Genomic DNA, 57671 nt, shown 5'->3' on the forward strand with positions numbered 1-57671 from the left:
CAAGAAATACGGGAGTCCTTGACATGGGGCCGCATAAGAAATGCCCCGCCGAATGACTGGCGGGGCTTTGTCGTTACCAACGGGACAGGAAGGCTACTCAATCGCGCCGAGGGTGCGCACCGAGGCGATCTTCTCCCAGTCGTAGTAGGTATTGACGTTCAGGCCGTCCTTGACGCAGGTCATGCGGACGAACTCCTCGCCCAGAAACAGGGTCGCCCCCTCGTAGATCTCACCCTCGTTGACCTGGATCTTGACGTCCTTGCGCAGCTTGCGGGACATGGTCCCCTGCACCGGTTTGGATGCGTACTCGAAGACTTTTTCCAATGTCGCCTTGTTCATGCGTTCCTCCAGGGACTCTTTCTGGTTTCGGACCGGAAGAAACCGGCCCGGAAAAGACTGTCGGGCGGCGCGATCGGGCCGGTACGACCTGTATGCGATCGCGGTCAGCTCGGTTCGAGCGCGAGGCGCAAGGGATAGCCGGGGGCGAAGCGTATTTCCCCATACGCGAGGGTCCGGCTATCCCGCCGCAACGACGCGATCGGGCCGATATGGCCTGTATGCAATCGCGGTCAGATCGGTTCGAGCGCTAGGCGCAAGGGATAGCCGGGGGCGAAGCGTATTTCCCCATACGCGAGGGTCCGGCTATCCCGCCGCAACGACGCGATCGGGCCGATATGGCCTGTATGCAATCGCGGTCAGATCGGTTCGAGCGCTAGGCGCAAGGGATAGCCGGGGGCGAAGCGTATTTCCCCATACGCGAGGGTCCGGCTATCCCGCCGCAACGACGCGATCGGGCCGATATGGCCTGTATGCAATCGCGGTCAGATCGGTTCGAGCGCTAGGCGCAAGGGATAGCCGGGGGCGAAGCGTATTTCCCCATACGCGAGGGTCCGGCTATCCCGCTGCAACGACGCGATCGGGCCGATATGGCCGCGATTAACCGCACCCCGCGCCGCCGCCGGCACAGCCCGAGCCGATGCCCGAACGGCGGACCTTGAGTGCGTTGATGTCGCCGCCCTCGAAGACGAAGCGCAGGGCGTCCTCGATGAAGCCGTCCACGGTGTGAGCGCGGATGCCGTGCTCCTCAAGGACCAGACGCGGGGTCTCGCCCACGGCGGCGCAGAGCACGGCCCGGCAATCCTTGAGAGCGGCAGCCAGGTCGGCCCAACGCTGGGGACCACACCCCGCCTGCGGGGCCGGGCGCTCCTCGACGAACCGATAGCCGCCGGACTCGGACTCGCCCCATATCTGGAAGGCCTTGGCCTCGCCCAGATGCTGGTTGACGAGCAGCCCTTCGCGGGTAGCCACGGCCACGAACGGGCGGGCCATGGCCGCCTCCAGGGGCTTAAGCTTGGAGCAGGCCTGGAGCGTACCGCACAGGGCCGAGGACTGGTCATCGCCAAGCAACCCCACGGCGTCGGCGCGGCAACGCTTGCAGTGGGTCATCTGCTCGATAAAGGGTTCGGCCTCCCTGCGCAGGGGCAGGATGGTCTCGCGGCCCGGTTCCGGGATATGCTCGAACGGAGTGTCGGCCGTGGGCTTGAGCGGGATCATGTTCTGGATGTCCGCGCCCAGGGAAGCGCAGACCCTGGCCACCTCGACCACATGATGGTCATTGACGCCGGGGATGACGATGGAGTTGATCTTGACCGTGACGCCACGCTTTTTGAGCCCCCTGAGAGCCGCAAGCTGGCGGTCCAGGAGGATCTCCGCGCCCTTCTCGCCGTGGTAGACCACGTTGCCGTCCTTGACCCAGGCGTAGATCTTGGCCCCGATGGCCGGATCCACGGCCGAAATGGTGATGGTTACGTGGGACACGCCGAGCTCGGCGATGTCGTCCAGATACGGCAGGATGCCCATGCCGTTGGTGGACAGGCAGAAAAGCAGTTCGGGATGGCTCGCGTTCAGCAGCCGCATGGTCTCCAGGGTCTCGGCCGGGTTGGCGAAGGGATCGCCGGGACCGGCGATGCCCGCCACGGTGATGCGCGGCTCCTTCTCCAAAACCTTTTCCATGTATTCCGCGGCTTGAAACGGCTTGAGCACGCCGGAGGTCACGCCGGGGCGGGACTCGTTCACACAGTCGTACTTGCGGTTGCAATAGTTGCACTGGATGTTGCACTTGGGGGCCACGGGCAGGTGCACGCGGCCACAGCTTCCGGCGCTCTTCTTGTTGAAACAGGGGTGCTTGGTGGTATCCTTGGACATGTCGGTTCTCCTGTGGTTGCTTCGGCGGGGGCACGCATCCGTTTCCTCCCGCCGCGTCGGTGCCGCGTTCCGTGTTTAGATATAGCCGTAGCCGATGGGAGAATCGGCCTGTTTCTTCTCGATGACCGCGTTGACAACCCGGTCAAACAGGGCCTGGGTACCCTTGTAGCCGAGAGTCAGGGTGCGCTGACCGCCGAAGCGGTCATGAATGGGAAAGCCCACGCGGACCAGGGGCACGTTCCACGCCTTGGCGTAGCGGTATCCCTTGGAGTGTCCCACCAACAGATCCGGAGCGAGTTCCCCGGCCTCGGCCGCGATGTCGTGAAAATCCACGGCCTCGCGCACCTCGGGGGCGATGCGGGCCACGCCGTCGGTGACCTTGGCGATGGCCTTCTCCAATCCCTTGTTGCGCGCGCCGGTGCCGGCCAGGACCACGTCCACGCCGATCTCGGACAAGAACGCGCACAGCCCCACGACCAAGTCCTCCTCGCCGTAGACCACGGCCCGCTTGCCGAAGATGTACTTGTGGCCGTCCACGTAGGCGTCCACCAACCGGCCGCGCTCCAGTTCGTAACGACGCGGCATGGCCTTGCCGGAGATGTCTTCCAGGGTCTCGAAGAAACGATCGGACTCGCGCAGCCCCATGGGCAGGCCGAGGCGGTGATTGGGTATGCCGAACCGCTCCTCCAGGCTCGCGCCGCCGCTCTTGGCGGGCAGACAGCGGCCGAATTCGATGGTCGCCCGCGAGCCGCTCATGGTCTTGATGTCCCCGATGGGCGTGCCGCCCTCGGGAATCTTGACGTAGTCTTCGAGGGCCGGGCCATCCAGGGTCTCGGAGATATCCGGGAGGATGGTCGCCTCGATGCCGAAATGGTCGCAGATGTCGCGCAGATGGCGGACGTCTTCGCAGGAAACCAGGCTGGGCAGGATGTTCACCCGGCCGGTGGCGGGCGCCTTTTCCAGGCAGAGCTGCTCGACCATGGAACGGACCGCGCCGTGCCAGCCATCCATATGCGTACCGTTATAGCTGGGGGTCGAAACCCGAACCAGTTCGGGAAGATCGAGATCGCCGAATTCCTTGTAGAACTCCCCGAAGTACATGGGTACGTCGTCGCCGATGGTCTCGGTCAGGCAGGTGGTCGCCACACCGATGAGCTTGGGCTCGTACTTCTTCATGACGTTGAGGATGCCCTTCTTGAGATTCGGGCCGCCGCCGTAGATGGCGTTCTTCTCGCCCAGCGCCGAGGACGCGATGTCCACGGGCTCGCGGAAATGGGAGATGATGTAGCGGCGCATGTAGGTGGCGCACCCTTGGGAGCCGTGCAGGAAGGGAATGGCCCCCTCCACGCCCCGGAAGGCCAGGGAGGCCCCGAGCGGCGTACACAGCTTGCAGGCGTTGGTGGTGGAGACGAAATTGGGCCTTGCGGTCTTGACCTTACTCATTGGCGGCCTCCTTGCGGGCTTCCTTGGCGAGGTTGGCGCGATTGGCGCGCCGCGGGGCGAATTGCCAGACGGGAGACATGGCCGAGGAATGGATCTCGCGGGCGAAGTTGAGCATACCCCGAAACCCTTCCAGGGCCTCTTTGCGCTCGTGGTTGTGGTCGCAAAAACCCACGCCCAGCTTGTAGGCGATGGGCCGCTCCTTGACCCCGCCCACAAAGACGTCCACATCCTTCTCCTTGATGAAGTGGGAGAGTTCGAGCGGATTGGCGTCGTCGATGATGACCGTGCCGGGGTCGGTGATCTCGGCCAGCTCGGCGTAGTCCTCCTTGGTGCCGGTCTGGGAGCCGACAACCACGACCTTCATGCCCAGATGGCGGAAGGCCTTGACCAGGGAGAAGGCCTTGAAGGAACCGCCCACGTACATGGCGACCTTCTTGCCCTCCAGGTCCCTGCGGTAGCGGGCCAGTTCGGGCATGAGCTTGCCAAGCTCCTCGCGGACCAAAGCCTGGGTCCGTTCCACGATGCCCGGATCCATGTCCTTGAAGAAGTCGGCCACCTGGTACAGGGAATCGGCCATGTCCTCGATGCCGAGATAGGAAACGCGCTTGAACGGCGTGCCGAACTCCTCCTGCATCATCTTGGCCAGGTCCAGAGTGGCCCCGGAGCACTGGACCAGATTCAAGGCCGCGCCGTGACACCGGGCGATGTCGGCCACGCGGCCGTCGCCGGTGATGTTGGCAACCACCTCAACGCCCATGCGTTCGAAGTATTCGCGAATGATCCAGATCTCCCCGGCCAGGTTGAAGTCGCCGAGGATATTGATGGACACGGGCGAGATGTCGGCGGTGTCGCCTTTGCCGATGAGCCGAAACATGGCCTTGCATGCGGCCAGGTACCCGGCGCGCTTGTTGCCCTTGAACCCCTCGGACATGACCGGCAGCACCGGGATGCCCTTCTTTTCGGTCATCTTGCGGCAGACCGCCTCCAGGTCGTCGCCGATAAGCCCCACGATGCAGGTGGAGTAGACGAAGGCGGCCTTGGGAGAGTGCCGGTCGATGAGTTCATCCAGGGCGGCGGCAAGCTTTTTCTCGCCGCCGAAAATAACGTCGGTCTCCTGAAGGTCCGTGGAAAAGGACAACCGGTGGAGTTCCGGCCCGCTGGACAGCGACCCCCGGATGTCCCAGGTGTAGACCGCACAGCCGATGGGCCCGTGCACCAGGTGCAGGGCATCGGCGATGGGATAGAGGACCACGCGGGAGCCGCAGAACACGCAGGCGCGCTGGCTGACCGCGCCCGCCAGGGATTCGCGGTTGCAGGCGATGTCGATGGCGCCTTCGCCGGTCCGGTGGATCTGGTCCCGTCTTTCCTCAAGTATGGTCGAACTGGTCGTGCGCATTATGCTTCCCCTATGTCGATACATTACAAGTCGTTGCCCGGACGCCGGCTATCTTCTGCCGGGACCGCGTCCGGATCCGCGAGGAGCATCAGCCGCCCCACGCTGTCGGCCCAGGCTCATTCGGTGAGCCTATGGATCAGCAGTTCGCCGAGGCCCTGGCCCCGCCAGTCCTCACGGACAACCACATCTTCGATGAGGACGGCGGGACCGCCTTCGGCCTCTTGGATCGTCAGCCGTCCCGAACACAGACCGACCACAGTCCCGTCGGCGATGTTCGCGATCAGGATGCGTCCCCGACCGTTTTTCAGCATCAGTTCCGGATCGCGCCGTTGCCCGTCCCTGTTTACGGTCTCCTCGCAGGGCGAAACGACCGAACGGTGCAGGGACACGAGACCGGGAAGGTCCGCGCGGGTTGCGGGGCGGATGACGACGGCTTCAGGCATGGGACTCTCGATGGCTTAGGACGCCAGGTACTCGGCGGCGGGTTCGCCGTCTTCCAGGCCGTCCAAAATGGTGTCGATCGCTTCTTCGGAATTCACGCCCTTGAACCACCAGTTCTCGGGCTGGATGACCATCATGGGCCCGGACTCGCACTGCTTCAGGCAGGTGGAGCCGACCACCAGGGCGTCCATGCCGCGATCCAGAATCTCCTCCTCGATATATTGCAGGAACCCGTCGGTCTGCTTGTGACAGATGCCCTTGGGCTCTCCGGCCGCGCGGAAGGACTGACAACAGATGATCATTCTCTGGGGGATAGCCATTTCCTCTACTCTCCTTCTGGTTACTTCTTGTTCTTCTTGCCTTTCTTACCGCCCCCGTAGAGCACATCCACGGTTCCCTCGATCTCGCCGTCCGTGATCAGGACGGACAGACCCTTGCGGCTCAAAATTCTTCTCGGGTTCTCCCCGGCCGAGGCGGCCAGCAGAACGAAACAGTCATGCAGGATCTCGGACAGCTCCTCCCAGCGCCGAGCTCCGGCCCCGGGCTCCGGCAGATCGCGCATGCCCAGCAGACAGGCCAGGCCGTCCCCACGCGGGCCGTAGATCATGGCCTTGACGGCATGCCCCAGGTGCAGGTCCACCTCCATGCCGTTGGAGCTGACCACGGCCACGTTGGGCCGCTCGCGGGTGGGTTTGGGCAGGACCGCGACCTTGGCCTCGGGCTTGCCCGCGACCTCCAGGCCGACCAGCTCCACGCCGCATTCGTCGAACCCGGGCATGATGTCGATGTGCCGCCCCGCACGCTCGCGGATCTCGGACAGCAGCTCCAGGTCTGTGGCCGCCGGTCCGTCCTCCACGCCCTCCCCGGGATGGTAGGGAACCACGGCCATGATATCCGCGCCGAGCCCGGCCATGGTCGAGGCGATCCTCTCCACATGTCCGGCGTTGTAGCCGGGATACACGGTGGTGTTGACCTTGACGGTCAGCCCGGCGCGCTTGAAGGCGGCCACGGACCGGGCCTGATCCGTGACCAGCAGCTCGGCGGCCTCCTTGAGCGGCAGGGTGTGCCGGGCGGGCCGGATCCAGGCGTAGAGCTTTTCCGCCACCTCGGGGTCCACGGCGTCCACGAGCACGGTCACGTGGGATACGCCGAGATCGGCCAGTTCCTCGGCGTATTCAGCGCCGTTCATGCCCAAGGTGGTCAGGCAAAGGGAAAGATCGGGGTACTTGTCCCGGACCAGACGCAGGGTGCGCAGGGTCAGATCCGGGGCGGTCAGGGGGTCGCCGGGGCCGGTAATGCCGACGATGCCGATGGGCTTGTCCTGCTCCAGGACGTGATCCAGCCAGTTGAGGGCCTCCTCGGGCATCATGGCGGGCCTGGGGCCGTCGTTCCCAGCAAAGCGGATGCGGGCATTGGCGCGCGGGGCCACGGGCAGGTGCAGACGGCCCACGGTTTTGCGTACGGTCATGCCGAAGCAGGGATGGGATGCGTACTCTTCAGCGGTGGTCTTGGACATGACGAATTTCCTGGGTTGGGAGTTTGGTCCGGGGCGGAGGGGGAAGGACTCCGCCCCGGACCGGGTTTGAACGCTACAGGACGAGCTCGAACTTCGTCTCCGGATCGTCGCGGTCCTTACGATCCAGGAGCAGATCCAGAATCTTTTCGAGAAGCCGGAGTCCGCCCTTGTAGCCGACTGTCGGGAAGTACTGGTGGCCCTGGCGGTCCAGGATGGGGAACCCCCAGCGCAGCAGCGGAATGTCCTCATCGCGGGCGATATACTTGCCGTAGGTGTTGCCGATGAGCAGGTCGACCGGCTCGTTCTTGATCCACTGGTGCATCAGGAACATGTCGCCCTTGGCCTTGACCTTGACCTCGAAGGGCTGGTCCGCGCAGATCTCCCGGATGCGGCGCTCGAAGGCCTTGCCCGGGGTGCCGGTGACCACGTAGACGGGCTGCATGTCCAAGGAAACCAGGAACTCGCACATGGAGATGAGCTGATCCGGGTCGCCCCAGATGGCCACGCGCTTGCCGTAGAAGTACTGGTGCATGTCGGAGATCATATCGACCAGCTGGCCGCGCTCGTTGGACACGGAATCGGGCACGGATACGCCCGCCACGGTGCGCAGCACGTCGATGAAGCGGTCGGTGGCGGCCAGGCCGAAGGGCATGTCCAGCACGGTGCACGGGACCTTGCATTTGGCGTCGAGCCAGCGGGCGGCGTCGGCCGAACACCACTCGCCCAGCGCCAGGGTGCCCAGGGCGTCGCCGGTCCTCTTGAGCGCTTCGATGGTCACGCCGCCGTCGGGGAACATCTTGTATTCGCCGGTCAGCGGCGCGTTGAGCACGCCGTCGGTATCCGGGAACAGGGTGACGTCCACGCCGACCATTGCGCACAGCCGCTTGATCTCGGCCATGTCGGCGGGCTCGACCCAGCCGGGGATGACGTTGACTTTGTGGGTCTTGCGGCCCGAGGGCTCGGCCAGTTGGGCCATTGCCTTGACCATGTTGGAGAAGCCGGTCACGTGGGATCCCACGTAGCTCGGGGTGGCGGCGCCCACCAGGGTCTTGCCCGCCGGGACCTTGCCTTCCTTGGTGGCCTTGTCGAAGATCTGTTTCAGATCGTCGCCGATGGTCTCGGACAGACAGGTGGTGTGCACGGCGATCACTTCGGGGTCGTAGACCGTGAAGATGTTGTTGATCGCCTGGATCAGGTTGGCGTGGCCGCCGAACACGGACGCGCCTTCCGTGAACGAGCTGGTGGACGCGGACACGGGCTCCTTGTAGTGCCGGGTCAGGGCCGAGCGATGATAGGCGCAGCAGCCCTGGGAGCCGTGGGAATGCGGCAGGCAGCCGTGGATGCCCAGCGCGGCGTACATGGCGCCGATGGGCTGGCACGTCTTGGCCGGGTTGATGGTCAGCGACTTGCGCTCCATCACTTCAACGGGGGTGTGTCTGAGTAATGCCATGGTTCTTATCCTTCCTTATTCCCACACAAAGGTGCCGGTGAGTTCGGGAGACTTCTGCCAAGGGGCCTCCGTGTAGGACCAGACCTTGCTGCTCACGAGGCGATCGACCGTCTTGTAGAAGTTGATCGCGCCCTTGAAGCCCGCGAAGGGTCCGCCGTAGTCGTAACTGTGCAGTTGGAGCATGGGCACGCCGTTTTTCTGGATGGAGTACTTCTCCTTGATGCCCGCGCAGAAGATGTCCGGCTTGTAGAGCTCCACCAGCTTCTCGGCCTCGTACTGGTTGAGGTCGTCGATGATGATGGTGCCGTCGGCCATCTGCTTGTTCATGCCCTCGTATTCCTTGAACTCGAAGCCGGAGTCCTCCAGGGCCTTGAGTTCCTCGGCGGACTTGCGCGGGTTGTAGAGCTCGGGATCGGCCGAAACCTCGATTTCCTCGATATTGCGGGAGTCGGCGTCCGGGACCAGGTCGGGGATGACCTGACGGCCCTCGTAGTCGTCGCGGTGGGCGAACTCGTATCCGGCGGACAGGGTCTTCATGCCCAGTTCGGTAAACAGATCCTGATAGTGGTGGGCGCGGGAGCCGCCGACGAAGAGCATCGCGGTCTTGCCCTCGGTGTGCGGCTTGTGCTCGGCCAGGGCGGCCTGAACGCCCTTCATCTCCTCGGCGATGACTTCCTCGATGCGCTCCATGAGCGCCTCGTCGCCAAAGTACTCGCCGATCTTGCGCAGGGACTTGGCCGTGGAGTCGGCGCTGATGAAGTTCACCTTGATCCACGGGATGCCGTACTTGGTCTCCATCATGTCGGCCACGTAGTTGATGGACCGGTGGCACATGACCAGGTTCAGGTCGGCGTGGTGGGAACGGGCGAACTGGTCGTAGGATGAATTGCCGGAGAAGGTGGACAGACAGGTGATGCCGCATTTCTTGAAGATGCGGTCGATCTCGAAACCGTCGCCGCCGATGTTGTATTCGCCGAGCAGGTTGATCTTGAACTCGCCTTCCTGGGCCTTGGTCTGCTCGCCCACCAGATGGGTGAAGACCTGGTTGTTGGCGATGTGGTGACCGGCGGACTGGGACACGCCCTTGTACCCCTCGCAGGAGAAGGCGAACACGTTGCAGTCCCCGAACTTCTCTTTCATCTTCCGGGCCACGGCATGGATATCGTCGCCGATCAGACCCACCGGGCACGTGGCGAAAACGCAGATGCCCTTGGGATGCAGCAGGTCGTAGGCCTCCTGGATGGCGGCCGCGAGCTTCTTCTCGCCGCCGAAGATGATGTCCTGGTCCTGCATATCCGTGGAGAAACAGTAGGTCATGAAGTTGTCGCCGTCCGGGCCGGCATCGGTCTGGTTGCGACGGGTGAGCCAGGAATAGAATCCGCAGCCGATGGGACCGTGGGTGATGTTCACGATGTCGCGGGTCGGCCCCATGATGACGCCCTTGCATCCCGCGTAGGTACAGCCGCGCATGGTGATGATGCCCGGGATGGTGCGGACGTTGGCCAGGATCTCCGGCGGCGAATCGCTGCCGGTGGCCTCGTTGATCATGATCTGCTTGGCGCGCTTGCGGGCCACCTTCGGAGGATACTTCGCAAGGATATCTTCCTTGATGTCGGTGGGCGTGAGCTGCACGAGCTTTTTCGTCTTAGCCATGTATACTTTCTCCTTAAATCGGCGCTAAGCTATCGCCTTTTCACCTGTTTCATGGGTTCTGACGCGCACGGCGCCGCCGACGGGCAGGACGAAGATCTTGCCGTCGCCGGGCTTGCCGGTCCGGTTCACGGCCATGATGGCCTGGACCACGTCCTCCACCATGTCGTCGGGCACGACCACGGTCATCATGCGCTTGGCGTAGAGCTTGCCCTTCTCGCCCAGCACTTCGGCCGCTTCCTCGTATCCCTGCTCCACTCCGGAGACGATGGCCGCATTGACGAACCCCTTGCCGCGCCCCTGCGCCTCGTGGGCGAAGAAGGCATCCACACCGGCGTCGGTGAGGGCGGCCTTGGTCTTGTTCATCATGTTCATGCGCACCACTGCGATGACTTCCTTCATTACGCGGCCCCCTCGCTGGCTACGGTGGTCTCGTTGACGCCGGAACTGATGGTGTAGACGTCATCCACGTCGGAGACGAAGATCTTGCCGTCGCCAAAAGCGCCCTTGGTGCCGGAGCGGGCGGCGTCCATGATGGTATTGATGACGAAATCCTTGTCCTCGGCCTTGACGACGCTCATGAGCATGGTTTTGGGGATCTCGTCGTAGGTGACCTCGCCGATCTTGATGCCGCGCTGCTTGCCGCGACCGGCCACGGAATATTTGGTGACGGCGGGAAAACCGTTGTCCATCAGGGCGGCCAACACGTCGTCCGCTTTCTCGGGCCGTACAATCGCTCGAATCATGATCATCATTTCTGGAATCTCCTATTTGCTTGCTATTTTTAGCTTTTGATTAATTTCAGAGTATTGCGCGATGGATTAGGCTTCCATGATTCCGTAGTCCATGAGCAACTTTTCCAGATCTTCGATCTCAAGCGGGTTCGGGATGACGAACATCTCGTTCTCGTCGATGGCCTTGGCCAGACCGCGGTATTCAGAGGCCTGGGGCACGGAGCCGTCCCATTCGATGACCGTCTTGCGGTTGATCTCGGCGCGCTGCACGTCGTTGTCGCGCGGCACGAAATAGATCATCTGGGTGCCCAGCTTGGCGGCCAGCTCGGTGATGAGATCGGCCTCGCGGTCGGTGTTGCGGGAGTTGCAGATCAGACCGCCCAGACGGACGCCACCGGATTCCGCGTACTTCATGATGCCCTTGCAGATGTTGTTGGCCGCATACATGGCCATCATCTCGCCGGAGCAGACGATGTAGATTTCCTGAGCCTTGCCGTCGCGGATGGGCATGGCGAAGCCGCCGCAGACAACGTCGCCGAGGACGTCATAGAAGGCGTAGTCCAGCCCCTCGGACTCCTCGTAGGCGCCCAGGGATTCGAGCATGTTGATGGATGTGATGATACCGCGGCCAGCACAGCCCACGCCGGGTTCCGGACCGCCGGACTCGACACACCAGGTGCCGCCGTAACCGGGCTTGCGGATGTCTTCGAGTTCCACGTCCTCGCCTTCTTCACGAAGGGTGTCGAGCACGGACTTCTGAGCCAACCCGCCCAACAGCAGGCGGGTGGAGTCGGCCTTGGGATCGCAACCGACGACCATGACCTTGCGGCCCATTTCAGCCAGGCCGGCAACAGTGTTCTGCGTGGTGGTGGACTTTCCGATGCCGCCCTTTCCGTAAATCGCTACTTTCCGCATGATTTCTCCTCCATGGGTTTGTTTGCGTCGATGAGACCCCTTACGGCAAATGGCGTGCCAAACCGCAAAAGACATGTCATCATCCTGTTTTTAAAGGAGAAATAAAAAATCCTACAACGGTGTCGCTTCCTACGAAAAGTGTAGGCGCAGACCATATGAGCCGACACAAATGTGGAAACCTACAAAAACGTAGGCAATTCCATCTCTTTTTCGTCAATAAAATATACCAATTATTTCAATGAATTATAAGAATATCATCAATTGGCATCCTTCATGCTCAAGGAGAGTCAGCATCATCCGCAACCATCTATGAGGACAAACCACATGTTGATCGACACCACACTCAGAGAAGGAGCGCAGCTATTCGGGGCCTACTTCTCCATGGAAGCGAGGGAACGGATCGTGTCCGGTCTTTTGTCCATCGGCGTGGACGAGATCGAGTTGGGCTGGGTCGGCCAGGAGGGATTGGACGAACTCGTCCGCGCCATAGGCAAACGGCGCGGGCGGACCGCCCTGTCCGTCTGGTCGCCCTGCCGCGAGGCGGACATCCGCAAGGCCGCCGGGCTGGAGGTGGACCGCATCAACATCGGCGTACCCGTTTCCGACCTGCACATCAGGAATCGACTCCGGATCGACCGCGAGGGGCTTCTGGAACGCCTGGCCCGCACCGTGCTCGCGGCTCGGCTCCTGGGTATGGATTACGTGTCCGTCGGCCTGGAGGACCTCTCCAGAGCCGACCCGGACTTCGCCCTGAGGGTGGCCGGATTGGCCCAGGACGTGGGCGCTGCCCGCGTGCGCCTGTCCGACTCCCTGGGGCTGCTCACCCCGGTCAAGACCGCCCAAACGGTCGCCACCTTCAAGAAGGCGTTGACCATCGACCTGGCCGTGCACTGCCACGACGACTTCGGTATGGCCACGGGCAATGCCGTCACCGCCCTTGCGGGCGGCGCGGACTTCGCCGACGCCAGCCTGCTCGGCATCGGCGAACGGTCCGGCATCGCGGCCACCGAGGAGTTGGCCGCCTACCTGACACTCAAGGAGGAAAGCCATGCGTACAAAGTTGAGAATCTTCGCGACCTCTGCCATTTCGTTTCTCAGGCTGCCGGGGTGCCGATTCCCCGCACCAAGGCGATCGCGGGCAAGGACATTTTCGCTTGCGAGTCCGGCCTTCACGCGCACGCCCTCAGCAAGTCGCCGGAGCTCTTCGAGCCCTTCGACCCCAGCCGCATCGGCGCGGACCGGATGGTCGCGGTTGGCGGAAAAAGTGGGCGAGCGGCGGTTGCCCACGCCCTTGCGCGCCGGGGGCTCGAACTGCCCGAGCAGCGGCTCACGGTCCTTGTCGATGAAGTGAGAAAGTTGGCCTGGGAGCTGGAACGCCCCTTGACCGAGGTGGAACTGACCAAGTTGGTCGAGAATTAGGAGACGGCGTGTTCAAAAAATTCATCTACATCTGTCTGTGGCTCTGTATCCTGTCCGGCACCGCGTCCACGACGTCTTCCCCGGCGTTTTCTCCGGCTTCGGGGCCCGCCGCCGTTCGGGCCGTTTTTACCCCGTAGGCGCGGCATGGGCTTTACGGCGTCGCCAATCACCGACGGACCGGCCGTGCGACGTCGCGTCGCACGTCCCCGCTTTTCATCGGACGCCACGGCCCGGCCGGACGCCCCGCACCCGCATGGCCGACGACGACGGGCCCGTCCCGCCGCCGCGCCTGCCCAAATCCCCAAAGAGGTTTCCATGCAGACTCTATCCACACCATATGGTGAATTGATTCCCCAGCACACGGCCGACGATTTGCGCAAACGGGAACTCCTGCCCATGGAATACCACGGCTCGGGCGGAATCAAGTCCGTGCCCCTGGAAACGCAGACGGTCATTTCCACCCCGGCCGGGGATATCCCGGCAGAACTGGTCTCATTCCATGAAAACGGGACCATCAACCGCATCTTTCCCCTGAACGGCAAGTTGTCGGGCTACTGGAGCCAGGAAGACGAAGCCGGACTGGCCAGGCCCGTCACCCTGACCACGCCCATAGGCCCCATTCGCGCCCGGATCATGAGCGTGGGCTTCTACGACAACCTGGCCCTGCGCAGCCTGACCCTGTGGCCGGGCGAGACCCTGTCCGTGCCCACTCCGGTCGGGCCCTTGGAAGTGCGCATCGGAGTGAGCTTCACTCCGGAGGGGCGGGTGCGTTCCGTGGAACCGGCCAAGCCCACCGCCGTGCCCACCCGGGCGGGCGAGATGACCGCATACGACCCCGACGCCGTGGGCGTGAACGGAGACGCCAATTCTCTGATTTTCGATGATGCGGGAAAGGTCTGCCAGGTGATCACCACCCTGACCAAGCTGACCGTGGTCCATCCGGACGGGCACACCCACTGCCACATCCCGGAACACCGGGAGAGTCTTTGCAGCGAGGCCGAACAGGAGGTGGTACCCATGTGCGTGGAATTCGACGAGGACACGGTAAGCATCAGGATCAACCCGGACCGGCCGCCCCTGATATTGCCCAGAGAGGGCCACGTGTTCTTTGCCGAGCCGTACCTGCCGCAGTTGGCCAACCCCTTCGCGGGGCTGCACTGCGCCATCTAGGCGGCTAGTCCAACCCCTGCCGCATCATGAACCGGAAAACGGTCTCCACAAACTTGCCGGAGACCACGTCCGGCAAGGCGAACTGCGGCATGCCACCGGACGCCATGGCCCCGGTGTAGGCGAACCACATCTCCGAGGATATCTTGTTCAGGGCCGGAGTGATCAGCGTGCCCCACAGCCCCCCGGCGTCGCTCTGGTCCAGGCCGAAGGCGCGGCACTGGATAGGCCGGTGCTCGAAGAGCAGGCAGCGGCCACTTTCGAGCAGGGGGCAGACCGCCCCGGCCTCGGACAGGCAGTACTCTCCGTCCCCGTCGGACGCCAGGTCGCTGGCCGCCCGGCGCTCGGCCTGGGCCGTGGCCACGGCCCGTTCGATGACCTTGAGACGTTCCTCGCCGGACAGCTTCCGGTTGATGCGATGGGAGATGTACACGGCTTCCGCCAGGGTCAGGGAAACCGGGGTGGTGCAGCATTGACTGTGGTCCAGGCCGCAGGCCAATCCGTCAACCGCCTGGACGCTCTCGTCCACTCGCTGGACCAACTCCATGTAATCGTTGAAAAAAGGCGAAAGATCCACCAGCCGTTTGAATTCCAGGGACGGCTCGCGCACGGTCAACTGGCCGGACTGCTTGCCATACTTGCGGATGGTCCGCCACTGGACGAAATTGGCGGGCTTGCTCTTGAGCTTCTTGAGGGCCTTGCCCGCGAGCTTGTGACCCAGCCCTCGCCTGAGCAGATAGGCGTTGAGCACCGTGCCCGTGCGGCCGATGCCGTGGCGGCAATGAATGAGCACCTTCTTGCCCAGGTAGATGGCCTCGTCCAGCCACTCCAGGGTCTTTTCCAATTCAATGAGCCCGGGGGCTTCTTCATCCTCCAGCGGCAGGTAGCGGACCTCGAAACCCGCATCCTTCTCGATGTCGTGCAGGTCGCAAAATTCGCCGCACAGATTGAGGATTGCGTCCACCCCCTGGGCGCGGATAGCCTCCAGTTGCGGATAGCTCATGGGCGCACTGCCCACGCCGAGCTGATCCGTGACCCAGGTGACCTTGTAGGCGAGTGCGGGATCAGCCATCGCGCGACCCCGCTTCCCGGATGAACCGCTCGACCTCGGCGTCCACCTGCTCCTCGCTGTCCATGCGCATGTCCATGAGCCTGGTCACGGCCATGAGGTAGCCCAGGCGCATGAGCAGCCGCCGGATGTCGTTCTCGGGCAGCCGGGCGCACTTGGCGTCGATCATGTCGCCACGCGTGCTGGTCTCAAACCCGTAGCTGTCCAGGACCCGGCGGATGAACTCCAGGCGCAGGAGGCGTTGATCAAAGCCCGCGCCGCCGCCCTTGAAACGGAAATTGATGTAGTTGGCCCCCGCCTCCGGACCGCAAATGGTATCCACCACCGAAAAATGGTAGCCGAAACGAACCATGAGGTGCAGATAATCCTCGGAAATGAGCCCGTAGCTGGCCAACAGCTTGGAATCGAAACTGAAGATGCCGCCCGAAACCTTGTCGAACTCCTCCCAGTCCATGGCCGTCAGCCGCGAGGGCCACTTGACCCGCTCGTCGGACAGGCCGTACCACAGGGCCCACATGGGACGACATTTGATATCCTGGGGCGAGACGGTCTTGCCCTCGCCCGCGTTGGCGAAAAAGCCGTCGCCCAGGTCCAGGACGTACATGACCAGGGGCAGACTCGTCTCCAGCCGCTTGGCCGAGTGCATGCCCCGGCCCTTCTTGTCCATGACCGCGAACATCTCGTTGACCGACTTCTCGTGGCAGAAGCGGACCACGTCGTGCAGAGACTTGCAACCCATGGGGGTGAAGTCCTCGGACTGGGGATCGGTCAGATTGAGCTTGACGGTCAGGGGAGCGACTTTGGCGTACTGGGCGACGACCCGCTCGGAGACCTGCTGTCCTTCCCTGGCCCGGGTCATGATCGCTTCCACGCAACCGTCGTAAATGGCTCCGCCCGTACCGTCCACGGTGACCAATTGGCCGGGTTCAAGCATGACCGTGACGTCTCCGACCACTACGGGCACGCCCGATTCGCGGGCCACGGAAGCGAAGTGGCTGGCCCGGCTGCCCGTGGTCGCAACAACTCCGTTCATACGCCCGATGAAGGTCAACAGCGACGGCTTCAGGGTCGGGGTGACGACCACGGCCCCCTCCGGGATCTGGGCGATGCGTTCTCCGGTGGAGGCGAAATACACAAGCCCGCAGCCCGCACCGGTGGAGGCGCGCTCCAGCCCGTCGGCGATGGGACGCACCGAAAAAGGCAGGGGGGCCTGTTCGGTCTGGGCCTCTTCGCGCTCCTCCTGCAAGGGGCGGGTCTGGAGAACGTACAGCTTGCCGGTGACGTCCTCGGCCCATTCAATGTCCTGGGGCCGCCCGAAGGCCTCTTCCAACCGCAGGGCCAACTGTCCGAGCCGGACCAGCGCCCCTTCCGAGGGCAGGCCGCCCACGTCCGGGGTACAATCCGCGTCCAGCCTCGGAACGGCATGGCGGGTCAGCACGGCCTTGTCCGGCGAGGTGGACCCGTCCACCAGGCCATGACCCAGGCCACGCACGCCATACACGCCCATGGCGTCGCGCCCCCGGCAGTCCGGGTCGCGGGTGTAGAGCACGCCCGCCGTATCCGCGTCCACCATGGGGATGACCAGCACGGCCATGGCCGTCTCGCTGTCGGTCAGCCCGTTGGAGATGCGGTAGGCCACGGCGCGCGGACAGTACTTGCCCGCCAGGACACGCTTGTAGGCCTCCAGCACGTCGTTGGGCTGGACGTTCAGCTCCGAGGCATATTGCCCGGCGAAGGATATCTCGCCGTCCTCGGCCAGGGCGCTGGAACGCACGGCGATGAGGTCGTCGCCGTCGATGATCTCGGACACCCCGAAACGGATGCCCCGGGCGATTTCATCCGGGACCTCGGCGGCCAGGATGAGCTCCTGCATCTCGGCGGTCAACCGGGCCAGCAGGTCGCGGTCGCCCACGACCATCTGCCGCAGCCGCTTCTCGATCTCGTCGCCCAGGCCGTTGAAATCGATGAAGTAGTTGAAAGCGTTGGCCGTGACCACGAAGCCGGGCGGCACCGGGATGCCGTCCAGATTCTTGGCCTTGCCCAAATTGGAGGCCTTGCCGCCCGCCAGCCGGGGCATGGCTCCGGCCTCCTCCAGGGAGAGGATGTACGGCGGCCCCACCTCGGGTTGTTCGAGCTCCAGGGCCATGCGCACGTAAAAGTCGATCTTGCGAAAATACTCGGGCAGGTCCATGTACCGAGTCGGATTCATCTCCACCAACTGCCCGGCCATGGTGGCCACGGCCGAGGACAGCCGATTGGTCATCCAGACCGCACGCTGGCGGTCGGCCAACCGCTTGCCGTAAAACATCTCCTCCAGGTCGGCGATCAGTTCGAGAGCCACTGCGTCATGGGCCAGCAGGGACTTGAACGCCTCGTATTTGCGCCGAAGCAGAGTGCCCGGGGCGAACACCTGGTAGGTCCAGTGCCTGAAGAGTTGCTTGAGATACATGGATCGTCCTTGGCTATACGGTGTGATTTCCGGCTCGGCGCCCGACGCGCCCCGCTACTCCCCGTCCCCGAGGACCTCGGCCACCTTGACCTCCAGCTCCTCCTTGTTGATGGGCTTGACGCAATACTCCTGCGCCCCGAGCCGGAGGGACTCTCGGGCGGTCTCCAAGGTGGGATACCCGGTCAGCATGATCGCCTTCATGTCCGGGTTGACTTTCTTGAGTTCCTCCAGGGCCTCCACTCCGGTCATCTTCTTGAGCTTGATGTCCAGGATGGCGAGGTCGATCTTCGTGCACGCCGCATGATTCAGGGCGTCCTCCTCCTCGGTAAAATTCCACACATGATGTCCCTTGCGTTCCAAGATGCGCTTGACCAGCATCCCGGCGTCGCTGATATCGTCGAGTACCAATATATTCGCCATGATCTACTCCTTTTCAGGCTCCCCGCTGTCCGGACCTTGATGGTCCAGCGGGAGGTTCACTTCAAAGACCGTTCCACCGCCCATGTCCTCGCCCCTCGCGTCGGGGGGAAAGCCGAAGTCCTCGGGGACCGGGCTGACGGCGCGGATGTCGCCGCCATGGTCCTCGATGATCCCGAAGGAGACGGACAACCCCAGGCCGGTGCCTTTGTCGACGGCCTTGGTGCTGTAGAACGGATCGAAAATTTTCTTGAGTCCTTCCTTGGCGATGCCCGAACCGTTGTCGGCCACCCACAGGGAGACGATGCCGCTCGGGGTGTCCAGCCGGGTGCGGATGACGATGGTCCCTCCCAGGCCGCCCATGGCGTCCCGCGCGTTGGTCAACAGGTTAATCCAGACCTGCTTGAGTTTCTCCGGATCGCCGTAGATGATCGGATAGCGGTCGTCGAGCTGGGTGACGATCTTCACCTTGTCCAGTTCCAGGGTGTGCCGCACCAGGGAAACCGCTTCCATGACCGAATTGTTGAAGCACATCTCGCGCTTGGCGGACTGGGTCTGGCGGGAAAAACCGAGCAGATCGGCCACGATCTTCTTGCAGACCTGGGTCTGCTTTTCGATGATGGCCAGGTCCTGGTGGATCTGGCTGCCCGCCTCCACATCCTCCTGCAACAATTGGGAGTATCCCAGAATGATGCCCAGCGGGGTGTTGATTTCATGGGCCACGCCGCCCGCCAGCAACCCCAGGGACTCCATCTTCTGGGCCTGGATGAGCTGGTTCTCGTAGCGCTTGATGTCCGAAATGTCGCGATCGGTCCGGAGCAGCCCGTCGATGCGCCCCTCGTCGTTGAAGACCGGCACGCAGACCACGTGAAACCAATGTTCGCCGCCGCCCGCTTCGACCATGAGCTGAGTGTCCAGGCGGCGCCCGGACTGGAGGATATCGCGAGCCGCCATGTGGCGTTTCTCGGCCTCGGCCTCGGGGAAGAGGTCGAAGTCGGTCTTGCCTTCGATCTTGGCCAGGGACATGCCCACCGACTCGGCGAAGCTCTTGTTGCATCCCCGGTAGCGCATGGTTGCATCCACCAGGGAGACGCGGTCCGGGCTGACGTCCAGGATGGTCCGGGTCAGCCGCTGCTGGTCGCGCAAGTTGCGCTCGGCGTCGCGCAGCTCATCGATATGGGACTTGAGGGACAAGGCCATGACGTCGAAGGTTTCGGCCAGATCCTGGATCTCGTCGCCCGCGTTCTCGCGGTAGACCGCGCAATGGCGGCAGGACTGCAAGCGGCATTGGAAATTGCCCTCGTTGTTGCAGTCCGGGCACATGGTCCCGGCAATGTACCAGCACCGCCGCCGGGTCTCGCCGTAGGCTGGGCACTGGGGGGTCTTGCAATCCTGCTTCTCCCAGCAATGGATGCCCCAGGAAGGGCCGGACATGGTGTCCAGGTTGCCGGTCAGCATCTCTTCGGCGTGGGAGCGCAACAGGGCCAACCGGGCGGTCACGCGGCGGGCGAAGACCGTGCCCAGCGAAGTGGCCAGGAACAGGGCCCCGGCGAACAGCCCGGCCATGAGCGTGAGCTGGCGTTGCACGGCCAGTTGGATGCGCGCCTGGGACAGGCCGATGCGCACCGTCCCCAGCCGCCCGTCCGAAACCAGAACAGGCGCCGCGAAATCATAGATGCGCCGCGAACCGTCCACCAGGAGCTGAATGTGCAGGGCTTCGCCCGTGGCCACCTTGTTGGCGTCCACGAGGTCCACGGGAAATCCCCGCTGGAAGGTGTGGACCAGGACATACCCGTTCTTGTCCTGGACAAAAGCGTAGATGACGTCCTCCACCGTGGACTGCTCGTCTACCATGTTCTTCAGACGCAGAAAATCCCGGGCCAGCAGGGAATCCACGGCGCGCACGGACAGCCCTTCGGCCAGGGCGGAGCCGCGCTTCTTGCTCTCATCCACCAGGGAATTGGCGCTCATGGTCCCGATGAGCGGCAGCAACAACACGGCCATGCCCACAAGGATGGCGGACATGCCCAGATTGAGCTTGGTGCGGAACTTAAGCCGAGGAAGGATTCGCTTCATTCCCGCCTACCGGTCAAGTTGCAGTTTCTCGGCCAGTTTTCTGACCGGGTCATAATCGAGATCGCGGGCAGGGCTGATCCCCTGCATCCCCGCGGCACTCAGGATGGCTCGATGTTCCGGGGTGTCCTGATCCAGGGCGAACATGGCCTTGGCGATGGCGTCCACCACGGCCGGATCGAGCCCCTTGCGGGCCGAATAGACCCAGCCGGGATAGGTCCTGGTCTCGGCCAGAACGCGGATGGAGTCGAGATCGATCTTGTTTTTGACCACGTCCAGGGTACCCTTGCGGATGGTCCCGATGTCGTAGACGCCCGCGTGCACCGCCAGGACGACCTTCTCCTGTTTGCCGCCCGGGCCGGGCGCGAAATCCACGGTCTCGAAGTCGGAAAGCCGGATGCCGTGGTTGTAGAAGAGCCCCAGGGGGAAGAGAAAGCCGCCTGCGGAGTTCGGGTCCACGGCGATCCAGCGCTTGCCCCGGCAGTCGTCCACGCTGGTCACTGCCGCATTGTCCGCGCGGGCGATGATCTGGCCCCGGAAGGAGGGCTCGCCCGAGGGTTCGATGACCCGGGCGAAGGCCTGCGCCCCAGCCTTGGCCAGGCGCACGTAGACGAACGGATTGGAATAGGAAATGTCGATCTCGCCGCGCTCGACCATCTTGACGTGCTCATCGAAGGTATCCGGGAATATCTGCCGAAGAGGCAGCCCGGTGGTCTTGCGCAGGTACTCCAGAAGCCGCCGGTGGCGCTGGTAGGAAATGGTGTGGGAATACTGGGGCAGATAGGCGTAGGTGATGGCCTCCACCATGCGGGGAGCCACCAGATCCTCGCGCTTGGACAGGTCCACCTTGACCGGTTTCTCGTCCGAACAGGAGACGAGAACCGGGAGAACGAGCAGCACGAGCAGGAGTATCCTGAAAATCATTCGTCGTATTGTCATGGTCATGGTCGTGGGGTCGGTGGTCATGGGCGCTCCCGGCGCCGCGTTACGGACGTTCCTTGAAACAGTACAGAAATTCAGGCCGTATTCCAACAGTTCTTATCCCTTGGCAACTTGTCCTCAAGTCAGTATGAAAGGGACCACAGCACATGGGCGCGCCCAAGCAAGGAGATCCTCCGATGACGACCATTTTCAAAATCCCCATGAGCAAGACCGTGCTCACCTTTTTTCTCCTGGTCGTGGCCGTCGTGGCCGCGGCCGTGGCCTGGAGCTTCAACTCCGGCCTGATGTGGACCGGCATCTGCCTGATAGCCGTGGCCGGTCCCCTGGCCCTGTTCTATTGGTACATGCTCTACATCACGCCCAAACGGGCTACGGTCACCGTGGCCGACGAGGGCATCCTTCTGGCCGCTCCGCCGTTCGCCTCGGCGGTCATCCCCTGGGCCTCGGTGGTCAAGACTTTTCCGGTGGACCTGCGCCGGGACGAGGCGTTCAAGATAGCCAAGACCAAGAAATTCATGAGCTTCGGCGGCTACCGTTCCGGCGTGGTCGAGATCGGGGACAGCAAGGAGGCGGTTATCGTGTCCAACCGACACGACGTGCTTTGCGTCCAGACCGGGGAGCGCTTCTATCTGCTCGGCCCGTCCGACCTGCCCGGTTTCATGGAGGCCGTGGAAAAGGCCGCTCCCTAGACCGGCCCGGCCGATCCTTTCAAAGAACAAAGCCGCCCCGAGGGGCGGCTTTTCCTTTTTCGAAATCGCTAGGACCCTTCGGGGACCGGCTTGCTCTTGAAGAGCCCCGGCTTGCCCTTGGCGCGTCCCTTCCGGGCCTGAAAATAGGCTTTCCTGTCCTCTTCGCTGAGCAGGTCCGTAAAGTTCAGCATCTCCTCCCCGGCCTCGTTCTCCTTGACCTTCCGGCGGATGGACTTGAAAACCGGAATCCACGGCTTGGCCTTGCAAAAAAGGTATCGAACCAGGATGTAGACCGGGATGAAGATAAAGGCCGGTCCCACCGCGCCCATGAACGGCACGTCGAAATCAACCTGAGCGAAGCGGTAGAAAAGCCAGCCGATGGTGAAGGGCACGATCCACAGGGACGAGGCGAACAAGGCCATGTGGGCGAAGAAGTTCTTGCCGAAGGCGTCGTTGGCGATGGAGTTGCAGGCTTTCCACGCGGTCTTGTCCTTGGCACCGAGCGCCCGGACGGAAAAATTGTGATTGTCGATCATTTCACGGTTGAGAATGGCGAAATGCCGCTTGTTGAGGAAATAGACCCCGGCCATGCACAACTCGCCGATAACCGTGGCCACCAGGCAAACCCAAATCAGCCCGACGGCGAATCCAACATAGGCGTTGCCGCTGGTGCGGAATGCCCATATCAGCCAGGGATCAAGAAATTCATATACCATTGAGCCTGTCATAGCGATGCCTGTAATGTCCTGTGGAGGCCGCCCGCGAGAGGCGGCCTCCGTTGTTTCGTTCCGAGACTAGATGGGAAGCAGGATGCCGAAGAAGCCCTTCAGCGTGTACTTCAGACCGACATACACGGCCAGCAGGATGAAGAGGCGCTTCAGCCAGATGTCCGGGATGTACTTGGAGGTCTTGGGACCGATAACGGAGCCGATGACGATGCCGACGAGTTCGGCGCCGATCAGGCTCCACTCGACCGGAGTGGACCGCAGGATCATGTAGGAGGCAATGGAGTTGACCATGCCGACAAAGACGGCCATGGCGGAGGTTCCGGCCACCAAGTACATGGGCAGACCGGCCACGGAGGTCAGGAACGGCACCAGCAGGAAGCCGCCGCCGACGCCCAGGAAGGAGGCCAGGGCGGAGATGAAGAAGCCGCCAACCACGGGGATCAGGGGGTTGAACTTGAACTCGACGCCGAAGAAGGTGAACTCGCACTGGGTCGGGGTGAACTTCTGAACCTTCACACCCATCTCGGCCATGTCCACGGTGCCGCCTTTCTGCTGTTCCTTGACGGAGTTCTGGAAGGCCTCGGCGGCCTTCTTGGCAGCCTTCTTGCTTTGCTGGCCCTTCGGGGTGGTCTCATAGAAGAGGTAGCAGCCCAGGAACAGGACGAACAGGCCGAAGTAACCCAGGTAGGCCTTCAGGCTGATCTTGCCGGCGGTCAGCCAGGGCACCAGCCAGGAACCGGACACGGAACCGATGGCCAAGGCGATGCCCAGGGGCAGCACCAGACGACCGGCCTTCCAGTAGTTGATGGAGGACAGGGCGGCGGAACAACCGACCAGCCACTGGTTGGACACGCGGATGGAGTCGGTGACGACCTTGTTCAGCTTGGAGCCCTTGCCGAAAGAGCTGGCGTAGTCGCCCAGGCCGTAGATGGTGATGTGACCGACGCCGGCCATGATGCCGCCGAAGGCGCCGACGGTGGAGAAAATCCAGCCTACCCAGATCGCCCACAGGAAGCCGATGACGATGTTCAATTGCGGACCGCCGGGGATGCCCATATAGCCGGGCTCACCGGTGGGTTTGGCTTCGGCGATGGCGTCGGCCAGGCGGTCGGCCAAGGCGGGCTGGGCCATGAGGCAGACAGCCGCAACCAGGGCCAGCATCAGGAGAGTTTTCTTGGAACGTAACACAGTTACCTCCTCCTCGAATGAATGTTAAAAGGACCCCAAAATGTCACTCCGCGTCCCCCAAGGCCACGGAGTTGATACCTGAGACTATTCCGGCCGCACGAATGTCAGGGCATTCGCCGTACAGCCGACAACGCAGGCAGGGGTGCCGCCGGCATCCACCCTGTCCACGCAGAAATCACACTTCATGATCTTGCCGGTGGCGTCGTTGAACACCGGCACGGTCCACGGACAGGCGTCGATACAGGCCTTGCAGCCGTCGCACTTGTCCATGTCCACCAAAACGAGTCCGTCCTCGCGCTTGTACATGGCCCCGGTGGGACACGCAGCCACACACTCGGGCTTCTTGCAGTGCCGACAGTTCGTATACTTCAGCTTGGCCGAAGGATTGCCGTCCTTGTCGGCGATGGGCCCCTCCGCCTCCAGGCGGTTGAGGGAAAGCCCGGCGGGCACCTTGTTTTTCACCTTGCAGTGAACCAGGCAGGCGTTGCACGCGATGCACCGCTTCTTGTCGAATTTGATTCTGTAACCAGCCATTTTCCACCTCTGCAGACTTGGATTTGGGCGCGCAGTCTTATTGTAATCCTGGAACTGAAGAAAAAACCCAAGTTGGTCAACAGTCGACCACCTTGTGATATATTTCGCAATTAAAAGCGATCATAACCTGATTTTTTTCTCTGTGAAAAGAAAAATTATGTTACAGATTTCACATGCGGGATATATATTGCTCGGGGTTGACCGGCGTGTCTATGGTCCACCCTAATTAAAAAAGCGCGCAGAATCATCACTGTCTGTACAGGAGGAGTGTATGGGTAAGGAATTTGTAAAGAGCATTTGCGGCATGTGCTCGGTACGATGTCCCATTGAGGTTGAAGTGGTCAACGGCAGAGCGGAGTATATCCAGGGAAACCCCGATGCCCCCGGCATCATGGGCTCCCTGTGTCCGCGCGGCGCTGCCGGAACGGCCCTGACCTTCGATGAGGACCGCCCGCAGTACCCCATGGTACGCACGGGCAAGCGCGGCGAGGGCAAATGGAAACGGGTGTCCTGGGATGAAGCCCTGGACTATGTGGCCGACGAGCTGACCCGCATCCAGGGGACCTACGGCAAGAACTCGGTCCTGTTTTCGGATCGCGGCGGGCCCTTCAGAGACTTTTACCGCGCCTTTCTGCGCGGCATCGGCACGGCCAACTACAACAACCACGACTCGGCCTGCGCCCGCAACGTGCAGAATGCGGCCCTGTCCGTGTTCGGCTTCGGGCGCAAAGGCGTATCCTACGACCTGAAGAACGCCAAGCATGTGGTGCTCCAGCAGCGCAACATCCTGGAAGCCATCAACGTGGCCGAGGTGAACAACCTGTTCACCGGCATGGAGAAAGGCGCCAAGCTGACGGTCATCGACATCCGCGCCAACGTCCCGGCCACCAAGGCGGACAATTTCTTCATGGTCCGCCCCGGCACGGACTACGCCTTCAACCTGGCGGTCATCCATGTCCTTATTAATAACGACTTATACGACAAACAGTTCGTGGCCGACTGGGTCGAGGACTTCGACAAGCTCGTGGAATTCGTCAAGCCCTACACCCCCGAGTGGGCAGAGGGCGAGACCGGCGTGCCCGCGGCAAAGCTGATCGACTTCTGCAACCAGCTGGCCGAGGCCGCCCCGAGCGTGCTGTGGCATCCCGGCTGGATGACCGCGCGCTACTTCGACTCCTTCTACATGACCCGGACCATCTACATCATCAACGCCCTCCTCGGCGCCATCGGGGCCAAGGGCGGCCTGCCGTTCATGAACAAGCCGGGCGATGTGGGTGCCAAGGGGCTGAAAAGCTTCATGGAGCTTTATCCCAAGCCCGAAGGCAAGCGCGCCGACGGCGTGGGCTGGATGGAGGGCCGCAAGCACTTCGACCAGGGCCCCGGCCTGGTCCATCTGGCCTACGAGGCCGCCGTGGAGAAGGAGCCCTACCCCATCAAGGCGTACATCGTACAGCGTCATGACCCGCTCATGGCCTTCCCGGACAGGGACGACGTCAAGGCCAAGTGGGACGACATCGAACTGCTGGTCGCCGCGACCTTTTCCTGGTCCGACACCGCGTGGAACGCGGACGTGGTCCTGCCCATCTCCCCGTACCTCGAACGGGACGAGATCCTGATGACCAAAAATGGTCCCAAGCCCGCCTTCCAGGTGCGCAAGCGCGCCATGCAGCCCATCTACGACACCAAGGCCGTGTGGGAAATCTACGCGGGACTGGCCAGGCGCATGGGCCTCAAGGAACTGGACTACACCGACATCGAGGACATCTGGAAATTCCAGCTCGAAGGCACCGGCGTGTCCATCGAGGACTTCGAGAAGACCGGCATCGTCTCCCTGGCGGCCGATCCCCTGTACAAGCCGGTCAAGGAAGGCTCCTTCAAGACCCCGTCCGGCAAGATCCAGATCATCGACGCCAAGCTCGAAGGCGACGGCCTGCCCTCGCTCAAGCCCTACGAAGCGCCCGAGCAGGTGCCTGAGGGCAAATTCCGCATCACCTTCGGCCGCTGCGCCCTGCACACCCAAGGGCACACGGTGAACAACTCCCTGCTCTTCGAGCAGATGCCCGAAAACGTCCTGTGGATCAACACCCGACGGGCCGCGGAACTCGGCATCGAACAAGATGAGTACGTGACCGTGTCCAGCAACGGGCACAAGGGCCGCATCAAGGTGTTCGTCACGGACTTCATCCATCCCGAAGCCGTGTTCATGATCCACGGATTCGGCCATGACCTGCCCCCCGAGACCCGGGCCAACGGCAGAGGCGTTGCCGATAATCTGCTCATGCCCAAGGGCATCCGCAAATGGGATCACGGCGGCGGCGCCGTGGCCATGCAGGAGCACTTCGTCTCCGTAACCAAAGCATAACTCTCACCCCCATAACCCCTGAAAAGACCGGCGCAACCCCCGCGCCGGTCTTTTCTCTTTGGAGCCGGAAGGCGTCCCCCGCTTCTCCTCTGAAGGGGAATGCTCCGCGCCATCCGGGAACAGGCAAGCCCCGTTACGGCACTTCCCCACAAAAAAAGGGCGCGCCCCTTGCGGACCGCGCCCCCTATTCCTTTTGCGTCGGCGACGGCGTGTTAGCCCTCGGCAATCCACTCCTCAAGCCGGGTTTCGAACATGGACTTGATCTCCTGGAGGCGTTCGGGGGTTTCGGCCTCGAAGCGCAGGACCAGGACCGGCTGGGTGTTGGAGGCGCGGATAAGCCCCCACCCATCGGGGAACACGGCGCGGACGCCATCGATGTCGATGGCCTCGTACTTGGCGCTGAAGTATTTGACGGCCTTGTTCACCACCCGCTCCTTCATCTCCTCGGGGCAGTCCACGCGGATCTCCGGGGTGGACCAGGTCTTGGGCCAATCGAGCTGTTCCGACATGGGCTTGTCGGACCGGGAAAGGATCTCGACCATGCGCAGGGCCGCATAGGTCGCGTCGTCGAAACCGTAGTAGCGGTCGGCGAAGAACATGTGACCGGACATCTCGCCCGCGAATTTGGCCCCGATCTCGCGCATGCGCGCCTTGATCAGGGAATGGCCGGTCTTCCACATGACCGCGTCGCCGCCATGGGCTTTGATGTCCTCGTACATCAGGTGCGAGCACTTGACCTCGCCGATGATCGACGCGCCGGGAAACGCCTTCAGAATATCGCGGGCATAGATAGCCACCAGTTGGTCGCCGAAGAGCAGACTCCCCTTCTCGGTGACCACGCCGAGGCGGTCGCAATCCCCGTCCAGGCCCACGCCGATATCCGCCTTTTCCTTGAGCACGGCCTGTTGCAGGGCGGCCATGTTCTTCTCCACCACCGGGTCGGGATGATGGTTGGGAAAATCGCCGTCGGGCTCGCAGAACAGGCAGACCACCTCGGCTCCGGCCTTGCGCAGGGCGTCTGCGGTGATCAGCCCGCCCGTCCCGTTGCCGCCGTCCACGACCACCTTCACGGGCCGTTCGAAGGTCACGTCCCCGGCCAGCTCGGCCACGTACTTGTCGAGTACGTCTTCATGCCGGACCGAGCCTGCGCCCTGAGGGAAGTCGCCCTTTTCCATGAGCGCATAGACATCCTGAATTTCATCGGAATGAATGGTGCTGATCCCCTGCCAGACCTTGAATCCGTTGTATTCCGAAGGATTATGGCTGGCGGTGATCATCACGCCCGCCTGGGTCCCAAGCTTGGTCACGGCCCAGTAGAAGGCCGGAGTCGAGACCTGGCCGACGGTGACGACGTTCACGCCCGTCCCGTTCAGGCCTCGGATCAGGGCCTCGGCGTAGCCGGGCGAGGAATGACGGCAGTCATGGCCCACCACGGCGGTCGAGGAACCGCGTTCCAGGAAATATTGTCCGCAGGCGCGGCCCAGCCGTTCGACCCACTCCTCGTCGAAATCCCTGTCCACTATACCGCGAATATCATAGGTCCTGAACACTTCCCGCGAAATAGGCTTCATCCGTATTCCTCCCTGCCCGTACGCCGGGCCATAGGTCTTTGTCTCGGTTGTCCCGGCACACGCGGCCGGGCGGCAATTCAAACATGATCCCCGGGACGCTGCCAGGGATTTCTCCCCGGCTCCGCCGCGTTTCGTCGACGGGCACCCCCGGTACTTCACATCATATACAGACATTTTTGCGGAAATTCCACCGGCGGTTTCATAACTCCGCCACCGAATCGTCACCTAATCGTCATTGATATATCCGCATAAGCGGATATCAAGTACTTCATGGAAAAACTCGCATTGCGCTTCAAGGGGCTCGGAGACCCCACCAGGTTGCGGATCATCCGGCTGCTCGACCACGGCGAACTGTGCGTCTGCGACCTGATGGCCGCGCTGACACTGCCGCAGTCCACGGTCTCCCGGCATATGTCCTTCCTGCGCAACGGACGTTGGGTGGACGGCCGACGCGAGGGCAAATGGGTCTATTACACCCTGGCCGCGCCCGAAGACGGAATCCAGGCCCAGGTGCTGCGCGTCCTGCGCCAGCATCTGCCCGAGCGGGGACAAGCGCGGAAGGACTACGCACGACTCTTGGCCCATCTGGCGAACAAAACCGAGGCCACCTGTTCGACCGAGGCATAGGCGCACCATGACCGAAGCCGTCATGAAAATATTATCTTTCCCAAATTGCTACCTGACCCTGTGGATCTTCCTGGCCATGTTCGCGGGGGTGGGCTGCGGCGACCTCTTTCCAGGGGTGAAGCGGATCACAAACGCCTTCCAGGTGAGTACCACCAACATTCCCATCGCCATCGACCTGATCCCCATCAGCCTGGTCAACGTGGCCGTGCGCCTCAAACGCCGCAACTTCCCCCTTGCCCAGGACCCCCTCGTCGGCGTGTGCCACGTACGCCGCAAAACGCCCGACGCAACCTAGGAGTGACGCCATGAACATCCTTTTCCTGTGCACCGGCAATTCCTGTCGCAGCCAGATGGCCGAAGGCTGGGCCAGGGCGCTCAAACCCGAGGCCTTCACGGCCTGGTCCGCCGGAGTGGAGACCCACGGCCTGAACCCCCTGGCCGTACGGGTCATGGCAGAGGCGGGTGTGGACATCTCCGGGCAACGATCCAAATTGACCACTGACCTGCCCGAAGGCGTGACCTTCGACTACGTGGTCACGGTCTGCGGCCACACCAATGAAAACTGCCCCTATTTCCCGGCCGGGACCAAGGTGGTCCACGTCGGCTTCGACGACCCGCCGACCCTGGCCAAGACACTAACCGACGAGGCTGAAATCCTAACGGCGTACCGCCGTGTCCGGGACGAGATCCGGGCCTTTGTCGAAGGGTTGCCCGGCTCTCTGGAGACGGACGGTTCATAAGGAGAAGCCATGAAAAGACAGTGCCTCAACCGCATGCGCTCCTGGTCGCCCCTGGCGGCCTGGACCAGTTGCATCCGGTCCGGGAAAAACGGTGAAATCCGCTTTTCCCTGTTCGCCTAGTCAATACGCAACCGACACGCAACAAGGCCCGACGGGACACCCCGCCGGGCCTTCGTTTGCCGGAGATGCGGCGACCGGCCGCCAATGCGCCCGTTCCGGCAGGATCACCCGGATGCCGGTCTCACCCGAAAGGAACGTTTCCAAAAGGATGGTCCCGCCGGGGGTGAAAACCGGCCAAGGTTCCCGTCGGAACAACCCGGCGTCCGGCAAGACCATCCCCCCCCCTCTTCGAGCCCTCCCGCGCATCGCCGCCGAACGCCGGCCGGAAGCGAGCAAAACATCATTCCAGACAACTGCTTTTTAGCCGATGTTATTTGAGATTATCCAGCTTAAAATCTGGTCATATAGCAAATAAAAAATCAATTTTTGACACGATGACTTTATTCAGATAGACTCGCCACTTGAAATTCGATGATGCACATCAATTAATGTTGTTTTCAGATTGTAACAAAAAGTTCAAGAGATAATACAGTAATAAATCCACTGTTGCAGTTGCTAAAACATAATACATGACATTATTGCAGCAACTCATCACTGTATCATCAGCAAAACAACATTAAATTTTTTGCATCAGTAATTTTACATGCCACTGACTTCGAAATGTCATAGCGGGCAGGAAGCCCTGCCCCTTTCTCGACCGCATACGGCCTCTCTCTGCGGCCTTCGCGACCGAGTCCCCCTCTTTTAACTCCATTTCGGAAGTCTTTCCCCGATACTCCCCGCCCCCGGCGAGGGAGATCATCATCACACTCAACGGAGTACCTATGGGACAAATCAGCGTAGAGAATTTGTACAAAATCTTCGGCAGCAAGCCCCGCAAGGGCCTTGAGATGCTCAAGCAGGGCCACGACAAAACGTCGGTCCTGGAAAAAACCGGCATGACCGTAGGCGTGAACAACGCCTCCTTCACCATCGAAAACGGCGAGATCTTCGTCATCATGGGGCTGTCCGGCTCGGGCAAATCCACCATGGTGCGGATGCTCAACCGGCTCATCGAGCCCACTTCCGGGCGGGTCCTGGTCAACGGCGAGGACGTCACCGCCATGAGCGACGACGAACTGGTCAAATTCAGGCTGCACAACATGAGCATGGTCTTCCAGTCCTTCGCCCTCATGCCGCACCAGACCGTGCTCGACAACGCCGCTTTCGGCTTGGAGCTGGCCGGGGTGGATAAGGCCAAACGGCACGAACGCGCCCGCGAGGCTCTGGAGCAGGTAGGCCTGGCCGGATGGGAGGACCAGTATCCCAAACAGTTGTCCGGCGGCATGCAGCAGCGCGTCGGGCTGGCCCGCGGCCTGGCCGTGGACCCGGAAATCCTGCTCATGGACGAGGCCTTCTCGGCGCTTGACCCGCTCATCCGCACCGAAATGCAGGATGAACTGCTCAAGCTTCAAGAGGAACATCAACGGACCATCGTATTCATCTCCCACGATCTGGACGAGGCCCTGCGCATCGGCGACCGCATCGCCATCATGGAAGGCGGCAACGTGGTCCAGGTGGGCACGCCGGATGAAATCCTGCAAAACCCCGCCAACGACTACGTCCGCGCCTTCTTCCGAGGTGTGGATCCCACCGGGGTCCTCAGCGCGGGCGACATCGTGCGCGATTCCCACCCGACCATCGTGGTCACCAAGGGCGGCAGCCTGCGCATCGCCCACGAAATCCTGAGCGGCAGCGAACTGGATCACGCCTACGTGATCGACTCGCGCCGCCATTTCCTCGGCGTGGTCTCGTCAGAGGGCATCCGCAACGCCTTGGAGGCGGGACTGCCGGAGCACCCGCTGAGCCAGGTCTACCTGCCCGAGGCCGTGGCCGTGCATCGTGACGATTCCATGCAGGACATCCTGCCGCTGGTGGCCGTTTCCACCTGGCCCATCCCGGTGGTGGATGATGAAAACCGCTACCTCGGCGTGGTCTCCAAAAACCGTTTTCTCACGATCCTGCATAAGACCGAAGTGGCCCTTTCCGAAGGAGGTGACCAATAATGTTCGACAATCTAATTATCCCCCTAGACCAATGGGTTTCCGTGGCCGTGGAATGGCTAGTGGACAACTACCGCGAATTTTTCCAGATGCTCAAATGGCCCGTGGACAAGTTGCTGACCGGCTTCGAGCACGGCCTGACCGCCCTGCACCCGCTCATCATCATCGCCGTGGTCTGCTTCCTGGCCTGGAAATTCTCGGGCAAGCGTCTGGCCGTCTTCTCTCTGTGCTCCATGCTCCTGGTGGGCTTCCTGGGCCTGTGGGAAGACACCATGATCACCCTGGCCATGGTCCTCTCGTCCGTGGTCATCTGCGCCGTGATCGGCATCCCGCTGGGCATCATGTCCGGCCGTAGTGATCGCTTCCAGGCCGGACTCCGGCCCGTGCTCGACGCCATGCAGACCACCCCCGCCTTCGTCTATCTCGTGCCCATCGTCATGCTTTTTTCCGTGGGCAATGTGGCGGGCGTGCTGGCGACCATCATCTTCGCCCTGCCCCCCATCATCCGGCTGACGAGCCTGGGCATCCGCCAGGTCCACCCGGAACTGGTGGAGGCGGCTCAGGCCTTCGGGGCCACCCGGCGGCAGGTGCTCTTCAAGGTTCAGATTCCCCTGGCCTTGCCGACCATCCTGGCGGGTCTGAATCAGACCATCATGATGGCCCTGTCCATGGTCGTCATCGCCGCGCTCATCGGCGCAGGCGGACTCGGCTCCCCGGTCATCCTCGGGCTGAACACCCTGGACATCGGACGCGCCGTGGTCGGCGGCCTGGGCATTGTGCTCATGGCCATCGTCCTGGACCGCATCACCCAGTCAATGGCTCAAAAGAAATAACCGAAATCGAATTCGAGGAGGTTTTATGAAACTGATGAAACTCACGCTGACCGCACTGTTTGCGGTCCTGATCGCATCCGCCGCCATGGCCATGGACACGCAGCCCGGCAAGGGCGTCACCGTCCAACCCGCACGCGCCACCTGGAATACCGGCTTCTTCCAGGAGGCCCTGGTCCGCAAGGGCTTGGAGGAACTCGGGTATACCGTAAAGAGGCCCCGTGACCTAGCGAACCCCATCTTCTACAAGTCCGTGACGCTGGGCGACGTGGACTACTGGGTCAACGGCTGGTTCCCCATGCACGACGCCCAACTGCCCAAGAACTTCGACGAGAAGGCGCAAAAGATCGGCTTTGTGGCCAAGGCCGGTGGCATGCAGGGCTACCTGGTGTCCAAACGTGATGCAGACAAGTACAACATCAAGTCCCTGGACGACTTCAAGCGTCCCGAGGTCATAAAGGCCTTCGATTCCAACGGCGACGGCAAGGCCGACCTGACCGCCTGCCCTCCGGGCTGGGGCTGCGAAAAGGTCATCACCCACCATATGAAGGTCTACGACCTGGGTGACTACATCAATCCGGTCAAGGCCTCCTACGAGGCGGGCATGGCCGCGGCATTGGGCGAATACAAGTCCGGCAAGCCGGCCTTCTTCTACACCTGGACGCCCAACTGGACCGTCTACAAGTTCAAGCCCGGCAAGGATGTGGTCTGGATCAATGTGCCTGAGATCAACCCCACCGAGTCCCAGGCCCCGAACGCCGATCGCATGACCGTGTCCGGCGTGGAAGGCGCGGTCTCCGACCCGCTCAAGGCCGGCTTCGTGGTCTCCGACATCCGCGCGGTGGCCAACAAGAAGTTCCTGGCGAAGAACCCGGCCGCGGCCAAGTTCCTCGAACTCTTCACCCTGCCCCTGGCCGACATCAGCGCCCAGAACACCCGCATGAACCAAGGCGAAAAGTCCGACAAGGCCATTGCCAAACATGCCGACGAATGGATCAAGAACAATCAGGACAAATGGAACGGGTGGCTCAAGGCGGCCCGCGAAGCCGCCAAATAGCGAAGCGGCGAGAAAATTGCGGCGGCCCCTTCTTGGGGCCGCTTTTTTTTGGGGACCGGCCCCTTCACAAAGAAAGGAAAAAGCAATTGCTGGAAGCCGCTCCGCGGCGAGATTTAGATGATTCCGCCTGCGGCGGGCACGGACTCGCAATCCTGCAGCCCCTTCTTCGCATCCAACCCGCTGCCGGGTTACCGGCCGTCAAAATGACGCTGTCGGGCAAGGATTCTCTCCGGCTCCCTGCGAAACGGCGAGGCAAGATTCAAGACGCGGCACGAAGGCCGATGAACGGGAAATCCCGTCCATCGGCCTTCGTGTTGTTCGCATGTATGCGGATCGAGACTCCAAAAGCGGCGGAGCCCAAAGGCATGGCTAGTCCCCGGTCAGTTCGTAGCGAGTGGAAGGCCCCTTGCCCTTTTTGACCAGAAGGCCGCGCTTGACAAGGTCCTGAAGGTCGTAAATGGCGGTCCGTGTGGGCAGATTACCGCCGACCAGGTCCTGGTATTGTTTGCGGGTAATAGTGCCCTGTCTGCGGATGACGTCCCAGGCTTCTTTCTGGCGGGAGTTGAAGCCCGCATCGGTTTCCACCGGGGCGGATTGCTGCGGAACGGGATAGGACGGGACAGGGTGCGACGGAGCGGTCGCCGAGGGAGTCCCGGAAGACGCAGAGTGCGGCTTGCCTGCATCCGGGGACGGCCCGGGCTGGGGCTGGGTGGGCCAGGTATAGAAGTCGCTTTCCAGACGAATTTCCTCGTGCTGAATGATGTCGGTTTCGGCCATGACCGCAGCGCGGGTAATGCAATTGACCAGTTCGCGGACGTTGCCGGGCCAATCGTGGGAGACGAGCTTGGCCAGGGCCCCCTTGCTCAGATCCAAATGTTCGCGTCCGGCCAGGGCCTCGGCCTGCTTGAGGTAGTAGACGGCCAAAAGCGGGATGTTCTCGCGATTTTCGCGCAGGGCCGGCGTGTTGATGGAGATGACCTTGAGCCGGTAGTAAAGATCCTCGCGGAAGGACTTGTCCTCGATGAGGGACGGAATGTCCACGTTGGTGGCGGCCAGGATGCGCACGTCCACGGCGACTTCGCGGTCGCTGCCCAGCGGCTTGATCTTGCGCGAGGCCAGGGCCCGGAGCAGGGATTGCTGGACCTTGGCGGAGGCGGACTGGATTTCATCCAGGAAAAGGATACCCCCGTCGGCCTCGACGAACGCGCCGTTGCGGTCTTCCTTGGCCTCGGAAAAGGCCCCCTTGACGTGGCCAAACAGGGCATCGAGAAGCAGGTTCTCGTCCAGGGCGCCGCAGTTGATGGAAATGAACGGCTTTTCCGCGCGGCTGGAATGGGCGTGGATGCCCTCGGCCACCAACTGTTTGCCGGTGCCGGTCTCGCCCGCGATGAGCACGTCCACATCCACCTGGGCGGCCTTGAGGATGTTGACTTTGAGATTGGCCGTGGCCGAGCCCACGCCGACGATCTCGGGAACGCGGCTCAGTTCGTTCTCCACCAGCAGTTCTCGCTCGCGGTCCAGGGAGGCGCGCTCACGCTTGTTCACGTTGAGAATGGCCTCGTCCTTGGCTTGTATCTCGACCACCTGCTGTTTGACCCGGCGGATGATGTTGTTGATGGATTCCTGAAGGACGGTGATGTCGTAGCCGTTGTACGGGAGATAAATCTCCTCCATTTCCTCCAACGAGTTCAAGGTATTCATGCACGCCGCCAACTCGCGGATAGGCTTGGTCAGGATACGCCCGAAGAGAAAGACGAGGACGGAGATGACCACGATGCCGCCGAGGGTCACAAAGAGCATGACGTCCATGTTCTTGTAGCCCGCGATGATCGGCAACTGGCTGCGATCCACGAAGATCACCCCGCCATAGACCGAAGGCGGTCCGGCCGGATCGGTCTTGAAATAGACCGGGGCATAGCTGAAGTAATGGAAATCCACGCCGGACTGTTTGGGATGCTCCTCCGCCACGCGAACCAACCCGTTTTCGCCCTTGTTCATGGCGGCCACGGCCTCCCAATAGCGGGAGTACCTTTCGTTGGGCCGGAAGGCGGCCTTGTTGCCAGGCTTGCCCAGCGAGCCGTCGAATCCCTCACGGGCCAGGAAGGTGGTCAGATCATTGTGCTGCTTGTCGTAGTCTTCGGACTGAAAGAGCATCCAGCCGTCATGATTCAAGAAATAGCTAAAGCGCACTTCGTCGCTCCGAGGGTAGGCCCACAGGGGGGACTTGCGCGAATTGTACCACGAGAGGATATTGCGCAATGTAGTCGCCTCCACGGACAGGAAGAGCAGACCCGGAGGCTCGGTGCCGTTGCCGGGACAGGCGGTATAGAAGCGGACCACGTTGGCGGTCATGAAGCGGTTGGTGCTGCCTTCGGTGGGCATGGGGTAGGAGACGTCGAGGATGTCGGAAGCGACCACTCGACCGGGGGCAAGCGCCCCCAGGCGATCGAGTTCGGCAAAGGGGTTGGGCCGCACTCGATCCAGGGAGTCCGGGGCCACGGCCCGCACGTTTTCCCCCTGGCGGACCAGAACCACGGGTTCCCCGCCCGAGGCTGGAAGATAGCAGAGTTCGAGGTATGATCTGCCGCCCGCCTTGAGCAATCGCATGAATTCGTCGCGTAACCCGGCGGCGTCGGTGCGTCCTCCGGCGAAGAAAAGCAGATCCGTGCGGCAGCCATCCAGATACTGCTCCATCTCGTGAGCCACGGCCATGGTGTTCTGGCGCACGGTGCGGCTGATCGCGATGTCGATGAATTCGTCCGAAACCCGGTAGGAGGCCCAGCCCGTGAACAGGAGGATACCCACAATGGACGGCATCAGGGCCAGGAGCAACTTGCCCCGCAGCCCAAGCCTGCGCACCAGGCCGGGCAGGTGGCGGCGCATCCAATCCGACATACGGGAGCCCGCGGTGGTTGTCGATGCCATGAAATCCCCCCTTCACTCGGTTGCGGCGGCCGAAAAAACACGTTCCGCCTTGTACGTTTTTTGCCGTTATGCCGCTCCCGACCACTTTGTCAAATCCTTTTCGGCACGATGGTTGCTAAATACACCTCGTCGTTATGACGCAACACAATAATTTTGCGCGATTTTTTAACCATTTGTAATAAATATAATTTTATCAAAACATCTTGCAAAAAAATCAGGCAGACAAAATCATGGCCAAGCAGAAACCTCTTTGCGGGATACACAGATTGCTTTTCATCTCCATGATCGTCATCCCGGCGATCCCCCTGCTCATCTCGGCAGCCATCGGGTTCTACTCCTTTGCCGGAGAGTCCAGGCGCTTTGCCGTCTCCTCCATCCGCCAGGCCGCCGTGGACCGGACCATGCTCATCGACGAATTTCTTCATGAGCGGCGCAGCGACCTGGAATCGTTCCTGGCCCTGCTCCCCGAGGATGCCCTGAGCGGGCCCCGGGCGCAGGAGGAAGTCGAGGCGTGGCTACGCACCGGCGGACAGGTTTTCCAAGACATGGGCCTGATCGACCCGCAAGGGCGGCACGCAGCCTATTCCGGCCCCTTCGGCCTGTCCGGCAAGAATTACAGCGGCGCAGACTGGTACAAGGAAACCCTGGAGAATGGCTATTACATCAGCGACGTTTTTCTCGGCTACCGCAAGGTGCCTCACTTCGTCGTGGCTGTGGCCAGGCGCATGCACGGCCAGGTCTGGATGCTCAGGGCCACCATCAACCCCACGGTCTTCGGCAACATGGTCAACGCGCCGGGCATCGGCAGCACCGGTGAGGCGTACATCCTCAACCGGGACGGAGTGTTTCAGACCAACCGCCGCTCGGGCGGCATCCTGCTCGAACACGACGACTATCCCTACCCGGCCCAGGCCGAAAATCTCATCTCCTTCACGGGCGCGGACGACGGCGAGGACTATCTGTTCGCCTCGGCCCGCCTCAACGACGGCAAGTGGCGGCTTGTTGTCCGCCAACAGAAGGAGGAGGCCTTCCATGCCGTCGTCATGGCGGGCTACACGGTCATCTTCGTGCTGCTCTGCGGTGGGGCGGTCATCGTCATTCTGGCCCTCGTGGTCAGCCGCAGGCTGTCCGAGACCCTGCACGGCCAGGCCGAGGCGGTCAGCAAACTGGAAGGTCAGTTGCTCCAGGCCGCCCGCCTGGCCGAACTGGGGGAAATGGCCGCAGGCTTCGCCCACGAGATCAACAACCCGCTACAGATCATGAAAACCGATCTGGCCCTGTTGGACCTGACCCTCAAGGATGTGACCGACGAATGTTCCAACCGGGAGGCCTGCGACGAACTCAAGGAGATCGCCGACCAGTTCCAGATCCAGATCGGCCGCTGTGCGGCCATCACCCGCGAGATTCTGCGCTTCGGGCGACAGGATGCACCGCAGGTCCAGGACGTGGACCTGACCGACTTCCTGCCCAAGGTTGGGGCCATGGTTGAGAACAAGGCCCAGGTCAACGGCATCGGCGTGACCTGCGAGGTGGCTCCGGACATTCCGCATGTTCTGGCGGACCCGGGCCAGTTGCAGCAAGTCATGATCAACCTGTTGAACAACGCCATCCACGCGGTGGTGGACCGTCACGGGGCCAAAGGCGGGCGCATCGACGTGAACGCGCACGCCGACGACCGGGGCAACGCGGTGATCACCGTGGCCGACAACGGCTGCGGCATCAATCAGGAAAGCCTGTCCAAGATATTCATGCCCTTCTTCACTACCAAAGCGCCCGGCCAGGGCACGGGGTTGGGCCTCTCCGTGTGCCATTCCATCATCGACTCCCTCGGGGGGGAGCTGACCGTGGCCAGCACCAAGGGCGAAGGCACAACCTTCACCGTTCGTATCCCCGGCAAGAGTGCGTAAGACCGTCCTCCTCCCGGGACGGGACCCCATCGGGGGACGGGGCTTCGGACCCGTCCCCCGCCATTTTTCCCAGGGCCTCGGCGGCCATCTTGCCGATCTCGTCCAGATAGGCGGAGTAGCGGGTCAGATAGAAGGACAATCCCTTGGCGAAGTTGCGGCCCACCAGCCCGTTTACAAAGAGCATGGACACGGACTGTTCCTCGCGCAAGACCTGTTGCGAGGCCAGGAACACGGCCACTTCGTCTTCGGACATGGCCTCCAGGGCCTGGCGCAAGGCTTCGTGGGCGCGCGGCTTGTAAGCCATGATGTAGAGCATGTCCAAGGCGTTGGCGATGACCTCGGGCACATGGTTAAAATTCGACTCCCGAGAGAAGTCGATGAACTCGGCGGGCCGGTTGAGCATGCCGAGCATGTCCCGGGTGGGGAAGGCGATCTCCAGGCGCGAGTAGATTTCGAAGACCTGGTGCAACTTTTCGGTGTAATCCCAGCGGCGCATGGCGATGTTTCGCCTACGGTCCGCGAACCCCTCGATGACCCCGGCCACGCAATCCGAGGCGAGCTTGGAGATGACCGCCGCCCACAATTGCAGCACGGCCATGGGATCGACGGAACCGCCCAGGACCAGAAGCCCCTGGGCACCCCAGTTGAAGAGCATGGCGATGGGAATGGACAGGACGCTGCGGAAGAAGTTGGCCGCTGCGGCTTCGCGGGGCAACCCCCGAATCACGTTGTGGCTGGAGATGTACACCCCGTTGGTCAGGGCCATGATGGAATAGAGCAACAGCGGATTGGTGGCCGTGGTCACCCCAAGTCCCTTGTCCAGAACGACGGACTTGCACAACCAGTCCAGCAGGGGCACGGAAAAACCGGTGTAGAGCAGGGAATCGGCAATACGCTCCCAGTCGATATAGTCGTTCCAGGCCAGGAAGGGCGAACGCCGCAACCCGCCTCCGCCGAGCACGGACTGGATGACGTTGCGCAGACCGGTGATGGAGAACCAGATGATCCCCCCAAAATAGGCCAGAATCCACCAGTCCTTGGTCAGATAGAAGGTCAGGAAGGCGGGGATGAACCCGGCCAGGACCTTGATCACGTTCTTGAGCACGGAATTCAACTGGTCGGGCGAGGGACGACGCTTGCAGGAATCAGCGGGCGCGAACAAAGACAGCCCATTGCCCTCCCGCCGTTTGCCGCCCAGGGCGACCACGTTGCCGCCCGCTTCGGTCACGGCGTAACCGTCCACGCGCCAGCGGCAGCACGTCCGGCAGACCAACCGTCGCAGGCCCGTGACCTGCGCGGCCATATGGATCATGCGGCCCCACAACCCCTTGCCCGGTTTGGGCATGACGTACTCGTTGGACCGTATCGTCGTGCCCTGCACCGGGATGCGGTCGGCGGCGCGCAGCCGGGCGGCCTCCCGTTGGCCCCGCAGGGGCAAGGTCTCAAGGACCGCGAAGCCCATGCCGTGGGTCCTGGTGGACCGTCCGGTGGACCCTGAGCCGATGCTCGTCCCCAGCGGCACACGCTTGTAGAATTCAAGAAGCCGGTCGAACCGCTCCAGAATGCCCTCCAGGGCGCGCAGCCGGTCCTCGGCCTCTTCGCCGTCCTTTGCGCGAACGGAGTCCATGCACCCCCGGATGAGTCGCTTGAGCTTGACCGCGTTTTGCTCGTTCAAGGCCTGCTGCAACTGGCTGAAGGGCATGCGCAGCCGGGTCTGGCCCGGCTCCAGGTGCTTGGTGTTGAAGACCTCAAGGTGGGAGATCCGCCCCTGGCACTGGAACAAGAGCTCCAGCGCGTCCTCCAATTCCAGGTCCGCCAGGATCAGGGTCAGGTGACTGGAATGGGCGGCCCTGCGCAGCCGGGAGGTCAATTCCGCCGGAGACAGGGAAAGCAGTGCGGGCAATCCTTCGGCGCGGGGCCTGTCCGGGTCCGGGATATCCCGGTTTTCCTCCGGAGAGAGGTAGCGGGCCACCATAGTGTCCACGTCCAAAGCGTCCAAAGACTCCACCTGCACGGCAATGGCCGCCTTGGCGTCGTAATCGGCCTGGTCGAACCCCTTGCGCAGAGAGGCCACCCGCTCTTCGAAGAACGGCATGGCCTGGGCATGGATGTAGTTGCCCAGGTGCAGGATCGACGGCTGCTCCACGCCCGCCGCAACGGCCATTTCATCATAATCAACCGGCGGGAGCAGAACCCCGAATTCCTTTTGTATGGACTGGCGGTGGCGGGTGTTGAAGGCCTCGGTTACGGCCCGCACGTATTCGGATCGCGAACCGCGCACTTCCCGGCCCTGCTCCATGAGTTCGCGCACGGCGTCCACCCGGAACAACCCCTCTATGTCGCAATCGTCGCGGAGTCCGCCGGGGCACCAAACGATCTTGACGAACCGGCCCCGGTGCAACGCCCGGTACTCTATGCCGATGCGCACCTTGATGCCCAGAATGGCCGCCGAGGCGAGCAGTTCCCGAGCCACGGGCAGGTCCACACAATCGTAATAAACCACGGTCAGGTAGCGGATACCCTTGATCCAGGCGTCCATGACCAGATGAGTGGCGGACTTGCGCCCCTTGCTGTTGGCGTCGTGAACGCGATCGTCAAAAGTGATCTGGTTCCACTCCTCGGGCATCTCCAGGAGGTGATAGCGGCGCATCTGCTGGCGCAGGAAGCCGATCTTCCCGGCCGCGGCCCGGCGAAAGTCGTGCGCCAGGGCCAACTGGCGGCAGCGGTCCCCCTTGGCGCGAACCAATTCCTTGCCGATCTGGACCAGGACCCGCGCCCGGTTATTGCGCATGGCGCCCTTGGCCGCGGTCAAGGTCTCGTCCCGCAGGGCGATGAGCGCCTTGGTCCGGTCCGAGGCCTGTTCCGACTTCAGGGATTCAAGCAGATGCATGATGGCGTAGGCGATGCGCAATCCCCGGTCCGCCGCCAGCTCCTTGATGCCGTGCGGCTTCAGGTATGGCTCAAGCAGAGTCTTGAATTGCGTCTTGTCCACGCCGCGACTCAGAACATCTTCAACTATTTCAAGGAGTCTATAGTCGTTCTTATCATAGTAAAGCGAAGGCATGAATCCCATTCCCCCCTGTTTGCAACGGCCCATTTTGTCACATAATCGTAACATAGCCTAGCAGTATCCATGCCTCTCGTCATGTGGGATGTACGGTGCTGATTCGATTTTTTCCAGCCATCCCTTGTGGCTGTAGGCTTCCTCTCCCCTCCTGAGAGGTTGCCGTTTCCTCCCCAGACACCTCCAATCTGGCCGTTTTTTGCGCGCAATACCATCGTGCAAGCCAATCGTGCAAGCCAATTTGCGAAAATATATACTTAAATATAAACATGTTACGCTTGGCATGCGAGTTGCTTAGTCCGGGCAGCAATTGCGGAATAACAACCGATCAACCCAACGGTGACATCATGGAAAAGATGAAAATCCTGCTCGTAGACGATGAAGAACGTCTGCTCAGCACCACGAAAAAGCTCTTCGAGAAGCTCGGCATCGAGGCATGCACGGCCACTTCGGGGGCCGAAGCCTTGGAGGTGCTGAAGACCTATGAAGCGCATGTCATCTTCCTCGACATCAAAATGCCCGGAATGGACGGCATGGAGACGCTGCAGCACATCAAGAAGGATTACCCCCTCAGCGAGGTCATTATCCTCACCGGTCACGCCACTATGGAAACCGCAGTGGAAGGGCTCAAGCTCGGCGCCTTGGACTATCTGATCAAGCCAGTCAGCATGAAGGATTTTCTCGGCAAGGCCGAGGAAGCCTTTGAAAAGGTCACGCTACAAAAACAGAAGATACATTCTGCCCGGATGGCCGAGTCCGCCGGTCAGGGTGAACTGCGCTAGCTAACTCAAGGAGGTTGTAATGGTTAAAATCAAGGTCCTCATGGTCGACGATGAGGAGCGCTTCCGCACCACCACTGCGAAAATATTGGCCCGCAAAGGATTCGACACGATCCTGGCAGCCAGTGGCGAAGAGGCGTTGCAGAAACTGGCCGAAAAGCCGGACGTTGTCGTGTTGGATGTCAAGATGGGCGGCCTCGACGGTCACGAGACCCTCAAATTGATGAAGGAAAAGATGCCGGAACTCCCGGTGATCATGCTCACCGGGCACGGCGACATGCCCGGCGCGAAGAAGGCGCTGGACACCGGGGCCTTCGACTATCTGGCCAAGCCCTGTGACGTGGATCTCCTGAGCACCAAGGTTCAGGACGCCTTCGAGTACGCCACCAAGGCGCCCTATGTCGAAAAGCTGGCCAAGGGAATCATGATCCCTCTGGACGAGTACACCCAGATTCCCCTGAACAGCACCGTGCGCGACGCCATCACGGCGCTCGAATCGTCCATGCGCCACCTGATGGCCACGGACCGCCTCATGGACACCGGACACCGTTCGGTGATCGTGACCAACCCCGACGGCAGCGTGGCGGGCCTGCTCAGCCCGCTCGATCTGATCGACGCCATCCGGCCCGGCTACCTGTCCGCGCCCAAACCGTCCATGGCGGACAGTCTGCAGTACTCGACCATGTTCTGGCAGGGCCTGTTTTCCTCGCGGGTCAAGGAAATCATGGGCAATCCCGTCCGCGACATCATGTCCGACACCCTTCCGGTGATCGACGCCGACGCCAATCTCATGGACGTAGCCAACAACATGATCACCCTCCCGGCCCGGCGCATGCTCGTCAGAGCGGGGAACGAAGACATCGGTATCGTCCGCGAACAGGAACTCTTCTACGAAATCGCCAAGATCATTTCGTCCAGCTAACCCGAAGCCCGATTGCGAGGTTACAACATGGCTCAAGCAAAGAAGAAAGCAACCGGTTACGACAAGTTCGTCAACTGGAAGCTGCTCATAATTCCGGTGGTAATTTTCGTCGCGATCCTCGTTCTTCCCACCCCTCAGGGCATGAAGAAGGTAGGCATGCAGTATTCGGTCGGCCCCAAGGTCGTGGCCAACTATCTGTGTGAACAACTCTTCCAGAAGCAGAGTTCCGATTGCGACCAATGGGAAATCCTGACCGCACGCCTGATGGAACAAAACATGCGCATGGGCGCCCTCTCCAAAGAGCGGCTCATGAAGCGCAACGAGAAGTGGGCCAAAAAGTACAAGATCCCCGTGGATTCGGCCAACTTCAAGCGGGCGCTGACCTATGTCGGCGACAATATCCCGTCGGACAAGTATCTGACCATCATGAAGGGCGCCTTCAACAAGCGCCTGAACGGCCTCAATTATGACGAACTGTCCAAGAAGGACCAGAAAAACGCCAACAAGGGCGCGTGGAGCATCAAGGTCGCCATCGCCATGGTCGTATTCGTGGTCTTCTGCTTCATGACCGAGTGCATGCCGCTGCCCGGCGTGGCGTTCTGCATCGGCCTCATTCTGGTCTTCACCGGCGTGGTCTCGCGCAGCGAGGTCGCCGGGCTATACTGGGATGACGCGGTATGGTTCATCATGGGTTCGCTCATGTTCGCCACGGCCTTCGTCAAGACCGGTGTGGACAAGCGCATGTGCTTGCTCATGTTCAAAAAGCTCGCCGTGCCCAACGTCCGTTGGATCACGCTGATCTTCTTCATCGTCATCTCCCCGCTGGCGGCGTTCATCTCCGACCACGCCCTGGCGGCCATGTTCCTGCCCATCGGCATGCTGCTCTACCAGAACAGCCTGACCGACGAGATTCCCGAAGACAAGGAATTGGCCAAGATGCTGATGATCACCATCGCCATGGCCTGTAACATCGGCGGCCCCGGCGCCCCGTCCGGCGGCGCCCGCAACGTCATCATGATGACCTACCTGACCGACATGTTCGGCATGGACATCGGGTACGCGCAGTGGATCATGTACTGCTTCCCGTTCGTCATCGTCATGATCCCGATCACCTGGATCGCCACCAACATGCTCTTCAAGCCCCGCATCACCTCCCTGGCCCCGGCCATGCGCCACCTGGAAGGCGAAATCAGCAAGATGGGCAAGTGGAACAGAAACCAGGTCTGGGCCATGGTCATCTTCGCCGTCATGGTCTTCGGGTGGTTCACCGAGAAGGAATTCTACAACATGGGCATCTACCCCATCCGTCTCGGCATCGGCGTCATAGCGGTCGCGGGCGCAGTGGCCTATCTGCTGGCTGGCGTGGTCAACTGGCGTGACTATCAGGAAAAGGTGGACTGGGGCGTTGTCTGGCTGTACGCGGGCGCGATCATCTTCGGCCGCACCCTGGATAAGACCGGCGCCGCCTACTGGCTGGCCCAGTCCGTCATCGACCTGCTGGCCCCGCTGGGCATGAGCCACGGCATCCCGCTGATGCTCACCTCCAACGGCCTGACCGCCGTGCTGACCAACCTGATGGCCGACGGCCCGGCAGCCGCCGCGGTCGGTCCCATCACCCTGAACATGGCCAGCATCGTGCACCCCGGCACCACCTTCCTGCCGTTCATGGCAATGGCCACCGCAGTAGCGTCTTCCTTCGCCTACTGCCTGATCATCGGTACCCCGCCCAACGCCATCGTCTACGCCTCCGGCTACCTGGAGCCCAAGGACTACCTGCGCGTGGGTATCCCAATGTGGTTCATCGCCAACATCATGATCGTCGTCCTTACGGCGATCTACTGGACGGGTCTCGGGTTCGGCAGCCTGCCATCGTTCTGACGACCCTGACCTGAAAAAAACAACCCGGCGGCCCGCCCAGGGCGGGCCGCCGGTTCAAAAAGAGGAATCCAAAATGTTTGGCAAACCCAGTGAAAAAAAAGGCTTTGTCCATGAAAAGGGCGTGACCTATTTCAGCAAGCGGACCGAACAGCGCATCCTGTTCGCGATGACCCTGGGCATGCTGCTCTGGGGCATCCTGGAATCGACGAACATATTCTAAGCCAAGGAGGGGGCCATGGAAGCGACACGCGAAATAAGCACCAGGATGGGGATCCGGGAATATTTCGAAACATTGATGGACGTCATGCGCTCGCCCGTGCGCTACTTTGAACGGGTCGCTGAGGAGACCGGCTCCCGCCGGGCGCTCATCTTCCTCATGATCTCGGCCCTGTTCTACTGCTCGGTGAGCATGACCTACTTTTTCGAGAACTCCTTGGCCATGGGCATGGTCATGATGCTCAACGCCCTGCTCATGCCCGCCTTCGGCGCGGTCATCACCTTCATCCTGATCGGCATGACCGGCCAGGAGCGGGTGCCCTTCGCCCGCATCTTCAACATCTACGCCTACGCCAGCGGCGCGGTCATGGTCATCTCCTGGATTCCGGGTCTGGCCATCGTCATGGAGCCCGTGCGGGCCGTGCTCATCGGCGTGGGGCTGCACAAGGCGGCTGGAGTGGGCAAGCTCAGGGCGGCCGCGCTCATCGTCCTGACCGCCGTGGTCCTGCTCCTCTTTTTCTGGTCCGCCGCGCCGATCATCGTCGAACTGAAGCAATTGTTCCACTAGGAATGACCTCGCGCAACGGGCAGCGCGCGAGCACGCATTCCTTACCCTCCCCATCCGGCCGGGGGCACGCCCCCCGCCCCCGGCTCCGGACGGGAGGATCCACACGGGAGGACCGTTATGAAAAAGATACGCCTGCTTCTGGTTGACGACGAAACCGATTTCCTGAACGCCTACGCCCGCCGTTTCGCGCGCAGGAACGTGGAGACCACCCTGGCCGCCAGCGGCCAGGAGGCCATCGACCAAGTCCGCGAAAACACCTTCGACGTGGTCGTCCTCGACGTCATGATGCCGGAGATGAACGGGCTCGAAACCCTGCGGCGGCTCAAAGCCATAGAACCGGACCTGCCGATCATCATCCTCACCGGCCACGCCGATTCCCGCGTGCTCATCGAGGGCATGGACATGGGAGCCTTTGACTTCCTGCTCAAGCCGGTGGGCACGGACGAGCTTTATTTCAAGGTGCTGGACGCCATCCGCGCCCGCCATCGCGGCCAACCGTAGCCCCGGAGGTTCGCCATGAAGACCGCGCTTAAGACCCTGTTCCACTTCATCCACGGCAATCCTGAGGGAAAGCGTGAAGCGGTTGACAAGTTCCTCAACAAATCTGAAGACTTCCGACTTCTGCTCTCGGCCAACGGCAAGGCCCTGGAGCTCATGGCGGAGATGACGGACGCGGCCCGGTCGGGCCAGCCTTCCGGGATCACCCGGGTACGGGCCTACAGCGTCATGGTCGCCTCCAGCGTCCGCCAGATGATCGAACGCCTCTGCCGCATGGCCCCGGGCAAATACGACGGCTTGCGCGAGGCCTTCAACGAGATCGTCCGAAACATGGACCAAGCCTTTTCCGGACCGGCCAAGGGCCCTCTTGGGCCGCCGGTGTTGCGCATGCGCGACGTGCGCGCCATCGACCTGCCCGAGACCGGCTCCAAGGTGGCCATGCTTGGCGAGATCCGGGCCGAACTCGGCGCGATAGTGCCGCGCGGCTTCGCCATCACGGCCTCGGCTTTCCGACTGTTCATGCAGACCACCGGGCTGGATGACGAGATCAACAGACTGATCCAGATCCACGACGGAACCACCCTGGAGGAGTTGAGCGACCTGGCGGCCAGCATCCGCCAAGCCATCGACCTGGCTCCCATGCCCCGCGAACTGGAGGAGGCCGTGCGCGAACAGTGCGCCCGCCTGGGCGACATCCGTTTCGCCGTGCGCTCCAGCGCGCTGGGCGAGGACTCGGAACAGACCGGGTTCGCCGGGCAGTTCGTCTCCAAGCTCGGGGTCAAGCCTCCCCAGGTGACCGACGCCTACCGCGCGGTCATAGCGAGCATGTATTCGGCAACGGCCATCACCTACGTGCGCAACCGGGGGCTACGCGAGGACGAGATGGTCATGGCCGTCGGCTGCATGGAGATGGTAGACGCCGTGGCGGGCGGGGTAATCTACACCCGGCCGCCCGTGGGCGGGGGCTTGGACAAGGTCATCATCAATGCCGTGCCCGGCCTGCCCTGCGCCGTGGTGGACGGCAGTTCCCTGGCCGATTCCTGGACCGTGGACCGCGAGACCGGCAAGATCGTCACCCGGGACATCGCCGAAAAGGAAATCCGTTTTGTCCTGACCTCGGGCGGCCAGGTGCGCAAAGAAAAGCTTTACGGCGGCAGAGAGCTGGCCCCAGCCATCTCGGATCACGACGCCGAGCGGCTGGCCGCCCTGGCCCTGCGCATAGAAGCCCACTTCGGCCATCCCCAGGACATCGAGTGGGCCCGCGACCGCGAGGGACTGCTCGTCATTCTACAGTGCCGCCCCCTGACCATCTGCGAGGAGCCGGCCGAGCTCCCGGCCACGGACGAGGAAAGCCGAAGCCTGGCCATCCTCTCCGGCTGCATCCCGGCCAGCCCGGGCGCGGCCGCGGGCTACGTGGTCAAGGTGGAGACGGACGAGGACATGTTCCGCTTCCCGGACGGCGCGGTCCTGCTGGCCCGCAATGCCCGGCCGCAACTGTCCGCCCTGCTGCCCCGGGCCGCAGCCCTGGTGGCCGAGTTCGGCAGTTCCGTAGGCCATCTGGCCAACGTAGCCAGGGAGTACGGCATCCCCGCGCTCATCGGCGCGCCCGGCGCGGTGGAACGGCTCTCCGGCGTGGGAGTGATCACGGTCAACGGAAACAACGGGACCATCTATCTGGGACGGCGCAAGCGGATGATCGAGCGGGAGGCCCGCCCGACGGCCCGGATGCGCACCACGGACGTGGGTCTGGCCCTGGAACGGGTCCTCACATTCATCACCCCGCTCCACTTGACCGACCCCGAATCCCCGGACTTCCGGCCCGACGGATGCCGGTCCATGCACGACATCACCCGATTCTGCCATGAGAAGGCGGTCTCCGAGATGTTCACCCAGGACGAACGCCCCGTGGCGGGCGCGCGCAGACTGACCGGACAACAGGCCATGCAGTACTGGCTGGTGGATATCGGCGGCGGTACTTCGGGCACGGACCAGGCCGGGGGCGAATCCCGCCGGAACATCACCATCGGCGACGTCCGGTCGAGCCCCATGCGCGCCCTGTGGTACGGCATGATGGCCGTGCCCTGGGAAGGGCCGCCCGCGCCGACCATGGACGGATTCATGTCGGTCATGACCAGCGCGGCCCAGAATCCGGCTCTGGCGGCGGGCGTGCGCAACGACATGGGCGAACGCAACTACTTCATCGTGGGCGGCCATTACTGCAACCTGCAATCCAGGTTCGGCTTCCACTTCTGCACCATAGAGGGGTTCGCGGGCGACGACCCCAACGTCAATTACGCCCTGTTCCAATTCAAGGGAGGCGGGGCAAGCATGGACCGCCGCCAAATGCGCTCGCGCCTGGTGGCGGAAGTCCTGGAAAAGCGCGGGTTCATCGTTGAAATACGCGATGACGCCTTGTTCGCGCGCTTGGAAGGCGTCAGCCGCCAGGCCGTGGAACAAGCCATGGCAATGCTCGGCTACCTGCTCATGCACACCCGGCAGATCGACATGTCCATGGCCGCCCCGGCCATGGTCGTCCACTACCGCGACAAGTTCGAAGCGGACATCGAGGAACTGCTGGAAGGACTGCCCGGCGAACTGCGGGAAGCGGGGTGCACGGCATGAGTTCCAGCACCTACTCCAGGCTCAAGTGGTACCTGGTGTTGATCACCCTGGTTTTCTCCCTGATCCCGCTTTTTGCCCTGGGATACGTAATCCACTACGAATTCCGACAGACCTATGAGGAAAAGCTGACCGACAACCTGCGGCTCATGGTCTCCAACCGGCGGGACGCCATCTCCATGTTCCTCAACGAACGGGTGGTCCAGCTCCAAATGTTGGCCGACATCCACTCGTTCGCCGAGATGTCGAACCAGGCCTACCTGAACAAGGTCTTCGACGCCATCCACGGGACGTCCAGCTCCTTCTTCGACATCGGCGTCATTGGCCAAAACGGCAGCCACGAGGCCTACTGCGGTCCGTTCGATCTCATGGAGGTCAACTACCGTGACGAGCCGTGGTTCCACCAAGCCATGCTCAAGGGGCTGTACATCAGCGACGTGTTCATGGGTTTCCGCAACTTCCCGCACTTCATCATCGCGGTAAAGCGGCAGGAAGCGGGCCGGACCTGGATTCTGCGCGCGACCATCGACTCCGAGATCTTCACCTCGCTGGTGCGCAACGTGCGCACCGGCAAGCAGGGCGACGCCTACATCGTCAACGACCAGGACGTGCTCCAGACCCCGGCGCGTTTCGGCGGCAAGGCCCTGACCAAGGTCAACCTGCCCGTGCATCCGCAAGGCGAAGGCGTGGAAATCCAGTCCTGGCGACGGGATGACGTCCCGGTCATCGCCGGGATCACGCCTCTGCCCAACACCAACTGGCGGCTGGTCATCATGGAGAACCCCGAAGAGGAACTCTCCCCCCTGATGCGAACCAGTTCGCTCATCTACGCCCTGTTCGGGGCCTGCGCCCTGATGATCTTCGTCGGGGCCTATGTAACCGTATCTGCGGCCGTATCCCGGCTGCGGGCCTCGGACCGCCAGCGCGCGGCCATGGACGCGGCGGTCATGCAGTCGAGCAAGATGGCCTCCCTGGGCAAATTGGCCGCCGGCGTGGCCCACGAAGTAAACAATCCCCTGTCCATCATCCGGGAAAGCGCGGGCTGGATCAGGGACATCATCAATGACGGCGAGTTGGGCGACAGCCCGGCCGTGGACGAACTCCAGGAGGCGGTCTCGGACATCGACCGCCATGTGGAGCGGGCCCGGACCGTGACCCACCGCATGCTCGGCTTCGCCCGGCGCATGGAGCCCCTCCAGGAGGACGTGGACCTGAACATGCTCGTCAACCAGACCGCCTCTTTCCTGGAGAACGAGACCCGGCACCGGAACATCGAGGTCGTTACCGAGCTGGACCCGGATCTGCCGCTGATCACCACCGACGCCAACCAGGTACAACAGGTCATCCTGAACCTCCTGGAGAATGCCATCGACGCCATCGACCGCGACGGCCAGATATCGGTGGTCACCCGGACCGCCGACAACGGGGTGGTCCTGAACATCGCCGACAGCGGGCCGGGCATCCCCAAGGAGAACCTGTCCAAGGTCTTCGATCCCTTCTTCACCACCAAGCCCACCGGCGAGGGGACCGGATTGGGCCTGTCCATCGTCTACAGCACCATGAACAAGCTGGGCGGGAGCATAAGGGTCAACAGCGAACCCGGGCAGGGCACGACCTTCACCCTCCGCCTGCCCCTCGCCGGCCCGAAATTAACCGGCGGCAAGGAGGAAGCATGAACCAGATCCGCGTACTCGTGGTTGATGACGAACCCGATTTCCTGAAGCTCATCCAGCGGAGACTGACCAAGCGCAACGTGCACGTGGACACCGTGATCAACGGGGAGGACGCCCTGGCCTTCCTCCGCGACAACCCGGTGGATGTGGTCATACTCGACGTGCGCATGCCCGGCATGTCCGGCATCGACACCCTCAAGGAGATCCGCAAGCGGTTTCGCGACACCGAAGTCATCATGCTCACCGGGCACGGCTCCCTCCAATCCGGCATCGAGGGCATCAGTCTCGGGGCCTACGACTACATCCTCAAGCCGTTCTCCATCGACAACCTGCTCGGGCGCATCCGAGCGGCCAACGAACACGCCAAGCTGCGCATCCAGAGACGGGGACAACTATGAGCCTGACTTATGCGCGACGGGTGATCATGCTCGGCCGCTCGGCGTATCCCGTTTCCTGCCTGGCCGTGGGCGCGGCCGCATGGTTCCACGGGCGAACCGGGGACGCGATGGCCCTGGCCGCGGCCCTGGCCATCGCCTGCGGTATGTGGCTGCTGCTCTTCGCCTCGTCCCGCTGGCTGGACCAGGCCCAGGCCGAACGGGTCGAAATGGGCGACCAGCTCATCCAGTCCCAGCGCGTCCTGGCCCTGGGCGAACTGTCCACCGGCATCGCCCACGAGATCAACAACCCCCTGAACATCATCCTTCAGGAAGCCGAACTCATGCGCTACAACCTGGCCTCGGCCCCGTCCCCCGAGGCCCTGGACGAGGCCCGCTCCAGCCTGGACGTCATTTACGCCCAGGTCTCGCGCTGCTCGGACATTACCCACAAGCTCCTGGACTTGGCCCGCAAACGCAAGCCCGTGTCCCAGCCCGCCGACATCAACCAATTGGTGGAGGACATGCTCGAACTGGTGGAACGCGAGTCGGCCCCCCGGCAGATACGCATCCACCGGCACCTCAGCCCCGACCTGCCCTCCGTGCCCTCGGACCCGCCGCTGCTGCGCCAGGTGATCCTCAACCTGCTGATCAACGCGGTCCAGGCCGTGGACCGGAACGGCGACATCTTCATTACCACTCACCGCGAGGGCAACATGGCCTGCACCGAAATCCGGGACACCGGGCCGGGCATCTCCAAGGAGAATCTGAAGCGCATATTCAATCCGTTTTTCACCACCAAGGCGCCGGGCGAGGGCACCGGGCTCGGCCTTTCCGTCAGCCTGCGAATCATCAACGAACTGGGCGGGGATATCCTGGTGAACTCCGCCCCCGGCAAGGGAGCCACGTTCACCGTGCGCATTCCCATCAAACGCTAAGAGGTGTATAATGACTCACAAGGCGAGAATCCTCGTGGTCGATGACGAAGACCGGTTCCGGCAATCCCTGTGCCGCCTGTTGCGCGCGGAGGGCTATACCGTGGACGCGGCCGCGAACGGGCTGGACGCCCTGAACAAACTGGCCACGAACGAATTCGACGTGGTATTGCTGGACATGAAGATGCCCGGCATGTCGGGTTCGGAGACCTTCAATGAAATCCAGCTCCAGGGTTTCGACGTGGAGACCGTCTGCCTGACCGGCCACACCTCCATCAGCGACGCCATGAAGCTGCTGCACAACGGGGTCTTCGACTACCTGCTCAAGCCCGCCTCCATGCCGGAAATCGTCGGAACCGTACAGCGGGCCATGGAACGCAAACTGCTGCGCCATGGCCAGATCGGCATGTCGGAACTGATAGACGGCTCGGGGGCGCGCTAGACGCGCCGGGCCCGGTTGAAGAACCCGGGAGGACGTTCATGGACGACTTCGCATACGAAAACCTCGGCATCTGCTACTGGAACGGCACCCTCGGTCCGTTCAACGTGGGCGTGGTGGGCACCGGCTCCATGCTCCAGGTCCTGCTCGACATCATCTACAACGAGGCCTTCCGCGAATTCCTGCCCGAGATGTGCCTGGCGGCCATCAGCGACACCGGCCCGGGCGTGACTCTGCCCGAAGACTGTGAAACCTGCCCCGTCTACCCGACCTACCGGGAGATGCTCGACGCCCACCCGGAGATCAACCTGGTGGTGGAAATCACCGGCGACCGGAGTATCGCGGCCCGGCTGCGGCACGAACTGGGCGAGTCCATCTCGCTCATCGACCATCGGGAACTGATCTTTTTGTGCGGGCTGCACGACATGGCCGTGGTCAAGGGCCACTATATGAACAGCCTGGACCATCAACGCACCCTGATCCAGTCCATCATCGACGAAATCCGCGAGGACATATTCCTCCTGGACAAGAGCGGCACCATTCAGGACCTGAACCGCACGGTCTGGCAGCGCGCGGGCGTGCCGCGCAAGGAACTGCTCGGCAAACAGTGCTGGGAGGCCGCGCGGCTACGCGACGGCTCGCCGTTCTGCAGCCAACTGGACCCGGCCTGTCCCTTCCACAAGACGCTGTTGAGCGGCCGCAAGGAAGAGGCCATGGTCACCAGGGTCAACGGCAGCGGCCTGCTCCAGTACTATCGCCTCTACGCCTACCCCATCTTCGACATGCGCGGGCACATGTCCCACATCATGGTCATGCACCGCGACATCACCGAGCGCACCCAGCGCGAAAAATACCAGCAGCAACAGGACAAGCTCGCCATCATCGGCGAGATATCCACCTACCTGGCCCACGAAATCCGCAATCCGCTCTACGCCGTGGGCGGCTTCGCCAACGCCCTGTTGCGCTCGCCCAAGCTGGACGAGCAGGAACGCGAAAAGGTCCAGATCATCGTGGAGGAGACCCGGCGCCTGGACAAGCTGCTGACCAACATGCTCAATTTCGTACGCCCCACCCCGGGCCCCGGCGCGGCCGTGGATATGGTGGCCGTGTGCCACGACGTGGCCGAACTCATGGACGTGGGGTACGGCCGCCAGGGCTACAACATCCTGGTCCGGCCCGACGAGCACATGCCCGCCGTGCAGGGGGACGCCGATGCCCTCAAGCAGTGCCTGGTGAACATCCTCAAGAACTCCATCGAGGCCATGCCCGGCGGCGGCGAAATCTTCATCGACCTGACCATGGACGAAGGCGATGTGGTCGTGCGCATCATCGACACGGGCACGGGCATGAGCGAGACCGAACTGGACCGCGCCTTCAACCCCTTCTACTCGACCAAGGCCGACGGCAACGGCCTGGGGCTGGCCCTGATCAAAAAGATCATCGAGGAAACCGGGGGCAGCGTGAGCCTGGCCAGCCGTCCCCACAAGGGAACAACCGTGACCCTGCGCCTCCAACCGGCCGTGGACGTGGACCATCCGCCCCTGCCCGCGCCGGAAGACGATAGTTGAACCCCTCCCATCAACCACCCCAAGCAGCGACCCCCCGCACCTCACGGCGCGGGGGGTCCAAACATTCGACCGCCGGGCGTGAACGCAGAATGAACCCGCGGGCCGACGCGGCCGCCCGTCGTTCCCCATAACAGCTAAGACCCCGCGCACTATTGGTGCGCGGGGCCAGCCCTGCGGGGCTTGCGGATGCCCCTGACGGGAAGAGGAGTGCCCGGATTTACTCCGGAGACTTGGGAGAAGGTGTGGTGTGTTGGGGGGAGGGGAAAGCGGGGCCGATGTGCTCCGGACCGCCCTGAGCCAGTTCGCGCCGGACCTCGTCGAGGTCGATGATGCGCGGAGCCACCAGGGTAAACCCGGCGGCATCGCACCAGTCGTGGCTGGTGGCGAACTCGTTGGCGTACCGGATCTCGTCCAAAATGTAGTAACCCTCTTCGCCCATGATACGGTCCCATTGGTGGACCATGAACTCAAACTTGGAGGGGTCGTACTCGGAGACATCGCTCCACTTCCAAGAGAACTTGCAAATTTCGTTATCGAAGCCGAGCACGCAGAGGTACTTGGCGCGGCTGTCCAAGAACATGCGACGGCGTATCTGCAGGGGGTGAGCTATGATGCGGCCATAGTCGAACTCCACGGGCTTGCCGTCCACCGTGACCTGGATGTTGCACATGTCGTCGATGCGCATCCCCCACGTGGCGGTATTGCCCTTGCGCCACCATTCCAGGGCCTTCATGGAATAGACTTCGGATCCGTACTTCTGAATGGTGCGGGCCGTCTTCTCGGAAACCGGATGCAGTGCAAGGTCACAGGAATGACCATGTGCGCTAAAAACTATTTCCATTATCCTTACTCCTTGTTGGGTGGTCGCGTTTCTTGATTCCAAACTTTGCATAGGGCATGCCGCCAGGGGCTAAATCAAAATATTTTTTTCACTTGATTGATTTTATTAGATAAATATTTTTTCTCATTCAGCAAAAAACGACATATTGCCAGATCTCGATCGTGCTGGCGCGATATTGCAATATGTCTGCAGCGACCTTGCGCGTCTTGGAGGTATTTTTGCGAATCTAAACGAGGGAGGATGCGGGACGGGATGTGGACGCGGACAAAGGCGAAAGGAAGGCTGCCCGCAAAAGTCCGCTTGATCGGGAAATAGCGCGTTGACAGCCCGTTCCCGGGAACAGTCAAACGCTCAAAGAAATACGTGCGGGGGCCACCGTGGTCCGCATTGCGGATCAGGAGAAATTGCGCGGCGTCGAAGCCATGCCGCCGGACCCGTTGGACGGATTCCGCTACGCGGTATCCCGGACCGTGGCCCAAAATGATCCGCTCATCGAGACCATTGAGGACCGGCCCACGCCCGTTTACGTCTCGCGCTACGCCCGGGTAAACGCGCTTCTAAACGAAACGGCCCCGGGCAGTTCCGGTACAGAGAGAAACGCGAAGCGCAGGCCATGGCCCGGGCCGCAAGCCCGATACTGGCCAAGGCGAACAACCGTTCCTTCCTGCCGTATAAGGCCGTGGCCGCCGGAATCGGCTGGCAAGGCAAGAGCCTGCTCACGGTCGGCCCGGAATACGGTCCGCGCATCCGTCTGGTCACGGTCCTGACCGGCGAGGAGCTGACCCCGGACACGCCCGCCAGGAACCGTTGCGGAGGCAGCACCAACGGCACGGACGCCGACAGGCCGGAGCCATCCGGAACGTGCCCACCGACTCGCACCTCGCGGCAATGGACAAGGCCTTGCGTTCCGTAGCGCTGCGTGCATCACGTGCGCGAGATCAACGCAGAAATGGAGCACATCGGCTCGTCCATTTACGGCCTACGCCTCCGGGACTGCCCCTGGGGCGGGAAAAAACGAATTCCGGCGGCCTGATCGGCGACGCGGCGGGGAACCCCGCTATGAATCGCGGCCGCCCAACAGGGCGACGCAAAGTTGATCCGCACAGGAAGTGTTTTTCTTCCCGCAGGTGATGCCCTTCAGCTTATCCACCACTTCCTCCACCTTCATGCCCTCCACCAGGGCGGCCATGGCCTTGAGGTTGCCATCGCAACCGCCGGTGAACTGAAGGCGGGTCAAGCGGCCGTTCTCGACCTTGTAGCGGATCAACTTGGAACAGACGTTTTCGGGCTTGAAGACTTCGCGGTCGTCGGACTGGGCGGCGGCCATGCCGAAAGAGGAAAGCGGAGAGAATTCGGTAATATTGGATTTCATGACTGGATGTGAATGAGGTTGACGTTGGGGCAACGGATTTCCGCTGTCCGGGCCCGTCCCTGTGAAGGGGGGGCGGTGAAGCGCGCCCCGGAGCGGGGCGGTCCCGGCCGGGAAAGACATCCCGGCGCGCTCACGGTTTGACGGCAAGGGAGGCAACATACCCCCCGGAGGCATGTTGCGCAAGGAGAAATCCAAGCCCGGCCGCCCTCCCCACAGACGCAATCGACACATACTTGTCGGCCATGACATCAATCCGACAACACCCCGAAATTACTAGCACAGCCTACGTAAAGCCATCTGATATCAAGCGGTTGTTCAATATCACCAGCAAGCCCTCCTTCACCTTGTTCTCAAAAGGATGCAAACGGCGCCCCCTCTGAAAGCCGCACCGAGCAACGGCAATGGGCCACGGCGGGTTCAGCCCCTGCCACAGCTAAGCGGGCGGCCACTTTTTATTGTGGCCCCGGCGGCCAGAGGGGAAACTTTTGGGGTGCCTTCGCCAAAGGCGGGCGGACGCGAAGGGGCGTGCGTTCTTTTAAGGAACTATCCTCTTAACTCCCTAGGAGAAAAACCAGGCGTTGAAAGCCGCTTCGCGGCGAAAATCAAAATGATTTCGCCTCCGGCGGGCAAGGACTCGCGCCCTTGCATCCCGTTTTGCGCCTTCGGCGCGATCTTTTTTCCTTCACGCGGCTTTTCGCCTACGGAAAGGGGATGGAGGGCCGGAGGTTACTCCAACCCATACTTCTTGATTTTGCGGTAGAGGGTGGCGATGCCGATGCCCAGTTTTTGAGCCACGCGTTCCTTGGCGGCCTTGGTGCCGGTTTCATCGCCAAAGGCCTTGAGAGCCTGTTGGATGAGGGTGCGTTCCATGGTTTCAAGGTTGTAATCGGCATATTCGGACTCCCGCACGCCGGAGCGGACCTTGATGGGCAGGGTCTCGCGGGTGACCACGGCCGGGGAATCAACCACATTGGCTACGTATTCGATGGAATTTTGCAATTCACGGACGTTGCCGGGCCAATCGTATTCGCTGACCGCCGACCAGAAGGATTCCTTGATAGTCAGGATCTCCTTGTCCAGCCTGCCCATGCTCTGTTCGAGGAACACCTTGGAAAGCAAATGGATATCGCGCGGCCGTTCGCGCAGGGGCGGAATGTGGATGGGAATGACGTTGAGACGGTAGTAGAGGTCCTCGCGAAAGGTGCCGTTGTGGACCATCTCTTCGAGATTGCGGTTGGTGGCCGAGACCACGCGCACGTCAATGGCCGTGGGCTGAGTGGAACCGAGCCGGGAGACCTCCCGCTGCTCCAGGGCCCGCAGAAGCTTGGCCTGGAGGTGCAGGGGCATGTCGCCGATCTCGTCGAGAAACAGGGTACCGC

General features: G+C 62.2%; 51 protein-coding genes (1 of these 51 running past the window's edge). 25 read left to right on the forward strand and 26 right to left on the reverse strand.

Annotated features, from left to right (window positions below; translation table 11 throughout):
- Positions 1 to 93 precede the first annotated feature (93 nt).
- From J0909_RS05950 to nifH, 12 genes are all read right to left on the reverse strand, one after another.
- On the reverse strand, positions 94 to 339 hold the full coding sequence (locus tag J0909_RS05950; RefSeq protein ID WP_207261291.1) for a hypothetical protein: 246 nt from the start codon (positions 337 to 339) through the stop codon (positions 94 to 96).
- Between the two features lie 597 nt (positions 340 to 936).
- The gene (locus tag J0909_RS05955) at positions 937 to 2205 is read right to left on the reverse strand and encodes a NifB/NifX family molybdenum-iron cluster-binding protein (RefSeq protein ID WP_207261293.1); all 1269 of its coding nucleotides are present in this window, start codon (positions 2203 to 2205) and stop codon (positions 937 to 939) included.
- 75 nt (positions 2206 to 2280) lie between these two features.
- A complete protein-coding gene (locus J0909_RS05960; protein WP_207261294.1) occupies positions 2281 to 3648 on the reverse strand; it encodes a nitrogenase component 1 in 1368 nt (455 codons plus the stop codon).
- Positions 3641 to 5044, reverse strand: coding sequence for a nitrogenase iron-molybdenum cofactor biosynthesis protein NifE (gene nifE, locus J0909_RS05965; protein ID WP_207261295.1), 1404 nt, complete (start codon positions 5042 to 5044; stop codon positions 3641 to 3643). Before nifE ends, J0909_RS05960 begins: the two co-directional genes overlap by 8 nt.
- 116 nt (positions 5045 to 5160) lie before the next feature.
- The gene (locus J0909_RS05970; RefSeq protein ID WP_207261296.1) at positions 5161 to 5487 is read right to left on the reverse strand and encodes a GNAT family N-acetyltransferase; all 327 of its coding nucleotides are present in this window, start codon (positions 5485 to 5487) and stop codon (positions 5161 to 5163) included.
- Positions 5488 to 5502: 15 nt separating this feature from the next.
- Positions 5503 to 5805 (reverse strand): (2Fe-2S) ferredoxin domain-containing protein, encoded by a 303-nt coding sequence (locus tag J0909_RS05975; protein ID WP_207261297.1) that lies wholly within the window; start codon positions 5803 to 5805, stop codon positions 5503 to 5505.
- 20 nt (positions 5806 to 5825) lie between these two features.
- Positions 5826 to 7001 carry a radical SAM protein gene (locus tag J0909_RS05980; RefSeq protein ID WP_207261298.1) on the reverse strand — a complete coding sequence of 392 codons (1176 nt, stop codon included), beginning with the start codon at positions 6999 to 7001 and terminating at the stop codon, positions 5826 to 5828.
- A gap of 73 nt (positions 7002 to 7074) precedes the next feature.
- Positions 7075 to 8451 carry a nitrogenase molybdenum-iron protein subunit beta gene (nifK, locus tag J0909_RS05985; protein WP_207261299.1) on the reverse strand — a complete coding sequence of 459 codons (1377 nt, stop codon included), beginning with the start codon at positions 8449 to 8451 and terminating at the stop codon, positions 7075 to 7077.
- Between the two features lie 15 nt (positions 8452 to 8466).
- Positions 8467 to 10104, reverse strand: coding sequence for a nitrogenase molybdenum-iron protein alpha chain (gene nifD, locus J0909_RS05990; protein ID WP_207261300.1), 1638 nt, complete (start codon positions 10102 to 10104; stop codon positions 8467 to 8469).
- A gap of 24 nt (positions 10105 to 10128) precedes the next feature.
- On the reverse strand, positions 10129 to 10503 hold the full coding sequence (locus J0909_RS05995) for a P-II family nitrogen regulator (protein ID WP_207261303.1): 375 nt from the start codon (positions 10501 to 10503) through the stop codon (positions 10129 to 10131).
- The gene (locus J0909_RS06000; RefSeq protein WP_207261305.1) at positions 10503 to 10856 is read right to left on the reverse strand and encodes a P-II family nitrogen regulator; all 354 of its coding nucleotides are present in this window, start codon (positions 10854 to 10856) and stop codon (positions 10503 to 10505) included. Before J0909_RS06000 ends, J0909_RS05995 begins: the two co-directional genes overlap by 1 nt.
- Before the next feature lie 66 nt (positions 10857 to 10922).
- Entirely contained in the window at positions 10923 to 11750 is an 828-nt protein-coding gene (gene nifH, locus J0909_RS06005; RefSeq protein WP_207261307.1) for a nitrogenase iron protein, read from the reverse strand.
- A 324-nt stretch (positions 11751 to 12074) separates the two neighbouring features.
- Between nifH and J0909_RS06010 the strand changes: the two genes are divergently transcribed.
- The 3 genes from J0909_RS06010 to J0909_RS06015 all read left to right on the forward strand — a co-directional run bounded on the left by J0909_RS06010 (position 12075) and on the right by J0909_RS06015 (position 14339).
- Positions 12075 to 13169 (forward strand): LeuA family protein, encoded by a 1095-nt coding sequence (locus tag J0909_RS06010; RefSeq protein ID WP_207261309.1) that lies wholly within the window; start codon positions 12075 to 12077, stop codon positions 13167 to 13169.
- An 8-nt stretch (positions 13170 to 13177) separates the two neighbouring features.
- The gene (locus tag J0909_RS18340; RefSeq protein ID WP_286181820.1) at positions 13178 to 13306 is read left to right on the forward strand and encodes a hypothetical protein; all 129 of its coding nucleotides are present in this window, start codon (positions 13178 to 13180) and stop codon (positions 13304 to 13306) included.
- A 178-nt stretch (positions 13307 to 13484) separates the two neighbouring features.
- Positions 13485 to 14339 carry a hypothetical protein gene (locus J0909_RS06015; protein WP_207261310.1) on the forward strand — a complete coding sequence of 285 codons (855 nt, stop codon included), beginning with the start codon at positions 13485 to 13487 and terminating at the stop codon, positions 14337 to 14339.
- Positions 14340 to 14343: 4 nt separating this feature from the next.
- On the opposite strand, the gene J0909_RS06020 is transcribed toward J0909_RS06015, so the two are convergent.
- From J0909_RS06020 to J0909_RS06040, 5 genes are read right to left on the reverse strand one after another with little or no spacing between them, the layout of a single operon-like run.
- Positions 14344 to 15408: a dual specificity protein phosphatase family protein gene (locus J0909_RS06020; protein ID WP_207261311.1), complete on the reverse strand. Its 1065-nt coding sequence runs from the start codon at positions 15406 to 15408 to the stop codon at positions 14344 to 14346.
- Complete coding sequence (locus tag J0909_RS06025) at positions 15401 to 17854, reverse strand: PEP/pyruvate-binding domain-containing protein (protein WP_207261312.1); 2454 nt, start codon at positions 17852 to 17854, stop codon at positions 15401 to 15403. Before J0909_RS06025 ends, J0909_RS06020 begins: the two co-directional genes overlap by 8 nt.
- A gap of 54 nt (positions 17855 to 17908) precedes the next feature.
- The gene (locus J0909_RS06030; RefSeq protein ID WP_207261313.1) at positions 17909 to 18274 is read right to left on the reverse strand and encodes a response regulator; all 366 of its coding nucleotides are present in this window, start codon (positions 18272 to 18274) and stop codon (positions 17909 to 17911) included.
- A 3-nt stretch (positions 18275 to 18277) separates the two neighbouring features.
- Complete coding sequence (locus J0909_RS06035) at positions 18278 to 20347, reverse strand: ATP-binding protein (protein ID WP_207261314.1); 2070 nt, start codon at positions 20345 to 20347, stop codon at positions 18278 to 18280.
- A 6-nt stretch (positions 20348 to 20353) separates the two neighbouring features.
- Positions 20354 to 21268, reverse strand: a complete 915-nt coding sequence (locus tag J0909_RS06040; protein WP_502757433.1) for a phosphate/phosphite/phosphonate ABC transporter substrate-binding protein — start codon at positions 21266 to 21268, stop codon at positions 20354 to 20356.
- A gap of 194 nt (positions 21269 to 21462) precedes the next feature.
- On the opposite strand from J0909_RS06040, the gene J0909_RS06045 reads away from it, so the two are divergent.
- A complete protein-coding gene (locus J0909_RS06045; protein ID WP_207261315.1) occupies positions 21463 to 21975 on the forward strand; it encodes a PH domain-containing protein in 513 nt (170 codons plus the stop codon).
- Between the two features lie 68 nt (positions 21976 to 22043).
- Here the strand turns inward: J0909_RS06045 and J0909_RS06050 are convergent, their stop codons facing one another.
- From J0909_RS06050 to J0909_RS06060, 3 genes are all read right to left on the reverse strand, one after another.
- Positions 22044 to 22691, reverse strand: coding sequence for a hypothetical protein (locus tag J0909_RS06050; protein WP_286181824.1), 648 nt, complete (start codon positions 22689 to 22691; stop codon positions 22044 to 22046).
- Between the two features lie 78 nt (positions 22692 to 22769).
- Positions 22770 to 23891, reverse strand: a complete 1122-nt coding sequence (locus tag J0909_RS06055) for a sulfite exporter TauE/SafE family protein (protein ID WP_207261319.1) — start codon at positions 23889 to 23891, stop codon at positions 22770 to 22772.
- 84 nt (positions 23892 to 23975) lie between these two features.
- Positions 23976 to 24425 (reverse strand): 4Fe-4S dicluster domain-containing protein, encoded by a 450-nt coding sequence (locus tag J0909_RS06060; protein WP_207261320.1) that lies wholly within the window; start codon positions 24423 to 24425, stop codon positions 23976 to 23978.
- Between the two features lie 271 nt (positions 24426 to 24696).
- On the opposite strand from J0909_RS06060, the gene J0909_RS06065 reads away from it, so the two are divergent.
- The gene (locus J0909_RS06065) at positions 24697 to 26787 is read left to right on the forward strand and encodes a molybdopterin-dependent oxidoreductase (protein WP_207261321.1); all 2091 of its coding nucleotides are present in this window, start codon (positions 24697 to 24699) and stop codon (positions 26785 to 26787) included.
- A gap of 212 nt (positions 26788 to 26999) precedes the next feature.
- Here J0909_RS06065 and J0909_RS06070 read toward each other — a convergent pair whose 3' ends face one another.
- On the reverse strand, positions 27000 to 28358 hold the full coding sequence (locus J0909_RS06070; RefSeq protein WP_207261322.1) for a phosphomannomutase/phosphoglucomutase: 1359 nt from the start codon (positions 28356 to 28358) through the stop codon (positions 27000 to 27002).
- A gap of 270 nt (positions 28359 to 28628) precedes the next feature.
- Here J0909_RS06070 and J0909_RS06075 point away from each other — a divergent pair, with 270 nt between their 5' ends.
- The 6 genes from J0909_RS06075 to proX all read left to right on the forward strand — a co-directional run bounded on the left by J0909_RS06075 (position 28629) and on the right by proX (position 33714).
- Positions 28629 to 28985 carry an ArsR/SmtB family transcription factor gene (locus tag J0909_RS06075; RefSeq protein WP_207261323.1) on the forward strand — a complete coding sequence of 119 codons (357 nt, stop codon included), beginning with the start codon at positions 28629 to 28631 and terminating at the stop codon, positions 28983 to 28985.
- 22 nt (positions 28986 to 29007) lie between these two features.
- Complete coding sequence (locus J0909_RS18645) at positions 29008 to 29280, forward strand: hypothetical protein (protein ID WP_207261324.1); 273 nt, start codon at positions 29008 to 29010, stop codon at positions 29278 to 29280.
- 10 nt (positions 29281 to 29290) lie between these two features.
- Positions 29291 to 29725 carry an arsenate reductase ArsC gene (locus tag J0909_RS06085; protein ID WP_207261325.1) on the forward strand — a complete coding sequence of 145 codons (435 nt, stop codon included), beginning with the start codon at positions 29291 to 29293 and terminating at the stop codon, positions 29723 to 29725.
- 884 nt (positions 29726 to 30609) lie between these two features.
- Positions 30610 to 31830: a glycine betaine/L-proline ABC transporter ATP-binding protein ProV gene (gene proV, locus J0909_RS06090; protein ID WP_207261326.1), complete on the forward strand. Its 1221-nt coding sequence runs from the start codon at positions 30610 to 30612 to the stop codon at positions 31828 to 31830.
- Positions 31830 to 32660 (forward strand): ABC transporter permease, encoded by an 831-nt coding sequence (locus J0909_RS06095; protein WP_207261327.1) that lies wholly within the window; start codon positions 31830 to 31832, stop codon positions 32658 to 32660. Before proV ends, J0909_RS06095 begins: the two co-directional genes overlap by 1 nt.
- A 25-nt stretch (positions 32661 to 32685) precedes the next feature.
- A complete protein-coding gene (gene proX / locus J0909_RS06100) occupies positions 32686 to 33714 on the forward strand; it encodes a glycine betaine/L-proline ABC transporter substrate-binding protein ProX (RefSeq protein WP_207261329.1) in 1029 nt (342 codons plus the stop codon).
- Between the two features lie 369 nt (positions 33715 to 34083).
- Here the strand turns inward: proX and J0909_RS06105 are convergent, their stop codons facing one another.
- Positions 34084 to 36639 (reverse strand): sigma 54-interacting transcriptional regulator, encoded by a 2556-nt coding sequence (locus tag J0909_RS06105; protein ID WP_207261331.1) that lies wholly within the window; start codon positions 36637 to 36639, stop codon positions 34084 to 34086.
- Between the two features lie 230 nt (positions 36640 to 36869).
- On the opposite strand from J0909_RS06105, the gene J0909_RS06110 reads away from it, so the two are divergent.
- Complete coding sequence (locus tag J0909_RS06110) at positions 36870 to 38546, forward strand: sensor histidine kinase (RefSeq protein WP_207261333.1); 1677 nt, start codon at positions 36870 to 36872, stop codon at positions 38544 to 38546.
- Here J0909_RS06110 and J0909_RS06115 read toward each other — a convergent pair.
- Entirely contained in the window at positions 38515 to 41610 is a 3096-nt protein-coding gene (locus tag J0909_RS06115) for a hypothetical protein (protein WP_207261335.1), read from the reverse strand. The two genes, J0909_RS06110 and J0909_RS06115, sit on opposite strands and share 32 nt — an antisense overlap.
- Before the next feature lie 347 nt (positions 41611 to 41957).
- On the opposite strand from J0909_RS06115, the gene J0909_RS06120 reads away from it, so the two are divergent.
- The 12 genes from J0909_RS06120 (at position 41958) to J0909_RS06175 (ending at position 54079) form a co-directional block, all read left to right on the forward strand.
- Positions 41958 to 42392 (forward strand): response regulator, encoded by a 435-nt coding sequence (locus J0909_RS06120; RefSeq protein ID WP_286181826.1) that lies wholly within the window; start codon positions 41958 to 41960, stop codon positions 42390 to 42392.
- A gap of 19 nt (positions 42393 to 42411) precedes the next feature.
- Positions 42412 to 43311 carry a response regulator gene (locus J0909_RS06125; protein ID WP_207261337.1) on the forward strand — a complete coding sequence of 300 codons (900 nt, stop codon included), beginning with the start codon at positions 42412 to 42414 and terminating at the stop codon, positions 43309 to 43311.
- Between the two features lie 27 nt (positions 43312 to 43338).
- Positions 43339 to 45189 (forward strand): SLC13 family permease, encoded by a 1851-nt coding sequence (locus J0909_RS06130; RefSeq protein ID WP_207261338.1) that lies wholly within the window; start codon positions 43339 to 43341, stop codon positions 45187 to 45189.
- A 73-nt stretch (positions 45190 to 45262) separates the two neighbouring features.
- A complete protein-coding gene (locus tag J0909_RS06135; RefSeq protein ID WP_207261339.1) occupies positions 45263 to 45409 on the forward strand; it encodes a hypothetical protein in 147 nt (48 codons plus the stop codon).
- A gap of 15 nt (positions 45410 to 45424) precedes the next feature.
- On the forward strand, positions 45425 to 45973 hold the full coding sequence (locus tag J0909_RS06140) for a Yip1 family protein (RefSeq protein WP_207261340.1): 549 nt from the start codon (positions 45425 to 45427) through the stop codon (positions 45971 to 45973).
- 117 nt (positions 45974 to 46090) lie between these two features.
- Positions 46091 to 46474, forward strand: a complete 384-nt coding sequence (locus tag J0909_RS06145; protein WP_207261341.1) for a response regulator — start codon at positions 46091 to 46093, stop codon at positions 46472 to 46474.
- A 15-nt stretch (positions 46475 to 46489) separates the two neighbouring features.
- Complete coding sequence (locus J0909_RS06150; RefSeq protein WP_207261342.1) at positions 46490 to 49093, forward strand: PEP/pyruvate-binding domain-containing protein; 2604 nt, start codon at positions 46490 to 46492, stop codon at positions 49091 to 49093.
- On the forward strand, positions 49090 to 50766 hold the full coding sequence (locus J0909_RS06155) for a sensor histidine kinase (RefSeq protein ID WP_207261343.1): 1677 nt from the start codon (positions 49090 to 49092) through the stop codon (positions 50764 to 50766). Before J0909_RS06150 ends, J0909_RS06155 begins: the two co-directional genes overlap by 4 nt.
- Positions 50763 to 51161 carry a sigma-54-dependent transcriptional regulator gene (locus J0909_RS06160; protein ID WP_207261344.1) on the forward strand — a complete coding sequence of 133 codons (399 nt, stop codon included), beginning with the start codon at positions 50763 to 50765 and terminating at the stop codon, positions 51159 to 51161. The genes J0909_RS06155 and J0909_RS06160 overlap by 4 nt, the downstream gene beginning before the upstream one ends.
- Entirely contained in the window at positions 51158 to 52075 is a 918-nt protein-coding gene (locus J0909_RS06165) for a sensor histidine kinase (protein ID WP_286181827.1), read from the forward strand. Before J0909_RS06160 ends, J0909_RS06165 begins: the two co-directional genes overlap by 4 nt.
- Positions 52076 to 52085: 10 nt before the next feature.
- A complete protein-coding gene (locus J0909_RS06170; protein WP_207261345.1) occupies positions 52086 to 52514 on the forward strand; it encodes a response regulator in 429 nt (142 codons plus the stop codon).
- A gap of 38 nt (positions 52515 to 52552) precedes the next feature.
- Positions 52553 to 54079 (forward strand): ATP-binding protein, encoded by a 1527-nt coding sequence (locus tag J0909_RS06175; protein ID WP_207261346.1) that lies wholly within the window; start codon positions 52553 to 52555, stop codon positions 54077 to 54079.
- A gap of 217 nt (positions 54080 to 54296) precedes the next feature.
- On the opposite strand, the gene J0909_RS06180 is transcribed toward J0909_RS06175, so the two are convergent.
- Positions 54297 to 54920, reverse strand: coding sequence for a hypothetical protein (locus J0909_RS06180; RefSeq protein ID WP_207261348.1), 624 nt, complete (start codon positions 54918 to 54920; stop codon positions 54297 to 54299).
- A 613-nt stretch (positions 54921 to 55533) separates the two neighbouring features.
- Between J0909_RS06180 and J0909_RS06185 the strand changes: the two genes are divergently transcribed.
- Positions 55534 to 55833, forward strand: a complete 300-nt coding sequence (locus J0909_RS06185; protein WP_207261349.1) for a hypothetical protein — start codon at positions 55534 to 55536, stop codon at positions 55831 to 55833.
- 144 nt (positions 55834 to 55977) lie between these two features.
- Here J0909_RS06185 and J0909_RS06190 read toward each other — a convergent pair whose 3' ends face one another.
- Both J0909_RS06190 and J0909_RS06195 read right to left on the reverse strand, forming a co-directional pair.
- Positions 55978 to 56292, reverse strand: a complete 315-nt coding sequence (locus J0909_RS06190) for a TIGR03905 family TSCPD domain-containing protein (RefSeq protein WP_207261351.1) — start codon at positions 56290 to 56292, stop codon at positions 55978 to 55980.
- Positions 56293 to 57018: 726 nt separating this feature from the next.
- On the reverse strand, positions 57019 to 57671 hold the final stretch of the coding sequence (locus J0909_RS06195; protein WP_207261353.1) for a sigma 54-interacting transcriptional regulator. Its footprint extends 1114 nt past the window's final position; the window shows 653 of its 1767 coding nt (coding positions 1115-1767); its start codon lies off the right edge, out of view; the stop codon is at positions 57019 to 57021.

Source organism: Desulfovibrio sp. Huiquan2017 (genome assembly GCF_017351175.1).
Classification (GTDB): Bacteria; Desulfobacterota; Desulfovibrionia; order Desulfovibrionales; family Desulfovibrionaceae; genus Pseudodesulfovibrio.

Bases quoted from the DNA above. Each gene is read 5' to 3' on its own strand.
- J0909_RS05950 (WP_207261291.1), bottom strand. From the start codon at position 339: ATGAACAAGGCGACATTGGAAAAAGTCTTCGAGTACGCATCCAAACCG.
- J0909_RS05955 (WP_207261293.1), bottom strand. From the start codon at position 2,205: ATGTCCAAGGATACCACCAAGCACCCCTGTTTCAACAAGAAGAGCGCC.
- J0909_RS05960 (WP_207261294.1), bottom strand. From the start codon at position 3,648: ATGAGTAAGGTCAAGACCGCAAGGCCCAATTTCGTCTCCACCACCAAC.
- nifE (WP_207261295.1), bottom strand. From the start codon at position 5,044: ATGCGCACGACCAGTTCGACCATACTTGAGGAAAGACGGGACCAGATC.
- J0909_RS05970 (WP_207261296.1), bottom strand. From the start codon at position 5,487: ATGCCTGAAGCCGTCGTCATCCGCCCCGCAACCCGCGCGGACCTTCCC.
- J0909_RS05975 (WP_207261297.1), bottom strand. From the start codon at position 5,805: ATGGCTATCCCCCAGAGAATGATCATCTGTTGTCAGTCCTTCCGCGCG.
- J0909_RS05980 (WP_207261298.1), bottom strand. From the start codon at position 7,001: ATGTCCAAGACCACCGCTGAAGAGTACGCATCCCATCCCTGCTTCGGC.
- nifK (WP_207261299.1), bottom strand. From the start codon at position 8,451: ATGGCATTACTCAGACACACCCCCGTTGAAGTGATGGAGCGCAAGTCG.
- nifD (WP_207261300.1), bottom strand. From the start codon at position 10,104: ATGGCTAAGACGAAAAAGCTCGTGCAGCTCACGCCCACCGACATCAAG.
- J0909_RS05995 (WP_207261303.1), bottom strand. From the start codon at position 10,503: ATGAAGGAAGTCATCGCAGTGGTGCGCATGAACATGATGAACAAGACC.
- J0909_RS06000 (WP_207261305.1), bottom strand. From the start codon at position 10,856: ATGATGATCATGATTCGAGCGATTGTACGGCCCGAGAAAGCGGACGAC.
- nifH (WP_207261307.1), bottom strand. From the start codon at position 11,750: ATGCGGAAAGTAGCGATTTACGGAAAGGGCGGCATCGGAAAGTCCACC.
- J0909_RS06010 (WP_207261309.1), top strand. From the start codon at position 12,075: ATGTTGATCGACACCACACTCAGAGAAGGAGCGCAGCTATTCGGGGCC.
- J0909_RS06015 (WP_207261310.1), top strand. From the start codon at position 13,485: ATGCAGACTCTATCCACACCATATGGTGAATTGATTCCCCAGCACACG.
- J0909_RS06020 (WP_207261311.1), bottom strand. From the start codon at position 15,408: ATGGCTGATCCCGCACTCGCCTACAAGGTCACCTGGGTCACGGATCAG.
- J0909_RS06025 (WP_207261312.1), bottom strand. From the start codon at position 17,854: ATGTATCTCAAGCAACTCTTCAGGCACTGGACCTACCAGGTGTTCGCC.
- J0909_RS06030 (WP_207261313.1), bottom strand. From the start codon at position 18,274: ATGGCGAATATATTGGTACTCGACGATATCAGCGACGCCGGGATGCTG.
- J0909_RS06035 (WP_207261314.1), bottom strand. From the start codon at position 20,347: ATGAAGCGAATCCTTCCTCGGCTTAAGTTCCGCACCAAGCTCAATCTG.
- J0909_RS06040 (WP_502757433.1), bottom strand. From the start codon at position 21,268: ATGATTTTCAGGATACTCCTGCTCGTGCTGCTCGTTCTCCCGGTTCTC.
- J0909_RS06045 (WP_207261315.1), top strand. From the start codon at position 21,463: ATGACGACCATTTTCAAAATCCCCATGAGCAAGACCGTGCTCACCTTT.
- J0909_RS06050 (WP_286181824.1), bottom strand. From the start codon at position 22,691: ATGGTATATGAATTTCTTGATCCCTGGCTGATATGGGCATTCCGCACC.
- J0909_RS06060 (WP_207261320.1), bottom strand. From the start codon at position 24,425: ATGGCTGGTTACAGAATCAAATTCGACAAGAAGCGGTGCATCGCGTGC.
- J0909_RS06065 (WP_207261321.1), top strand. From the start codon at position 24,697: ATGGGTAAGGAATTTGTAAAGAGCATTTGCGGCATGTGCTCGGTACGA.
- J0909_RS06070 (WP_207261322.1), bottom strand. From the start codon at position 28,358: ATGAAGCCTATTTCGCGGGAAGTGTTCAGGACCTATGATATTCGCGGT.
- J0909_RS06075 (WP_207261323.1), top strand. From the start codon at position 28,629: ATGGAAAAACTCGCATTGCGCTTCAAGGGGCTCGGAGACCCCACCAGG.
- J0909_RS18645 (WP_207261324.1), top strand. From the start codon at position 29,008: ATGAAAATATTATCTTTCCCAAATTGCTACCTGACCCTGTGGATCTTC.
- J0909_RS06085 (WP_207261325.1), top strand. From the start codon at position 29,291: ATGAACATCCTTTTCCTGTGCACCGGCAATTCCTGTCGCAGCCAGATG.
- proV (WP_207261326.1), top strand. From the start codon at position 30,610: ATGGGACAAATCAGCGTAGAGAATTTGTACAAAATCTTCGGCAGCAAG.
- J0909_RS06095 (WP_207261327.1), top strand. From the start codon at position 31,830: ATGTTCGACAATCTAATTATCCCCCTAGACCAATGGGTTTCCGTGGCC.
- proX (WP_207261329.1), top strand. From the start codon at position 32,686: ATGAAACTGATGAAACTCACGCTGACCGCACTGTTTGCGGTCCTGATC.
- J0909_RS06105 (WP_207261331.1), bottom strand. From the start codon at position 36,639: ATGGCATCGACAACCACCGCGGGCTCCCGTATGTCGGATTGGATGCGC.
- J0909_RS06110 (WP_207261333.1), top strand. From the start codon at position 36,870: ATGGCCAAGCAGAAACCTCTTTGCGGGATACACAGATTGCTTTTCATC.
- J0909_RS06115 (WP_207261335.1), bottom strand. From the start codon at position 41,610: ATGCCTTCGCTTTACTATGATAAGAACGACTATAGACTCCTTGAAATA.
- J0909_RS06120 (WP_286181826.1), top strand. From the start codon at position 41,958: ATGGAAAAGATGAAAATCCTGCTCGTAGACGATGAAGAACGTCTGCTC.
- J0909_RS06125 (WP_207261337.1), top strand. From the start codon at position 42,412: ATGGTTAAAATCAAGGTCCTCATGGTCGACGATGAGGAGCGCTTCCGC.
- J0909_RS06130 (WP_207261338.1), top strand. From the start codon at position 43,339: ATGGCTCAAGCAAAGAAGAAAGCAACCGGTTACGACAAGTTCGTCAAC.
- J0909_RS06135 (WP_207261339.1), top strand. From the start codon at position 45,263: ATGTTTGGCAAACCCAGTGAAAAAAAAGGCTTTGTCCATGAAAAGGGC.
- J0909_RS06140 (WP_207261340.1), top strand. From the start codon at position 45,425: ATGGAAGCGACACGCGAAATAAGCACCAGGATGGGGATCCGGGAATAT.
- J0909_RS06145 (WP_207261341.1), top strand. From the start codon at position 46,091: ATGAAAAAGATACGCCTGCTTCTGGTTGACGACGAAACCGATTTCCTG.
- J0909_RS06150 (WP_207261342.1), top strand. From the start codon at position 46,490: ATGAAGACCGCGCTTAAGACCCTGTTCCACTTCATCCACGGCAATCCT.
- J0909_RS06155 (WP_207261343.1), top strand. From the start codon at position 49,090: ATGAGTTCCAGCACCTACTCCAGGCTCAAGTGGTACCTGGTGTTGATC.
- J0909_RS06160 (WP_207261344.1), top strand. From the start codon at position 50,763: ATGAACCAGATCCGCGTACTCGTGGTTGATGACGAACCCGATTTCCTG.
- J0909_RS06165 (WP_286181827.1), top strand. From the start codon at position 51,158: ATGAGCCTGACTTATGCGCGACGGGTGATCATGCTCGGCCGCTCGGCG.
- J0909_RS06170 (WP_207261345.1), top strand. From the start codon at position 52,086: ATGACTCACAAGGCGAGAATCCTCGTGGTCGATGACGAAGACCGGTTC.
- J0909_RS06175 (WP_207261346.1), top strand. From the start codon at position 52,553: ATGGACGACTTCGCATACGAAAACCTCGGCATCTGCTACTGGAACGGC.
- J0909_RS06180 (WP_207261348.1), bottom strand. From the start codon at position 54,920: ATGGAAATAGTTTTTAGCGCACATGGTCATTCCTGTGACCTTGCACTG.
- J0909_RS06185 (WP_207261349.1), top strand. From the start codon at position 55,534: ATGGCCCGGGCCGCAAGCCCGATACTGGCCAAGGCGAACAACCGTTCC.
- J0909_RS06190 (WP_207261351.1), bottom strand. From the start codon at position 56,292: ATGAAATCCAATATTACCGAATTCTCTCCGCTTTCCTCTTTCGGCATG.